Here is a 57,671-nt window from a genome sequence, read left to right on the forward strand (position 1 = left end):
TATGTCTTTTGAAGACCTGCCAATCCATGTTCCCGAAACTTAGCTACCCATTTTTTTAACATCGTCATATCTACACAATGCTTTTGAGCTATATCTTTAAAGGATTCTACACTGTTAAGATAATCGGTAACGGCAGATAACTTGGTTTCTAAAGAGTATTTCGTCATAAAAAACTACACCCCCAATTGTTAGACTGTGTCTAACAATTGGGGTGCAGTTCAAGATTGGTGCTCTATTTATTTTAGCTAATTCTATTCTCCATCAACCCGTTTCAGTGGTTTCTCTGCCGGCCCCTCAATTACATTTCCTTCAATTGAAAAGCGTGAGCCGTGACAAGGACAATCCCACGTACAATCACCGCTGTTCCATTCTACTTCACAACCGAGGTGCGTACAGGTTGTATCGACAATATGTAGTTTTCCTTCATCATCTTTATAAGCACCTGCCCGTTTTCCGTTTACTCTTACAACGGAACCTTCACCGTTTTCAAGGTCTTCTGGTTTACGGAGAGCAAATTCTAACTTGCCTTCAATCAAATGTTTTGCTACATCAAGGTTTTGGGAAACGAATGTTTTTATATCTGGATCTGAATGGAATCGTGATGGAGCAAAGAGATCTTTGTAAGGGCTCTTTGTTTTTGTAATCGCAGCTGTTAATATTTGGGCTGCAGCGGTGCTTGTTGTCATACCCCATTTTCGATAACCAGTTGCAACAAATATGTTTGGATTATTTTCATTAATATGGCCAATGTAAGGAACTTTATCTAAAGTAGTTAAATCTTGTGTTGACCATCTGTATGAAATCTCGTGTATTCCAAATGTTTCTTCTGCGAAAGAGTATAGTGCTTCATAATGAAGCATTGTATTGATTCCTTGTCCCGTTTTATGGTTTTCACCGCCGACAAGAATGAGTTTTTCCCCATTCATTGTTGTATAACGTAAGGAACGTGTAGGATTATCAATGCTTAAATACATACCTCCAGGATAATCTTTTTTTGCTTTTATAGCTAAAACGTAGGAACGTTCTGCATACATTCTTGTAAAGAAAAAGCTGGGGTCATAGAAAGGGAAATGGGAACTAGAGACAACATATCCACATGTAATACGATGTCCATCTTTTGTAATAACTTGTGGATATGAACCTTTCTCAATATCAATTGCAGTCGTTTGCTCATAGATTGTTCCGCCTGCTTCAACAAACTGATCTACCAGACTTTTTAAATAATGAAGAGGGTGAAACTGTGCTTGTTTTTTCATAACAAGTGCTGCTTGAACTGAGATAGGAAGCGGAATGGATTCTACGTAGTCACAAGGAATATTTAGCTTTTTATAAGCTTCGTATTCTTTTGTTAATTTGTGTAATCCGTCGTTGCAAGTTGTATACAAGTAGGCATCTTCTTCAGTAAAGTCACAGTCGATGTTATTTGTTTGGATTGTTTCTTTAATAAATTGTAATGCTTTCTCATTTGCCTCATAGTATAGACGAGCTTGGTCGGCTCCAAAATGATGAATCAGCTCATCATAAATGAGGTCGTGTTGTGCAGTAATCTTTGCGGTTGTATGGCCTGTTGTTCCATTTAAAATGTTTCCGGAATCGATTAAAACAACTTTCATACCCTTTTTTGCAAGTAAATAAGCAGTTGTGATGCCTGTGATTCCAGCGCCGATAATCGCAACTTCTGTTCTTATATTTTCGGATAGTTTAGGGAAAATAGGGAGTGAAGTAGAATCACGCCAGTATGGTTCTGGAAATTGGGGAAATGAATCGTTTGTCATCGTATGTTCCTCCTGTTTTAAAACAATTTACTACTTAATTTTTCCAATTTATATGAAATTCATGTAGATTATTTTTTATTTTGGAGAAGGAAATACTGTAAAGCGAACAGAAGGAAGTTATAAATATTTTACAATGCGTAAAAATTATTTCAATATAATTAAAATGCGTATTTTGTCATAAGGTTATTTAAAATGACAGTCAATGCTATAAAGAATTATTTCTATTCATATATAAGCTATTCTTGAATGAAACTGATTTTCTTATATGTGAAACCATTTATATATATAAGGGATAAAGTCTTGTTAAATCTATGTTTTTCCTTTGGCGAAATAAAATATTATTATGAAAATATAACCACATTTTATTACTAGGTCATAAAAGTTGTTGACAATACGGAAAGTCTATTGATATGATTCATCATGTGGAAAGGTTGATAAAGAGTAAAAAGAGAAATGTTTTTCATTGATAATAAAAGCGAAAATGAGTGACAATAGAGTGAGTATGATTTACTTATTATAAATGCTTTTTGGAAGTACCTAGTTTTATCAATCTGGAAACAAGAATTGATTTATGCAAGTTGCGTAAGCGCGGCATAAGAAAGGGGCAAAAGGATGAAGGAGCTTCATACGTTTGGATGGTATGCAGCACGTGTATCGCCGCATTTGCCAAAAAAAGCATTTAAACCAGTTCCAACTCGTTTGTTTGGTGGACTGGCTTATTTACTTGTGGCGGTAGCTGGATTAATAACGATTGGTTTATTCGACTTGAATGTGTGGGCAAATCTCGGGATTGCAATTGTTCTCGGATTATGTTTTGCTTCACTTGGATTTTTAGGACATGAAATTTTACACGGTACGGTTGTAAGAAAAGCTTGGCTTCGTGATTTCTTGGGAGCGATTGCATTTATGCCGTTGTCTACAGGACCAAAATTGTGGAGAAAGTGGCATAATGCAACGCACCATGTTCATACGCAACATGAAGAACATGATCCGGATGCATGGCCGACACTTGAAAAGATGAAGAAGAGTAAGTTTTTAAGATGGGTGTATCGTATGCCGCTTCATGTACGCTCTTTCTTTAGTTTTCTGTCACTAACAATTCAATTTACAATACATTCAACTCGCATGTTCTTTCATTTTATAAAAGAATTTAAGTCATCAAATCAAAAATCTGTATGGCTTCAACTTCTTTTGCCGTGGACGGTTTGGATTAGCTTGCTATTTATTCTGGGACCTGCAAAGTGGCTGTTTGCTTATGTGATTCCATTACTAATTGCAAACTTTATTGTAATGGCATATATCGCAACAAATCACCGCTTAAACCCAATCGTTCCTGTGAACGATCCATTAGCAAACTGTTTATCTGTAACAGTGCCGCGCTGGGTTGACGTTTTGCATTTTAATTTCTCATATCATACAGAACACCATTTGTTCCCTGCTATGAGTTCAAAATATTATCCGTTAGTAAAAGAGAAGATTAAAGAAATGTGGCCGGAGCGTTATCATGAAATGCCAATGACAAAAGCTTTGGCAGCGCTTTGGAACACACCTCGTGTGTATTATCAAGGCAGTGAGTTAGTTGATCCTCATCGTGAGCATTTCTATGGTTCTTTAGGAAATGGATTAGACCCTGAGGATATCTCATATCGTGAGGAGCATATAGAGGAGCAAGAAACAATCAAAAAAGTGAATCCATGATTTTTGATGAATCATTTAGAAACCTTTAACGATAAAAAGCAAGCTACCAAAAAGTAGCTTGCTTTTGCTTTTTTAAAGAGAAATCGCCTTTTCTTTCTCTTTATTTACTTGTAAAGAATTACTTTGTTTACGCTGAAGTCTTTTCTCTAAGAGGTTTACAAGATAGGTAAATAAAAGTACGAGTGCAAGATAGTAGGCACTAACAACAATGTATGTTTCAAGTTGTTTAAAGTTTCCAGCGGCTATAGATAAACCGGATCCCCACAGTTCAGACATTCCTACATATGCGACAAGGGAAGAATCTTTTAATCCAATGACAAATTGGTTTCCGAGCGGCGGGATTGATAATCGAAATGCTTGCGGTAAAATGATACGGCGCATAGCGAGTGGATAGGACATTCCTAAAGAACGAGCTGCTTCTAATTGGCCGCGATCGACAGATTGAATGGAGCCACGGAAAATTTCTGTAATATATGCACCGTTATGAATTGCTAAAGCAATTGCCCCAGCCCAAAAAGGAGATAGAACGACAATAGACGTAATGCCAAAATAAAGAATCATGATTTGAACGATTAATGGTGTGCCGCGGATAACAGCAATATATATATGTGCAATACTATTTAAGATTTTATTATTGGAAATACGAAAAAAGGCGAATAGAAGTCCGATTAATGAACCAAGTAGTAATGAAGTCAATGTTAATTGCAAAGTCATGACAATAGCTTTTAGAAATGTTGGATATGTAGATATGAAAATTTCAAACATTAGGGTCACCTCAATATAGAGTTTATTTTTAAGAAATAGATGTAAATGCCCCACGGCTAAGGTGGGGCATCGCTTATGGATTAAAAATAGTTCTTTCTTTGGAAGAGTAGGTCTATTTTGATTTGCAAAAAAGTAAACCGTCTTATTTTGTCTTCTCTTCTTCTCCAAGAATGTTGCGTCCAAACCATTTTTTACTGATTTTTTCATATGTGCCATCTTTAATGATTTCATCCAATGCCTTGTTTACCTTCTTCACCATTTCTTTATCATCTTTGCGAATTGCAATTCCCATTTCATCAAGGTTCAATGGTTTGCCAGCTTCTTTTATATTCGACTTACCTTCTTTAATCATACGAAGACCAACCATTTGATCAGTAATAACTGCATCTACACGGCCTGGTTCTAAATCCATAAGAGCAGTAATATCACTGTCATATTCTGTGATTTGATCTGTTTGTTTTGCAACTAGTGTTTTAAAGGTACTTGCTTTTACAACACCAACTTTTTTTCCTTTTAAGTCTTCTGCGGAAGAAACACTATTATTCTTCTTGGCAACGAAAATTTGAGCACCAGAACGGTAATATGGGTTTGAAAAGTTAACAGCTTTTAGTCGTTCTTCTGTAATTGCCATACTTCCTAATATGACGTCATATTTTTTTGCCTTTAGACCTTGAATTAATGTTTCCCAAGGATTCGTAACTGGAACAGGCTTCATTCCCATTTTTTTTGCGAGTGCTTCACCGATTTCGACATCAAAACCGACTAGTTTTCCGTCATTTTCCTTGAAATTAAAAGGCTTATACAAGCCACTCATTGCATAACGAAACTCTTTCCCTTCACTTGTTGAAGTTTCCTTACTACAGGCTCCAAGTAGGAATGATGTACATAGTGTAATAGCTGCAACAACAGTAAATATTTTCTTTCTCACAAAACCCCTCCTAGATATTTATCTTTTACATACGGACAATCATGCCACGTTTCAAAGTACTATGAGAGTTTTTCTATTGGGAGATAAGTTGCCGTATGAGATTAAAATATTTTTATAGAATATTTCGTAAAAACTGTTTTGCTCTCTCATTTGACGGCGCTGAAAAAAACTGTTCTGGTGGCGCATCCTCTACAATTTGTCCATCATCCATAAAAATGACGCGATCTGCTACATCTCGTGCAAAACTCATTTCATGGGTGACGATGACCATTGTCATTCCTTCCCCAGCTAGCTCCTTCATAACTTGGAGTACTTCTCCAACAAGTTCAGGATCAAGAGCTGATGTAGGTTCGTCAAATAGCATGATTTTTGGATTCATCGCAAGTGCGCGTGCGATTGCAACACGTTGCTTTTGTCCACCAGATAAAAGGTGAGGTGTTACGTTTGCTTTGTCTTGTAATCCAACCTTTTTTAATAGGTCATTTCCAATTTCGTTCGCTTTTGTTTTGTCCAGTTTTTTCACATGAATAGGTGCTTCTACGATGTTTTCTAATGAGGTCATATGTGGAAAGAGGTTAAAGTGTTGAAATACCATTCCAACATTTTCGCGGATTTTGTTTAAGTTTGTACTTTTAGGATCAATTCGTTCCCCTTGTAAGTGAATTTCACCTTCATCGTACATTTCTAAAAAGTTAAGGCAACGAAGTAAAGTGCTTTTTCCTGAACCGCTGGCACCAATTAAAACAACAACTTCTTTTTCTTTTACTTCTAAATTGATACCTTTTAAAACGTCTAATGAACCAAACGATTTTACTAAATTTTGAACTTGAATCATACCAATCCCCCAGTCACTTTTGTATTTTACAAATGTTGCCCCTTATTTTTGTTATTAGTCATAAAGTGCCAAAACCCTTTATTTTTTGCGAAAAACATCGTTTTAGTATAGATTACGTGAGAGGTATTTTCACGATTTTTATGATTGGTAAGGTAGGCTTCCTAGTTAAAAAGGGATTCAAGGTCGTAGATTTTTGATAGTGAAGCAATCCAATTAATTTTATGTAAGGAAGAATGGAGTGCAATTCTTCCTAATTTAAATTAAGACATTTCAAGATAATTGAGTGACTTATTTTATACATTTAAAAGGTGGAATGCTTTGCGGAAAATTAAAAACATTGAATGGATCGTATTTTGTTTTTACTGCCCGTAATTTGGAAAAGTTTGTTCCGTAGTAAGTGCGCTGCCAGTCCTTAATATCAATATCAGGCCAATTGACATAGTCGCCTAATGTATATGGCGACATAGCGTTTCGTAAATTTTTAATCCATTGTATATTTTCTTCTTCCTCTTCATCACATTCCCAAGATGAAATATATTCTTGGGCAATAATTGCTTTTCGGTGAAAATAAGCTGTTTCATTTGGAGAGATATCTTCTACAGCTCCTACAAGTGATTGGTGCCAAACACTAGCTGAAGGATTGGGAGCATGACTAAGAAAATGTTTTAGAACTTGAATTCCTTTAAGAGGAATTGGTTTATATACATAGGAACCAGAGCGTTTGAAATTTTCAGGGATATTACCACTATTAAAGAATTGAACAGCTTCTATATAAGGAACTTCATCAATAAAAAGGGTAGGGGATCCTACATGGAGTAGAGGAGATAATAAGTCAAGAAGAACAGAAGGGGGACCAACAAATTCGCCTTTTACTTCAATTTCATTTCGCTGTTTAGAAAATAACTCAATAGATGAAGTAAGGTGCTCATCTACATAAGGCGCCCAGCTTTGCCAAGCCTGAAATGCGCTAATAAAGTCATCCCATTCCCAAGTGACCGAAAAAATAGAGACATTTTGAATGGGATGAACACGAAATGTTAATGATGTAACAATTCCAAAGTTTCCACCACCCCCACCATGGCATGCCCAAAATAGATCTGGGTTCTTAATTTTGCTGGCACGAATGAGTCTCGCTCCTTTTTTACCAGATGCTTGCACCATCTCTACCTCTAATAGTTGATCGCAGGTTAATCCGAATAGGCGTGATAGCATACCAATACCGCCACCAAGTGTTAACCCGACAACTCCTACGCTGGCACTTGTTCCAGCTGGGAGTGTTACGCCGTATTTCCAAAGTTTTTTATAAACAGTCCCAAGATTTGCACCAGCTTCAATGGTTGCGGTTAAGCGATCTTGAGAGACTGTAATTCTGTTCATTTCACTTACATCGATAACAAGACCATCGTTTAATAGTGAAAAGTTTTCATAACTATGGCGACCACTCCGTACACGAAATGGTATATGACGTTCTCTAGCCCACTTTAAGGCATTGCATACATCTTTCTTATTTTGACAGAAGACAATTATGCAAGGAAGCTTTGGAATACTTAAATTTAAGTTTATTCGGGCTATATCGTATTCTGGGTCTGTTGGAGTTACGATACGACCGGTTAGTTTTGTTTGACTCAAAATAGGGCTCCTTTCTTATATAGAACATTTTATCCGGCATTAACGAGCAGTAAGACCCACAGACCCACACCTCAAGCTTCAGTAAAAGAAATTAGGCGGGGGTAGGGCTGCCCGTAAAAGCCTGATTCGTGAGGGCTAATAATCAGTGGTGGGTGAAGCCCCCGCTGATTAAAGTTTCACTTTATTGCTATTGTATGAGAAAGCTTGTTTAGGAGTGATTACCAGCATTAACAGCTGATCAAGGTGTATTGTTTATGAAAGAAGAAGTAGCAAATACAGTGAAGTTTCCAAAGGGAACGAAAAATGGAACGAAAGCTACAGCTGTAGTAGATTTTATATCTGATCAAGGAAGTAAAACATCCAATAACGTAACAGTTGTTGCGAAGGTGAAAGAAGTTCCGCCAGAACCACCTAAGAAACCAGAATGGAATATAGGGAAGACCCCTAATAAGTGGACGATTAAGCCGGGAGAAGAAGTCGAATATACAATTCGAGCTAAGCACGTTAGTGGTCCAACGACGCTAGATTCTCTTTCATTCAAAGATCTGTTACCGCCGGAAGCACAATTTATTTCAGCAAGTGATAACGGGAAATACGATGCAAATTCACATACTGTAACATGGGATTTGAAAAATGTAGAAGGTGAAAAGACTGTTAAAGTTAAGGTGAAGTTTCCGGAAGAAAATTTTGGTGAAAATCAAAGTAAATCAATTCCAAATAGGGCTGAAGCGAAGCTGAAGCCAAAAGGTGAAGAGGAATTGACAAAACAAACACATGCATATGTTACAGTTTCAAATAAAGAAACAAAACCTCCTGTTATTCCACCAGATCAAGCTTTTTCAAATTTAGTAAAAGCTGCTCAAAAGCCTGAGTACAGTAAAAATGAAGAAATTGCTTTTACACTGTATAACATTAAAAATCAGTATTCTAAGGAAATAGATAATTTTGTTCTTCAAGATGATCGCTTTGATGAACAACTACGTTTTACGAGAATGCACACTGGTGTATTCTTAGGTGTAAGTGAATATAAGCTTTTATATAAAACAAAAAACAATCCAGAATGGAAAGAATGGAAAGTGATTCGCGGTAATACAGGAGAATGGTTAGATGTTTCTTCTTTAGCACTTTCTGAAGGAGACAAAGTAACCGGAATTCGATATGAATTTGGTAAAGTACCTGCGAATTTTACTATAAGTCATGGGGTTTGGTTGTACTTTAAAGTAGACGATCCCAATTTTAAAGAAGGCATTTTAAAAAATACAGCACATATTTCATATGATATTGATGGAAAGCAGTATCAAAAAGATGCTACCGCACAAGTGACAGTAAAAGAAAATCCAGAATCAAAAGTTACATTTAAGAAAAAAGCATTAACAAAGCCAGGAGAAAAGTATATCAAGGGTGATATAGTTGAATTTGAATTAACTGGTAACGCAGATTGGCAGTCTGCTCCTTTCAAACAACCGATCATTGTAGATTGGCTACCAAAAGGTTTGGAGTATGTTCCTGGTTCTGAGCAGTATACACTTGCCAAAGGTGGTTGGGATAAGAAGTCATATGATGCTGCAAAAGTAAAGGTAGAAACAATAGCAAACTATAAAGAAAAGGGAAGAACTCTCTTAAGATGGACCTTCCTGAGTTGGATATGTCATCAGGTGATACTATAACTGTGAAATTTAAAGTGAAGGTAAATAACTTTGCAATGGCAGGTAAGTATTATAATAAGGCAGGTCTGATGTCTAATGTATCAAAGATTAAATCTGCGAATGAGTGGCAGCAAAAAACATTAAAAGATGAAAATGATCTGGATGGAGATGGTGATGTTACCGATCCAATCATTGAAAGTGAAGATGCTATAGAAATTGAAGAAGAGCAATCTTTAAAATCAGTTAAATATGTAAAAGGTGAATTAGACGATAGTTGGAAGGGTTCACCAGAAGTGGCGACGACAGTATCTGGTGGAGAAGTAAAATATCGCTTGAAGATTGAAAATGGCGGAACTGTAGCGGTAAGAAATGGTATCTTAATTGATATATTCCCGGTAGAGGGTGATCAGTCAGTTTTACAAACAAAGAATCATGTTCAAGAACGTGGTAGTAAATGGACTCCATATTTAACTTCACCAATTCAACTTACTGAAGGCGACTTTATTAAAATTTATTATACGACTGCGTCAAATCCGAAACGTGATGATTTGATACAAGATAATGACGTTTTCGTGAATCCAAAGGGCGCCAACGACCCTAACTGGTCTTTAGAGCCACCATCAGATTTAACAAAAGTAACTGCAGTTAAGTTTGAATTTGCTAAGGATAAACTTGTATATCCTGGAGAAGAAGCAATATTAGAATGGACAATGCGTGCGCCAGTTGATATGGATGCTTCCGCTGGAATTGCATGGAATTCATTTGGATATAGTGCAATAAATGATGTAACAGGTAAGTGGATTCAACCAGCAGAGCCAAACCGAGTTGGTGTACAGTTAAAAGCTTCGAAAAAGAGTTCATTAGGAGATTACGTTTGGCTAGATAAAAACAAAGACGGAATCCAAAATGACGGAAACACTGGTATGAACGGTATAGTCGTAGAATTGCTGGATAAAGATGGAAAAGTCGTTAGTATGACGAGAACTGGTAATGACAAAAAAGGAAATCCGGGTTACTACAAATTCGTAAATTTAGATCCAGGTGAATATCAAGTTAGATTTAAAATGGCAGATGGATATAAGTGGACGCAAAAGAATGCTGGAAATGATGAAAAAAGCGACTCTAACGTTGATAAAGATGGATATTCAGAAACTATCAAACTTGGTGAAGATGAACATAATATGACAATCGATGCCGGACTAGTTGAAGATACAGTTGATGCTGGAGAACTAGAAATTACGAAAATCGATAAAGATAGCGGTTCTCTGTTAGAAGGGGCTGTTTTCGAAGTTCGGGATAAAGATAATCAGGTCATTCAAACAATCACATCAGGAAACGATGGAAAAGCTAGAGCAACTGATTTACCAATCGGTGAATATAAGTTAGTGGAAGTCACAGCTCCAGAAGGTTATAAACTAGACGGTAAATCATACGATTTTGAAATAACGAAAGACACAAAAACGCCGGTAGAGATAACTGTTGAAAATGAAATGAAAGATACAGGATCTGTTGAAATTACAAAAGTAGACAAAGGCAGTAATGCACCATTAAAAGGTGTAGTATTTAAGGTCGAAGATGAAAATGGTCAGACTGTAAGGGAAGTAACAACAGATGCAAAAGGAAAAGCAATAATTCCTGAGTTATCTGTAGGTCAATATAAACTGATAGAGGAAAAAGCTTTACCAGGTTATAAAAAGTTAGAGGATCCAATACCTTTTGAAATTAAAAAGGGTATGAAAGAAATATTATCAATAGAAGTGAAAAATGAATTGCTAGATAAGGGATTCATTGAAATCGAGAAAGTGGATGCGAAAGACCACAAATTGAAACTTGGAAATGCTGTATTCCAAATTTTAGATAAAGATGGTAAAGAAGTTGGGAAATTAACGACAGATGAAAATGGTAAGGCAATTTCTGATCAATTAGTATTTGGAAAGTACACGATTAAAGAAATACAAGCTCCAGGTGGCTATATGCTTTTAAGAGACCAATTGAAGTAGAGGTCGGATCATCAGTACAAAAAATAACGATAGAAAATACGAAGAGTGAATGGGTAATTCCGGACACTGGTGGAATAGGGACCACTATTTTCTATCTTATCGGTACGATACTTATGATAATCACGGTATTTTTATTTTTCCGTAAAAGAAGCAGTAACTAATAGAGTTAAAAATTAATAGAGATAGAGAAGGAGATAATAAATATGAAAAAGATTTTTAGTATGCTTTTAGTTTTTGTATTAACGTTTTCAACGTTACCGAGCATGTTTGTAAATGCAGCAGCTCCAGAGAAAGGCTCTTTAACAATTCATAAGTACGAACAAGAAAAAGGCGCAGCAACAGGTGAAGGAACTGGTGAAGCGGGTCAAACAATTCCAGGAGATGCTAAGGGACTAGAAGGTGTAACTTTTGAAATTAAACAAATTAAATCTTTTGAAAAGATTACAAAAGATGGCGAGATTGTAAAAGAAGCTGTAAAAGATGTTACAGATGCAAAAGCGATTACAAAAACAACAGGTAAAGATGGACAAGCTGCATTTACAGATCTTCCTTTAGGTCGTTATGAAGTAAAAGAAATTGCTGGTCCAGCTCATGTTAATTTAAATAAAAACACGTATACAGTTGATATTCCGATGACAAATAAAGAGGGTAAAGCTTTAAACTATGATGTTCATATATATCCAAAGAATGAAACAAAACGTGGTGCAGTAGAATTAATCAAAACGGGTGTGAAAGATAAAGTATTAAAAGGTGTAGAATTTACTTTATATCATGAAGATGAAACAGTAGTTAAAGATGGAGAAGGTTTAACTACTGGTAATGATGGTGCCATTCGTGTAGAAAACTTACCATATGGTAACTACTACTTTAAAGAAACAAAAGCGCTAGATGGATATGTTTTAGATCCAACAAAACATGCGTTTTCAATTAAAGAATCAGGTACAATTAATGCAGATGGTACAATTAAATCTGGTGTAGTAGTGCCAGTAACAGTGAAAAACTATGAAGAACCAACGATTGACAAAAAGATTAATAATGATCTGGAATTTTTACCGATTAATCCACTAAGAGATTACAACTATGATATTAAAACGTTAATCCCAGAGGATATTAAAGATTATAAGAATTACGTTGTAACAGATACTTTAGATAATCGATTAGTGATTCAAGGTAAGCCAGTTGTGAAAATTGATGGTGTAGAAGTGGATTCAAGTGTGGTAGAAGTAGTTGTAGAAGGACAAAAAGTAACAGCTACTGTAAAAGATTTCTCAAAATTAAATGGTAAAAAAGAGCTGCATTTACAAATCAAATCACAAATTAAAGAAGGTGTAGTAGCTGGAACAGAAATTCCAAATACAGCAACAATTGATTTTACAAACAACAATGATGTAAGTGGTAAAAAGGAATCTAAACCAGTAATTGTTGTCCCAACAACTGGTAACATTGCATTAACAAAAGTTGATGGTGCTGATGGTAAAAAACTAGAAGGCGCAGAATTTAAACTACAAGATAAAAATGGAAACATTGTAGTAGTAAATGGTAAAGAAATGACAGGTGTATCAAATAAAGATGGTGTGATTACATGGGACCAAATTCCATACGGTGAGTATCAAATCGTTGAAACGAAAGCACCTACTTATCAAGATGGTACGGAAGTGAAATCTTATCAAAAATTAAGAGAACCAATCAATGTAACAATTAATGAAGAGAACAAAATAGTGAAATTAGAGGTAAAAAACAACAAGAGTGGCTGGGTACTTCCTGCAACAGGTGGTATGGGCACAGTTCTATTCACTGTAGTAGGTCTTCTATTAATGGCTGCAGCAGCGTTTGTATTCTTTAGAAAAAAGCCTGCAAAAAACTAAGGTTATAGAGGAATATAGTGATGTAATGTGAAAAGAGGAGGGCGAGTAGCTCTTCTCTTTTTGTGTTTTAGCACAATTAAAGAGGTGCTATGAAATGTAATATTATTTTTGGCTGTATTTTTTATTAGGGCGTATATCCAACTAACTGTAAGTAATTGGTTAACAAAAAGAGTACGTGATTCTGTGGAATACCTTGCATATAATGGCTTTGACGATTTTGTTTTTTGTTCTTGAAATGTAGTTAATAACAATAAAACAAGGGTATTGTTTCTAAGTAAAATGTAGATATTTAATGATAGTATGAAAAATTCTCGTTGCAAACTCTCCATATTTTGTTATGATAGTGTTACGAAAACGTTTGCATAAATTTTAAAAAGGATGCAAAAGGAGAGATTATTATGAAGAAAACTTGGTGGAAAGAAGCGGTTGCTTATCAAATTTATCCACGCAGCTTTATGGATTCTAACGGTGACGGTATTGGAGATCTACAAGGTATCATTGCAAAACTCGACTATTTAAAGGATTTAGGAATAGATGTAATTTGGATTTGTCCAATGTATAAATCACCAAATGATGATAATGGATATGATATTAGTGATTATCAAGACATTATGGATGAGTTTGGAACGATGGCTGATTTCGATGAATTACTAGACGAAGTGCATAAACGTGGTATGAAACTCATTATTGATTTAGTTATTAATCATACGAGCGATGAGCATCCGTGGTTTATTGAATCACGTTCTTCGAAAGATAATCCAAAACGTGATTGGTACATTTGGCGTGATGGAAAAGATGGAGAAGAGCCAAATAATTGGGAAAGTATTTTTAATGGTTCTGCTTGGGAATATGATGAAGCAACAGGTCAATACTTCTTACACATATTCTCACGTAAACAACCAGATTTAAACTGGGAGAATGCAGAGGTCCGTGAAGCTTTATATGACACTGTAAACTGGTGGTTAGATAAAGGAATTGATGGTTTCCGTGTAGATGCAATTAGTCATATCAAAAAAGAAGAAGGCCTAAAAGACATGCCAAATCCAAAAGGGTTAAAGTATGTACCTTCTTTTGATAAACATATGAATGTAAATGGAATTCAGCCACTTTTAGAGGAGCTGAAGGAGAATACATTTTCAAAATACGATATTATGACTGTTGGGGAAGCAAATGGTGTCAAAATTGAAGATGCTGATCTTTGGGTTGGAGAAGAAAACGGTAAATTTAATATGGTATTTCAGTTTGAACATTTAAGTTTATGGGATGCAGAAAAGAAGAAAGAACTTGATGTTGTTGAACTGAAAAAGGTGTTAACGAAATGGCAAAAAGGATTAGAGAATAAAGGGTGGAATGCGCTTTATATTGAGAATCATGATAAACCACGTATTGTCTCTACGTGGGGAGATGACAAACAGTATTGGCGCGAAAGTGCAACTGCTTTAGGCGCAATGTATTTCTTTATGCATGGAACACCATTCATTTATCAAGGTCAAGAAATTGGTATGACAAACGTTCAGTTCCCGAATATTGAAGATTATGATGACGTTGCAGTTAAGAACTTGTACCGTGAAAAGATCGCAGAGGGTGTATCACATCAAGAGATGATGGAAATTATATGGGCATCTTGCCGTGATAACTCACGTACACCAATGCAATGGAACGATGAAGACAACGCTGGTTTTACAACTGGTACACCGTGGTTTGGTATGAATCCAAATTACAAAGAAATCAATGTTCAAAAGCAGTGCGCAGAAGCTGACTCTATTTTTAATTTCTACAAAAAGATGATTGCACTAAAAAAAGAGCATGATGTATTTAATTATGGGACATATGATTTAATTTTAGAGAATGATCCGCAAATTTATGCGTATACGCGTACATTGAATGATGAAAAAGTGATTGTTATTAGCAATATCTCGAGCAAGCAAGCTGTATATAATGAGAGTTCATTCGCATTAGAACGCAAACGTTTGCTTTTAAATAATTATGAAGTAGTAGAACATGAAACAATTAATACAATTGCTCTTAAACCTTATGAAACAAGGGTTTATCGTATTTCTTAATAAAAAAAGATGCTCTCGAAGCATCTTTTTTTATGAAAAATAATAAATTTATATTGCAATGTGAAAACGCTTTTATTAAAATAGGTTTATGAAAACGTTTGCGTTAAAAAGGTATCGTTTTCACAAATGAAAAGAAATTATTATCTATATCATTAGGGATTTTATAAATAAAGGGGAGGAAGAAACAGATGAAAATTACGTCTTTTGATTTTTGGCAAAAGTTCGGGAAAGCATTGCTAGTTGTTGTAGCAGTTATGCCAGCAGCGGGCTTAATGATTTCGATAGGGAAGCTAATTGGTATGTCTGCTGGGGATGTAAATGCAGTACATACGATCGCTAGAGTAATGGAAGACATTGGTTGGGCAATTATTACAAACTTGCATATTTTATTTGCGGTAGCAATCGGGGGATCTTGGGCGAAGGACCGAGCAGGTGGTGCATTCGCAGCGCTGTTAGCATTCGTCTTAACGAACCGAATTACAGGAGCTATATTTGGTGTAAACGCTGAAATGTTAGCGGATTCAAAAGCGAAAGTTTCTTCATTATTAGCAGGAGATTTACTTGTAAAAGATTATTTCACTTCTGTACTTGGTGCACCAGCATTAAACATGGGAGTATTCGTAGGGATTATTACAGGGTTCTTAGGAGCTACCTTATACAATAAGTATTATAACTATAATAAATTACCACAAGCATTGGCATTCTTTAATGGAAAACGATTTGTACCATTTGTTGTAATTGTTTGGTCTACAATTACTGCTATTGTTTTATCACTTTTATGGCCATTCATCCAAAGTGGATTAAATGAATTTGGTCGTTGGATTGCGGAATCTAAAGATAGTGCACCAGTTGTTGCACCGTTCGTATATGGGACATTAGAGCGTTTGTTATTACCATTTGGATTACATCATATGTTAACGATTCCGATGAACTATACAGAGCTTGGCGGAACATATACGATGTTGACTGGATCGAAAGTTGGTCAGATTGTTGCAGGACAAGATCCACTATGGCTTGCATGGATTACAGATTTAAATAACTTGTTAGCAAACGGTGACACAAAAGCGTATAACGATTTATTAAATAATGTTGTACCAGCACGTTTCAAAGCAGGACAAGTTATTGGTTCTACAGCAGCATTAATTGGTATTGCTTTTGCAATGTATCGTAATGTGGACAAAGAAAAACGTACAAAATATAAACCAATGTTCTTATCAGCTGCATTAGCAGTATTTTTAACAGGGGTAACGGAACCAATTGAATTTATGTTCATGTTCATTGCGCCGGTATTATATATTGTATATGCAATTACAACTGGACTTGCTTTTGCACTAGCAGACTTGATTAACTTACGCGTTCATGCATTTGGCTTTATCGAGCTAATTACGCGTACACCAATGATGGTTAATGCAGGATTAACAAGAGACTTAATTAACTTTGTTGTTGTATCAGCAGTATTCTTTGGTTTAAACTTTACACTATTTAATTTCTTAATTAAAAAGTTCAATTTACCAACGCCAGGACGTGCAGGTAACTATATTGATAACGAAGATGAATCTTCAGAAGGAACAGCGAATATAAAAGAAGGCACATTAGCATCAAAGGTTATTGATTTGTTAGGTGGAAAAGATAATATTGCTGATGTAGATGCATGTATGACACGCCTGCGTGTAACAGTGAAAAATCTAGAAGACGTTGCACCAGAGGCGCAATGGAAGCAAAATGGAGCTTTAGGACTTATTGTAAAAGACAAAGGTGTGCAAGCAGTATATGGTCCGAAAGCTGATGTGTTGAAATCAGACATTCAAGATATGTTAGGTGCATAATAAATGAAATTACTCACTTTAAACTGTCATTCTTGGCAGGAAGAGAATCAAATAGAGAAAATAAGACATCTCGCTAAAACAATTCAAGAAGAAGATTACGATGTTATTGCCTTGCAAGAGGTTAGTCAGTCTATAAAAGCTCCAAATGTATGCGGTAACAAGAAAAAGGATAACTTTGGCCTTGTATTACTTGCAGAGCTTAAGGAGTTGGGCTTAGAGAATTACAATATTGTTTGGGATTTCTCGCATATTGGTTATGACATATATGAAGAAGGATCAGCTATCATAACGAAGCATCCTATTGTGAAACAAGATTCTTTCTTTGTATCAGAAAGTAAAGATATCTCTTATTGGAAAGCTCGTAAAATTGTTAGTGGAACAATATCCTATAGAGATAGGAATATAACATTTTATTCTTGTCATCTTGGTTGGTGGAATGATGAAGAAGAATCGTTTCAAGGACAAGTGGATTGCTTAACGGAGCATGTGAATGAAAATGAGCTCTCTTTTCTAATGGGCGATTTTAATAATAATGCTCGTTTACAAGGCGAAGGATACGATTATCTCATGCAAAAAGGGCTTTATGACACATACAAACTAGCTTTGAAAAAAGATGAGGGAACAACTGTACAAGGAAAAATTGCTGGTTGGGATGAAAATAAGCAGAACTTACGAATTGATCTTATTTTAAGTAACAAACCAACAACAGTTATTTCTTCAAAAGTTATTTTCAATGGTATAAATCGTAATGTTGTTTCAGATCATTTCGGAGTAGAAGTTCAATTGGATATATAATATAGAAGGAATCCTCATAGCCATGTAAGCGCTGTGAGGATTTTTTTCTACGAATACAAGTATTTCCAAGATAAAATACTTGTATTTTTTATGACATTTCCTATATATTTGTTATTACTGAATGTAAAACCGATTTGGTCATTTTGTATGAATACTTTATCGACTTCGTTATATAATGAAGGAAGTGAAGTGTTTTGATTGGAAAAATAGTACATTTTCGTTTAATCCACGATGTAGAAAATGATATAATTGCAAAATGCATGTATCATTTTCTAAAGAAGGAAAAATATATAATTAGGTGATAGCTTATATGAAACAAATATGGCGTATTTATAAGACGGACTTACGGAATGTAGCCAAACATTGGGCTGCGATTGTAATTGTATTAGGATTAATGATTTTACCATCGTTATATGCATGGTTTAACATTAAAGCTTCCTGGGATCCATATGGAAACACAAAAGAAGTTCCGATTGCAGTTTCAAATGAAGATGTTGGATCAAACTTACGAGGAAAAGATATTAACATCGGGAATGAAATTGTAGATTCTCTAAAGAAGAATAAGAATCTTGGCTGGAAATTTGTTGATGAAAAGCAAGCCATTTACGGAGTAGAACGTGGAGACTACTATGCAAGTATTACCATTCCAAAAGATTTCTCAGAAAAAATTGCAACAGTAATTAGCGATAATCCACAAAAACCAGAACTAGATTATTTTGTGAATGAAAAGGTCAATGCCATTGCACCGAAAATTACAGCAAAAGGTGCATCTGGTATAACCGAAGAAATCAGTAAAAATTTCGTTAAAACAGCCAACGGTGAGATTTTTCAAGTTTTCAATGACCTTGGAATCGATTTAGAAACAAACTTACCAAGTATTGAAAAAGTAAAAGATCTTGTATTCAAGCTAGAAGCACAGTTCCCAGAAATGTATACACTTGTGGATACAGCGCTAGATGATGCTGCTAGAGCGCAAGATCTTGTGAAAACGGCTCAAGATAATTTACCGGTTGTAGAAAGTGTAATTAATGATAGTCAGGAAGCGTTGCAGAATTTAGATAAATTCTTTGCAAACAATGATCAAAGACTACAAGATGCTCCAGGGGCGATACGAAGAGATTTAACTGTGGCGAAAGATTCTATGGATAAAGCAGCGGCTTTTACTGATTTTTTAATGAATCCAGGAGTTGACCTAAATCTTCCTGATTTTTCTCAGTTGCCTAAACTTCCAGAGTTCCCGGCAATGCCACAACTTCCAGAAATTCCAAAGTTGAATACTGAGGGGTATAAAAATATTGCGAGCACTATTAATCAAACTGTGAACAATGTGTTGAACTCAGCACGTACAGGAACTGCATATGCACAAAGTGTTATGGACGGATTACAAAATGGAAGCATTGATCCAGAAATAGCAAAGAAAAATATCACAACTGTTTCTAATAATCTTCAAACGCATATTGATAATTTATCTTCTTTGATTGATATGATGGCTAGTTTGGAACAAAAAGCACCACATCAATTCGGGAAAGATTTCTTTAAGGCAAGAAAAGATCATTTAACTGCTATTAGAGATAGTCAACAAGACTTGAACAATCGATTTAAACATCTTAATGATCTAATTAGTACAGGTCAAGAAGTAAAACAAGATGTGAGAGATGCGATTAGTCAAAAATTAAATGCAACAAATGCTTTAATTGATAAAGCTGAAAAAGACTATAACGAAACATTTGTAGCGGATTATCAAAAAGCGGTTAGTACTGCTGAACAAATTAAAGATGAAGCAGGTCAGTTTAAAGATCAAACAACTAATACAATAAATGAAACATATGAAAAAACAAAGGCTGAATATAATAAAGCAAGAGATAGTATTGAGAATGCTAAATCTGATCTTCAAAAAGCAAAAGAAGACCTTCAAAATAAAGGTGTTAATGGACTTGATTCTACAAAAGTAGCTTTAAATAGCTTAAATGGCCAATTCCAAGCAGGTATTAGCATGATTGATGATATGATTCCTGTTCTTGAGAGTACGAATAAGGTTTTAGCTGATGTAAATAGTGATAAAAACCTTGATAATGGGATTGCAAAATTAAATAAGGCAAAAGATGCTCTTCAAAAAGGTGTCGATGCAACGAATAAAGGAATTACACTTCTTAACAATGGGCAACAGCCTACAAAAGATGTAATTGAAAGCATTAATGAGGCATCGAAAAATGGTTCAGCACAATTAGGAGACTTCTTAGCAAGATACGATTCAGAAATCGTTCCGAACTTTAACGCAGCAATAGCTCGTACAAAAGAGATGTCAAAAAATACATCTAAAATTTTAAACGATGCAGATAAAAAGCTTCCAGATGTAAAAAAACTGCTAGAAGATTCATCTAAAGGCTTAGTAGAAGGTAAAAAGAAAGTGGAAGATATTAAAGCTGAAATGCCAGCTACTGAGAAAAAGATTAAAGAATTAGCAGATAAAATTCGTAAGTTTGAATCGGAAGAGGATATAAAAGATATCATACGTTTATTGAAAAACGATGTTGAAAAGCAAAGTGACTATTTTGCAAATCCAGTGAATTTAAAAGAAAATAAATTATTTGCGATGCCGAACTATGGTTCTGCGATGTCACCATTCTATACAGTGCTTGCGTTATGGGTAGGGGCATTGTTAATGGTTTCATTATTAACAGTAGAAGTACATGAGCCAGGCGCGAATTATAAGAGCCATGAGATTTACTTTGGACGTTTCTTAACGTTCTTAACAATAGGTCTTATGCAGGCGTTTATTGTATCAATGGGAGATATATTCTTACTTGGTACGTACGTGGTTAATAAGTTCTGGTTTGTTGTATTCAGTTTATTTATCGGTGCAGTCTTTGTTTGTATTGTATACTCACTCGTTTCTATTTTTGGGAACGTAGGGAAATCGATGGCAATCATTTTACTTGTACTGCAAGTAGCTGGATCAGGCGGAACATTCCCAATTCAAATGACACCAACATTCTTCCAAGCAATTTATCCGTTCTTACCGTTTACGTATGCAATCAGTGCAATTCGTGAAACAGTGGGTGGAATGCTTTGGGATATTGTCCTGAGGGACCTTCTTGTATTAAGTGTCTTCGTCGTAATCATGCTTATTATGGCATTATTACTGAAAACACCAATTAACAAGTCGAGTGAAAAATTTGTTGAGAATGCAAAAGGAAGTAAAATCATTCATTAAAAATAAAAGGTTCCTACTGAAAACAGTAGGAACCTTTTTGTTTAATCAAATTTTAATTTCTTTAACGCTTCTGCTAGTGCATTATTTAATGGCTCTTCTTCTTTTTGCTGTTGTTTCATATATTTTTGAACGTCGCGTTTATCAGCTTTATTACCAGACTCTTTCTTGCGACGCTCTTGGAATGTAGAAAGTTTTTCGCGATAGCCACATTTACATGCGAAGATTTGGCCAGTTCCTTCACCGCGAAGTTCTAGTTTTTTCTTACACTGAGGGCAGCGTGCATTTGTAGTACGAGATACATTTTTACGATGACCGCATTCGCGATCTTGGCATACGAGCATTTTGCCTTTTTTGCCGTTCACTTCTAGCATCGGTTTGCCACAGTCTGGACACGTTTTCGTTGAAATATTGTCGTGTTTATATTTTTTATTGCTCGATTTAATTTCGGAAACAATTTCTTTCGTATAGTTTTTCATCTCGGAAATGAAAATTTCTTTTTTTAATTTACCTTTTGCGATAGCCTCAAGTTTTTGTTCCCATTCACCAGTTAGTGTAGGAGATTTTAGTTCTTCTGGTACTAAATCAAGTAACTGACGACCTTTTGAGGTAATGTGAATATCTTTACCACGTTTTTCAATTAAGAATGAATTAAATAGTTTGTCGATAATGTCAGCCCGCGTAGCTACAGTACCTAATCCACCAGTTGATTTTAACGTATCAGCAAGTTGTTTGTTTTGCGTATCCATGTATTTTGTAGGATTTTCCATTGCTGAAAGTAATGTTGCTTCATTAAAACGTGCAGGTGGTTTTGTTTGACCTGATGTTTGGACAATTAGTTTTACGCTTAATGTATCGCCTTTTTCGATGCGAGGTAAGATTTGTTCTTTTAAATCATCTGCTGCATCGTCATCTTCAAAGCGATTTTCGTATACTTCTTTCCAGCCGGAATTCAGAATTGTTTTGCCGCGTGCGACGAATTTTTCATCACTAATTTTTGTGCGTAACGTTAGTTGCTCATATTCAAAAGCTGGGAATAAAACTGCTAAGAAACGCTTTACCACTAAATCATAAATTTTGCGTTCTTTATCTGAGAAAGCTGAGAAATTCACATAGCTTTCCGTTGGAATGATTGCATGATGATCACTTACTTTACTATCATCAACAAATGACTTACTCGATTTTATTGGTTTATTTAAAATTTTATGAGCTAAAGGACGATATTCTCCTACTCCGCACGCCTTCAGACGCTCTGGCAGTGTTCCGACGATATCAGATGAGATATAGCGCGAATCTGTACGAGGGTAAGTGAGTACTTTATGCTGCTCATACAGTTTTTGCATAATATTTAACGTTTCTTTTGCAGAATAACCAAAGATTTTATTCGCATCACGTTGTAGCTCTGTTAAGTCATAAAGACCAGGAGCAAATGATTTTTTTACCTTTTTATCGATTTCCACCACAGTTGCATTTTGTTTATCCAGTTTTGTCACAATGGTATCAATTTTTGCTTTATCAAAACTGCGACCATTTCCTCTAACATCTTGCCAAGTCAATTTTAACTTTTCTGTTGTTTGAGCTTCAATGCCGTAGTATGTTTGCGCTTTGAAGTTTTTAATTTCGTCCTCACGCCCTGCAATGATAGCTACAGTAGGTGTTTGTACACGACCGCAGTTTAGTTGTGCATTGAACCGAGTAGTTAATGCACGTGTCGCATTCAGACCGATATACCAGTCAGCTTCTGAACGTGCGACAGCTGAAGCGTATAAATTGTCATACGCTTTACCTGGCTTTAAGTTTGCAAATCCGTCTTTGATTGCTTTATCGGTAACAGATGAGATCCATAGACGTTTAATCGGTTTATGAACTTTAACTTTATCGATAATCCAACGAGCGACTAATTCTCCCTCGCGCCCTGCGTCTGTAGCTACAATTACTTCATTTACATCTTTTCTAATCAGCTGACTTTTAACAGCATTAAACTGTTTTCCAGTTTGCTTAATCACTGTTAATTTCAAACGTTCAGGTAGCATTGGTAGATCTTCTAAATTCCACTTTTTATATTTCACATCATAACTTTCTGGATCTGCTAATGTAACGAGATGCCCTAAAGCCCAAGTAACGATATATTTATTACCTTCAAGATAACCATTTCCTTTTTTATCACACTTCAATACACGTGCAATATCACGTGCAACAGAAGGTTTTTCAGCAATTACAACACTCTTTGCCATATTTAAAACATCCTTTCAAATTTCCGTAAGTTAAATATAGCATACATCCTTCTTAGATTCAGTTATGCCGAAGATTCTAACCTTTTGTTATCAATTAAATACGCTACATTTTTAAGTAGAAGATGTGAAAGTATCAAAATGCGCTGTTGTGACATATATGAAACAGTAAAACCGAGATGATGAACCGTGAAATCAAGCTTGAGTAGAAGCTGTAATGAATTTAAAGTTTAGTTTAAAAGAATAAACTAAACGAGTTTTCCAATACAAATAAAAAAATGATATAAATAATAATGGTATTCGTTGACATTGTAAATGAAATTCATTATCATTAAAAGAGGTTATCTGATTATTGTCAAAATGTCAGATTAAAAGAATAAATTGTATTTTTAATTGATAAAGAGAATCATTTTCTTTTTATTATTCTATAAATAGACAAAGGGGGATAAAATGATAGGGTTATAATCTGTTTGAATCAGGTGATAGCGACAGAACATAATCTGCACCATGAAGAAATTATGAAAAAAAGATATTTGTTTATCATGCTTATTATTTTATCGATTGCGTCTATTTTTATCGGTGTAAAAGATGTGAATCTATCAGATATTCTGCATTGGGATCAAGAAAAAATGCAAATCGTGTTTATCAGTAGATTACCGCGTCTCATCAGTATTATTGTTGCTGGTGTTAGCTTAAGTATAAGTGGTTTAATTATGCAGCAATTAAGTAGAAATAAATTTGTATCTCCGACAACTGCGGGGACGATGGATAGCGCAAAGTTAGGTGTTTTAGTTTCATTGTTGCTATTCACGTCAGCCAGTCCACTTGAAAAAATGATCGTTGCTTTTGTCTTTGCATTAGCTGGTACATTTTTATTTATGCAAATTTTAAAACGAATTAAGTTTAAGGATACAATTTTCATTCCACTTGTTGGGATTATGTTTGGGAATATTATCAGTTCCATTACAACATTCTTTGCTTATAAGTATGACTTGATTCAAAATATCAATTCTTGGCTACAAGGCGATTTTTCAATGATTATGAAGGGAAGATATGAGATTTTATATTTAAGTATTCCGCTTGTTATCATTGCATTTTTATATGCAAATCGCTTTACTGTTGCTGGAATGGGAGAAGATTTTGCAGCGAATTTAGGGATGAATTACAACCGTGTGCTAAATATCGGTCTCATTATCGTTGCTTTAATTGCGGCATTGGTTGTCTTAACTGTCGGAATGATTCCATTTTTAGGACTTATTATTCCGAATATTGTTTCGATTTACCGTGGGGATAATTTGAAAAATAGTTTACCTCATACCGCCTTACTTGGAGCAGTTTTCGTACTAGCTTGCGATATACTTGGTCGCATCGTGATTTATCCGTATGAGATTTCTATCGGTCTTACAGTCGGGGTAATCGGAAGCGGGATCTTCCTTTATTTATTGATGAGGAGAAACGCATATGCAGCATAGAAAACAAATCGGTCATAAAAAAATGTTGGCAGTACTTGCCATTATATCAGTTGTAGCCATTGGGATCTTTTTATTTATTAACTTAAATATGAATACATTAGATTATGCATTGCCAAGAAGGGCTAAGAAATTGTTGGCAATGGTTATAACGGGCGGAGCAATTGCGTTTTCGTCTATGATCTTCCAAACAATTAGTAATAACCGTATTTTAACACCAAGTGTTATCGGGTTAGATTCACTTTATATGTTTATTCAAACATTTGTTGTGTTTATGTTTGGATCGCAGCATATCGCAATGATGAATACAAATGTTAACTTCCTTATATCGATAAGCTTAATGATTGTTTTCGCATTGTTTCTTTATAAATTCCTCTTTAAGAGGGAAGGAAGCAATATTTACTTCTTACTGCTAATAGGGTTAATATTTGGGACTTTCTTTCAAAGTTTATCTTCATTTATGCAAGTACTCATTGATCCGAATGAGTTTCAAATTGTACAAGGTAAGATGTTTGCAAGTGTAAATAATGTGAAAACAGAGTTGCTTGTAACATCAATTATTGGGATTGTCCTCGTCCTTGCATATGTATATAAGGAATTAAAGCTGTTAGATGTATTATCGCTTGGAAGAGAAGAAGCAATTAATTTAGGAGTCGATTACGACAAGGTTGTGAAGAAGTTTTTAATTGTAATTGCGATTCTCGTTTCCATTTCTACAGCGCTAGTTGGTCCAATTACATTTTTAGGATTACTTGTAGTCAACGTTGCGCGCGAATGTTTACGTACATACGAGCACAAATATTTAATAACAGGCTCTATCTTTATTAGTATTATCGCTTTAGTAGGTGGACAGTTAATTGTTGAAAGAGTGTTTGATTTTAATACGACTTTAAGTGTTATTGTCAATTTCGTCGGTGGCGTGTACTTCATTTATCTTCTATTAAAGGAGAGCAAGACATGGTAGAAGTAAGAAATGTATCAAAACAATATGGAAATAAAAATGTTGTTGAAGATGTCTCTATTAAAATAGCAAAAGGGAAAATCACATCGTTTATTGGACCGAATGGGGCTGGGAAAAGTACAGTTCTATCTATGATGAGTAGGCTTTTGAAAAAAGATGCTGGTGAAATCCATATAGAGGATAAAGAAATTGGCGAATGGGATAGTAATGAACTTGCCAAGAAAATCTCTATTCTAAAACAAACAAATCATATCAATTTACGACTTACAATTCGAGAGTTAGTGAGTTTTGGCAGATTTCCTTATTCACAAGGCAATTTATCAAAAGAAGATTGGAATCATATTGAAGAAGCAATCTGTTACATGGAGCTTGAAGATATTCAATATAAATATTTAGATCAGCTCAGTGGTGGGCAACGACAAAGAGCATATATTGCGATGGTCATTGCTCAAAATACAGAATATATTTTGCTAGATGAGCCGCTTAATAATTTAGATATGAAGCATTCTGTCCAAATTATGAAAGTACTAAGGCGTTTAGTTGAAGAGCTTGGCAAAACAATTGTTATTGTCATTCATGATATTAACTTTGCTTCTTGTTACTCTGATCGCATCGTTGCTTTGAAAGATGGAAAAGTAATGAAAGAAGGAGCAACAAATGAAATTATTGATCCGGTTGTTTTGAAAGATATTTATGATATGGATATTCATATTGAAGAAATAGCCGGCAATAATATATGTATTTATTTTTCATAGTGGAAGTTATTTTGATAGTAATCACTTACTATCGACTTAAAATAATTTTAAAAAATCTATAGAGGTGAATGTAATGAAGAAATTAGCAATGTTATTATTAACTTTCATGCTTGCTGTTGTAGCTGTAGCATGTAGCAATAATGCTTCTTCTGATAAAAAGACAGAAGCAAGTGAAAGTAAAGAAATTACGATTAAGCACAAATTAGGAGAAACGAAAGTTAAAACAAACCCGAAAAAAGTTGTCGTATTTGACTTTGGTTCTTTAGATACGTTAGATAAATTAGGCGTTGAAGTAACAGGTGTACCACAAAAAAATACACCAGCATATCTTTCTAAATATAAAGATAAAAAATATACAAACGTTGGTGGACTAAAAGAGCCAGATTTCGAAAAAATTAACGAAATTGGACCAGACTTAATTATTATTTCTGGAAGACAATCTGATTCATACAAAGAATTCGAAAAGATCGCTCCAACAATTTATGTAGAACAAGACACAAAAGATTACATGAAATCATTTAAAGAAAACACAGAAATGTTAGCAAGCATCTTTGGTAAAGAAGAAAAAGCGAAAAAAGAAATTGCAGCAGTTGAAAAAGATATAAAAGCATTAAATGAAAAAGCTACGAAGAGTGATAAAAAAGGTTTAATTATTTTAGCAAATGACGGCCAAGTAAGTGCATATGGTCCAAATTCTCGCTTCGGTATTATTCATGATGTATTTGGTGTAGCTCCTGTAGATACAGAACTTAAAGCAGATACACATGGTAATAAAGTTTCATTTGAATATATTTTAGAGAAAAATCCGGATTACTTATTTGTAGTAGATAGAGGTGCTGTTGTAGGCGGTAAATCTTCTGCGGAACAAGTTGTAAAAAATGAAATTGTTAGCAAAACAAATGCTGCGAAAAATGGCAATGTAATCTACTTAGATGCAAACTACTGGTACCTATCTGGTGGCGGACTTGAGTCTATTTCTGAAATGGTGAAAGAAGTATCTAAAGCCTTAAAATAATAGCATGAAAAACAGTGGTAGGATTGTATCCCTATCACTGTTTTTATATATAAATAGGGATGGAAAGACCGAAATAAAACCATTCTCTTTAGGTGGTAGAGAGAATCCGCCGGTGGATAGAAGCGGTCAGTTCCTTTTTTAGCCCCATGCCGTGTGAAAACAGAAGGAGAAAATGAGTGGAAGTCTCTTTTTATTTTTCATAGCCGCAATTTATATGTTGGAAAATCAAATTGGATTTATATATGATAGAGTAACGAACTTGTTATTTTACTAGAATAAGAGTAGACTTTGAAGTAGATGAATAAGAAAACACATGGGAGTTTGCGGATGCGAACTGAGAGTACGGCTAAACCGCCCGTTGACCATTTGAACCTGTTGGATAATGCCAGCGTAGGGAGAGTGTAAAAGCACATGTTCAGGCACTTTGCATACGCAAAGTGTCTTTTTTGTGTATCTCCCATTATAAAATTAGGAGATGAAGAGAATGAATATAAAAGAAATCGCAAAAATAGTGGAAACAGTAAGAGAGACGAATCCACTTGTGCATAATATTACAAATGTCGTTGTAACAAACTTTACAGCCAATGGTTTACTTGCATTGGGAGCTTCACCAGTTATGTCATATGCAAAAGAAGAAGTGGGAGAAATGGCTAGCATTGCAGGGGCGCTCGTTCTAAATATGGGGACACTTCGTCCTGAGGAAGTAGAGTCAATGCTCATTGCTGGTAAATCTGCAAATGCACATCATGTACCAGTGTTATTTGACCCGGTTGGTGCAGGGGCAACTTCTTACCGAACCGAAGTTGCGAGACATATTCCAAGTGAAGTGAAATTAGCGGTGATTCGCGGGAATGCAGCAGAAATTGCCAATGTGATTAATGAGAAATGGGAGATTAAAGGTGTTGACGCTGGCGCTGGAAATGGTGATGTTGTAGGAATTGCAAAACAAGCAGCAGATGAATTAGATACAGTTGCGGTGATTACTGGAAAAGAAGATGTTGTTACAGATGGTGAGAGAACCTTTACTGTTCGTAACGGTCATCCAATTTTAACGAAAGTTACAGGAACAGGTTGTTTGTTAACTTCTGTAATAGGAGCATTTGCAGCGATTGAAAAAGATTATGTGAAAGCGGCAGTTGCGGCATTAACATTTTATGGTGTAGCCGCGGAAATAGCTGCAAGTAAAACAGTAGAACAAGGACCAGGCAGTTTCCAAATTGAATTTCTGAATCAGTTAGCAAACACTACTAAAGAAGATATTGAACAATATGGAAGTATCAAAGAGATGCAGTAAGAAGGGGTGAGAGAAATGGCACATATTGATAAACAACAAATGTCCAAATTATTGCAAGTGTATTTTATTATGGGAAGTAATAACTGTAAGCAGGATCCGTTACAAGTAATGAAAGAAGCGTTAGATGGCGGAGTGACGCTTTTCCAATTTCGTGAAAAAGGTGAAGGTGCTTTAACTAGCGAAGAACGAGTGCGTTTTGCAAAGCAGCTACAGGTACTTTGTAAGGAATACGGTGTACCTTTCATAGTGAATGATGATGTAGAACTAGCAATTGAGTTAGATGCAGATGGTGTTCATGTCGGACAAGATGATGAAGGAATTACATCAGTTCGTGAAAAAATGGGAGATAAAATTGTCGGAGTATCTGCCCATACGGTAGAGGAAGCTCGTTTTGCAATTGCAAATGGGGCGGATTATTTAGGAGTAGGACCTATTTTTCCAACGAGCACGAAAAAAGATACAAAAGCAGTACAAGGAACGAAAGGCCTGCGTCATTTTAGAGAAGCGGGGATTACAGTCCCGATTGTTGGAATTGGAGGAATTACAGCTGAAAATGCTGCCTCGGTTATAGAAGCGGGAGCGGATGGAGTTTCCGTTATCTCTGCGATAAGTTTAGCAGAATCACCATATGAAAGTACGAAAAAAATGGCTGGTCTTTATTGACAGCCATTTTTTTTGGAGGATATGCCATATATCGTTGAAGTTCCGATATATAGAAAAACGCCGATTATAGAAATGGTTCTTTTTTACAGAATAAAATAAACTATGCCGCTCAAACTAGGATATATGAATACATCTTGTTTCGGAGGGTACAACATGATTTCATTACAGGATATTGTAGCTGCTCATGAGAAAATGAAAGGCATTGTCCATGTGACACCGCTAGATTATTCGAGCACATTTAGTGAACTATCACATAATGAAGTGTATTTAAAGCTCGAAAATTTACAAAAGACCGGTTCTTTTAAAGTGCGTGGTTCTTATAATAAGATGGTTTCTCTTGATAAAGGTGAATTAGAAAATGGAGTTGTTGCAGCATCTGCTGGAAATCATGCACAAGGTGTCGCCTATTCTAGTAATATGCTCGATATTCCCTGTACGATTGTGATGCCAAAAGGTGCACCACTCAGTAAAGTACTTGCGACTAAGCGATATGGTGCACATGTAGAGTTGCAAGGTGATGTATTTGATGATGCATTAGCTTATGCGCTAGATTTGAAAGAACAAACAGGAGCGAAATTTGTACATCCATTTGATGATGATGCTGTAATCTCTGGTCAAGGGACGGTTGGGTTAGAAATATTGCAGCAGCTTGATGACGTCGAAGCTGTTATTTGTCCTATTGGTGGTGGTGGTTTAATTGCAGGTGTTGCAATGGCGATTAAAGAACAAAAACCGTCGGTGAAAGTATATGGTGTACAAGCGCTTGCTTGTCCGGGGATGAAGCAATCCTTAGAGGAAAAGAAAGTGATTACTGTGGAATCTTCACCAACTATGGCAGATGGAATTGCGGTAAAAAGGCCGGGAGAACTTACATTTCAGCTTGTAGAGCGGTATGTAGATGACATTTTTTGTGTGGATGAGATGGAAATTGCGAGAACGATGTTAATGCTACTGGAACGAAATAAATTATTAGTAGAAGGCTCAGGTGCTAGTTCATTAGCCGCTTTACTCTATCAAAAAATTCCTGTGAAAGAGAAAAAAGTTGTGTCGATTTTAAGTGGTGGAAATGTTGATGTTAACTTTATTACTCGTATTATTGAACATGGGATGGTTGAAGCGGGCCGATTTGTTCATATTGCAACAATGATTAAAGATAAACCAGGACATTTGCAACACTTACTCGAAATTGTAAAAAGTTTTGAAGCAAATGTATTACATATTCATTTAGAGCGGATTGGAACAAAAGTATTTCCAGGATATGCACAGCTCCATTTGTCATTAGAGACGAAAGATAAAAATCATATTGAAGAAGTATTAAGTGGGATAGAAAAGAAAGGATATAATGTAGAGATCGTTGAATGAACAATGTAAACAAACGTTTGATGAAATGAAAAAGCACAAACTTTATTTAGAAAAAGTTTGTGCTTTTGTATGTTAAAACATAATTGAAATGAGTAGCATCCCAATTCCAATCGAAGCAAACGTTGCGACAAGACCGGGAATCATGAAGCTATGATTTAGTACATATTTACCTATACGTGTTGTTCCTGTACGGTCAAAGTTAATTGCGGCAACGATTGTTCCATAATTTGGAATGAAGAAATATCCGTTTACGGCAGGGAACATTGCAATGAGTAGTGCTGGTGAAATACCAAGTGATAATCCGAGTGGCATTAAAGCACGTACTGTTGCTGCTTGGCTATACAGTAAAATAGATAGGATAAATAATGCAATAGCGAATAACCATGGTGCGCTTGTTACTAAATGTTGAATTGATCCTTGAATCATATTTAAGTTTCCATTAAAGAATGTGTCTCCCATCCAAGCGATACCGAAGATTGCAACAACAGCTGTAGCGCCGGCTTTAAAGACATTTCCAGATACAATGCTTTCTACATTTGGTTTACAGAAGATAATAATAAGAGCAGCAATGGTAAGCATGATCATTTCGATTGTGTTTGGCATAGAAAGACGAACTAATTTTCCGTCTATCATCCATCCTGGACGAAGTGTTTCGAATGAACCAAGAAGAACAACAAGAACAGTTGCGAATAAGAAAAGAATAACAGATAATTTGGCACCTTTCGCGCCGATAAATTCTTTCTTTTCTTCAAGTTTAGGAATCATACCTTCTTTTAAACGCTTTAAGTATTCTGGATCTTCATTTAACTCTTTGCCCATTTTACTTGCAACGAAAGCTGCTAACATACAAGCAATAAAAGTAGAAGGAATACTCACTTTTAAAATATCTAGTAATGTAATTTTATAATCAGCTAGCATCGCTAATAGAGCCACAGTTGCAGCTGAGATAGGGCTTGCTGTAATTGCTTGTTGTGAAGCGATTACGGCAATTGACATTGGACGTTCCGGTCTAATTCCTGATTCGCGTGATACTTCTGCAATAACAGGAAGTACAGAATAGGCAACGTGACCTGTTCCTGCACACAATGTGAATAAATATGTTACAATCGGTGCGAAGAATGTGATGCGCTTTGGATTTTTACGAAGAGCTTTTTCTGCAAGGTGGACAAGGTAATCCATTCCGCCCGCTGCTTGCAGGGCACCAGCAGCTGTAATTACTGCTAAAATCATCAGCATAACGTCAATAGGAGGAGCGGTAGGTTGTAAGTGGAAGACAAATACGAGAATTGCCATACCAACTCCACCCATTACTCCTAGGCCAACTCCGCCAAGGCGTGCACCGATAAAAATGCAGAGTAGTAAGGTGATAAATTGTAGCCAAAACATGATAAAATACCTCCAAAATCCATACGGTAAGATATTTTTGAATAATTTAATTTGAATGAAAATTATTAAATTAAACAAATGAAAACCTGTTAAATCAACCTTTTTTATTATATAACACATAAAAAGTAACATTCACTATATTTCGTGAAATTATTTCGAAAAAATAATCATTTTACTTTAATATAAAAATAATAAATATATATAGCAAATGTCTTTTATAAGAAAAAAGCAGAAACGAATTCATCCGTTTCTGCTTTTTTCTTATAAAAGAGACTTATTTTAGAGTTTCTTTAATTTGTGTGAAAATATTAATAGCAAAAATGATAATAGCAAGAACAACAAGAATACTTCCACCAGCAACAAAAGGTATAGCTGCATGATGGCCATAAATCTCAAGAGCGAGTGCAATCATCATAATCGGTAGTCCGATATTTAAGAGCCAAAAATGTAATTTACCAAGTTTTGAGGTACCAGCTTCTTTGAAAATATAATATAAAATACCTGCCAACATCATAGACGTCCAACCTAGCAATAAAACATGCACATGAACTGCGGTCAATTTATAATTAGCGGAAATTGACATGAATAATCCCATACAAACACCGATGACAAAATAAATAGAAGAAATTTGAATGAAACGAATTCCCATTTTTACCCCCCTTAATATACTTGTATTTTTGCTATGATAAAATATATGACCAATAGATTGTAAGCAGTATCATATTATAAAAAAATGTAGATTTGTTTGTTTGAAAAAATAAATCATGCTACAATGAAAGCGAATTAAGACCGGGGAGCCATTTGGCTGAGAGGATGTAAGAAAGCATCGACCCTCAACCTGATCTGGATAATGCCAGCGTAGGGAGTTACTTAAAGTGATGTAAGCACATGTTATTGTATAATAACTTGCATACAAGGCTTTCCTGCGTATTTTGCAGGAAAGCCTTTTCTTTTTTACACAACATTTTGCAAGGGGGATTTTAGTATGTCACAACAAGTTACCATTTCATTTTCAGTCGTACCACAAGCAAAAACGAAAGATGTGTATGCCGTTGTTGATAAGGCAATTGAAGTCGTACAACAATCTGGTGTTCGCTATGAAGTAGGTGCAATGGAGACAACACTTGAAGGAGAATTAGATGTGCTTCTTGATGTTATTAAGCGTGCACAACAAGCTTGTGTCGATGCTGGGGCAGAAGAAGTTATTACTTCTATTAAAATTCATTATCGTCCAAGTACTGGTGTAACGATTAATGAGAAAGTTTGGAAGTACCGTGATGAATATGAAAAACCAGAAACGATCTAACATAACAATTACAACAATTTGGCTTATCCTTCTCATTGCTATATGGGAAGGATCTGTTTCATTATTTCGAATTGAACCGTGGATCTTACCAAAACCTTCTGCAATCGTTCAAGAGTTAATTGGAATGAAAGATTTATTGTTACCAAATACAATGCAAACACTGCAAGAAGTTGTAATTGGTTTGTTTTTTGCGATTTTACTTGGAACAAGTATTGCAATTATTATGGATGTTATTCCGCTATTTCGCATTTTGATTAACCCGTTACTCGTAATATCACAAACGATTCCGATTGTTGTGTTAGCACCTTTATTTATTATTTGGTTTGGATATGGGATGCTTCCAAAGGTGATGGTCGTTATTCTTGTTTGTTTCTTTCCAATTGCTCTCAGTATTTTAGAAGGTTTTCAAACAGTAGATAAAAACATGCTTAAGTTATTACAAACAATGCGCGCAACCAAATGGCAAATCTACCAAAAGGTAAAATTTCCAGCAGTGCTCCCATACTTTTTCTCTGGGCTGAAAATTGCCGTTACATATAGCGTGATGGGAGCGATTATTGGAGAATGGCTTGGTGCGAGCGAAGGATTAGGCGTCATGCTTACGCGTGCGACGAAATCCTTTTTAACAGCTCGTGTATTTGGAATCGCAGCAATTATCGTAATGGTGACATTACTCTTGTATTTTATCGTAGAATTTATGGCAAGACTAACAGCACCATGGATATACAGAAAGGACGATAAAAAATGAAAAAAGGCTTCAAAGTTATGCTAGCTGCAATACTTGCAGCTAGTGTTGTTGGCTGTAATGCAGCGAAAAAAGAAGAGAGCGTAGATAAACAAAAGAAAGTAAAAGTTGTTTTAGACTGGTTTCCAAATACAAACCATACTGGTTTATACGTAGCAAAGACGAAAGATTACTATAAAAAGCAAGGGTTAGATGTAGAAATCATTCAGCCAGGTGATAACGTATCAGCAGAGCAAATGATTGCATCAGGAAAAGCGGATTTCGGTGTAAGTTATCAAGAAAACGTAACATCAGCTCGTGTTGAAGGAATCCCGGTAGTTTCAATTGGAGCAATTATTCAACATAATACATCTGCCTTTGCATCGCTGAAAAAAGACAATATTACTTCTCCAAAAGATTTTGAAGGTAAGCGCTACGGCGGTTGGGGTGCACCAGCAGAAGAAGCGACGCTAAAAACAATTATGGATAAACATCAAGCTGATTTTAGTAAAGTAGAAAAGATTGTTCTTGGACAAACAGACTTCTTTAAATCGATTGGACGCGATGCAGATTTTGAATGGATTTATTATGGTTGGGACGGTATCGAAGCAAAACGCCAAGGAAAAGAATTAAATACAATTATGGTAAAAGATTTAGATCCGGCATTAGATTTTTATAGCCCGGTCATTATTACAAGTGAAAAACATACGAAAAATGATAAAGACTTTGTGAAAAAATTCATGAATGCAACAACAGAAGGATATAATTTTGCAATTAAAGAGCCAAAAGAAGCGGCTGATATTTTAATTGAAAATGTACCAGATATTAATAAAGAGCTAGTACAAGAGAGCCAAAAGTGGCTAAGTACGAAGTATCAAGATGATGCGAAAGCATGGGGAGTACAGAAGGAAGAAATTTGGACGAATTACATGAATTTCTTGCATGATAACAAAGTTATTAAAAAGAAAATCGATGTAAAAGATGCATTTACAAATGAATTCCTTCCAAGTGAAAAATGAACGGATTACAAATAAAAGATGTTGTGAAAGCATTTGATGGGAAAAATGTACTAGAAAAAATTAGTGCTTCTATACAAGAAGGTGAGTTTGTTTCATTTGTAGGTCCGAGTGGTTGTGGGAAAAGCACTTTATTAAATCTGATTGCAAGTGTTGAAGAGGCGAATAGTGGTGAGGTAATCTACAACGATACCCTTGTTCAAAAACAAGATATTGTAAGTTACATGCCGCAGCAAGACCTGTTGCTGCCATGGCGCTCCGCATTGCAAAATATTGTCCTCCCGCTAGAAATTGATGGGAAAGCAAAGAAAGAGCGACTTGCAGAAGGAATGGAAGCATTGAGGCAGTTTGGTTTAGCAGAATACGCAAATCATTATCCAGACGCATTATCTGGGGGCATGCGCCAGCGTATCAGTTTCCTACGTACCTATTTATGCGAAAAGCCGATTATGTTACTTGATGAACCATTTGGTAAGCTAGATGCCTTTACAAAAATGGAAGTGCATCGTTGGCTTTTAGATTCATGGCATCAAGAGCAGCAAACGATTGTGATGGTAACGCATGATTTGGATGAAGCAATTCTATTATCTGATCGTGTATTCATTATGTCACAAAGGCCAGCTACGATTGTAGGCGAAGTGAATGTTAACTTACCACGTCCGCGCACGATGGATATGTTGACATCCCTTGAGTTAAAAGAAGACAAAGCGGAGATTTTAGGAATATTGGCTCCTTATATGCGAAAGTAGTAAAATCCTCTTAACAGTTTTTAGTATAATGACTGTTAAGAGGATTTTTGGTTTGAAAGAAATTTTTAAAGAAAAAGAGGAACAAACAGATTGATAATGAATAAAATATAAGAGCATGGTACATGCTTATTATAGGATGATAATGATTTATAAAGGAGTGAAAGGATAAGATGACTTTATCAACTGTTCTTCAAATGGTTTTAGCTTGATATGGGAGAAGTCTGCCCATTTTTAAAGTTTAAGCCAAATTGAAGACAGCAGGTAAAGAGCCTTAATCCTTTTTTACAATAATGAATTGTAATGGGTAAGGTGTGTTCACCTTACCCATTTTTCATGTATACACAATTAAATAAGATCTTTATTTTGCTGTTCTCTCTATTTGGCTTGTTAGTTATAAAAAAAGGAGAGAACAAAAATGAGTATATTAACAGTAGAAAATCTTACGCATACCTATGGAGATAAAACCATTTTATATAATGCTTGTTTTCGATTATTACAAGGTGAGCATGCTGGGCTTATTGGAAGCAATGGTGCAGGGAAGTCAACGTTGCTTCGTCTTTTAACAGGAGAAGTTTTGCCTGACGGAGGGACAATTGAATGGTTTCCACATGTGAAGGTGGGTTTTTTAGAACAACATATTGATTTACAAGAAGGAACCACAATTGAGGAATATTTGCAAAGTGCATTTTCTTATCTGTATATGATTGAACGTAAAATGATGGCTATTGCTGAAAAGATGGCAATGGAAACAGATGTGGAGAAATTATTAGTGCAATATGGAAAATTACAAAATGTACTAGAAGGTTCAGACTTTTATCAAGTTCATACAAAAATAGAAGAAATAGCAGCTGGTTTAGGGTTATTAGATTTAGGAATGAAAAAAGATGTTTCAAAATTAAGTGGTGGCCAGCGTACAAAATTATTACTTGGGAAGCTTCTTTTAGAGAAGCCACACATTTTATTGCTGGATGAGCCAACAAATTATTTAGATACGGTTCATATCGATTGGCTAAGGGCGTATTTACAAACGTATGAGCATGCTTATATTGTCGTTTCACATGATGAATCGTTTTTAAACCATATTACGAATGTTATTTATCATTTAGAGGGACAGACGATTAAGCGCTATACGGGGAATTATGAAAGGTTTTTAGAAAGCTATCAATTGCAGAAGGATCAATTACAAGTAGCCTATACAAGGCAGCAAAAGGAAATTGCAAATTTAGAGAGTTTTATTCAAAAAAATAAGATTCGAAAAGCAAAGCAGGCAAAAAGCCGCGAAAAGGTATTGGAGAAAATGAAAAAGCTAGGAAAACCTAACGATGCACAAAGGCCGCGTTTTCATTTTAAAGTTCACACTGAGCCTGTAAGCCGTATATTACAAGCACAGCAGATTCAAATCGGTTATGAGGAACCATTATTAGTTACAGATCTTAATTTACAAGTAAAAAGAGGCGAAAAGATTGCAATTGTTGGTCATAACGGAATTGGAAAAACAACAATGTTAAAAACATTACTGGGGCAATTAAAACCATTAAGTGGAACAGTAAGTATCGGAGAACGAGTACACCCTGCATATTTTGCTCAAGAAGAATTTGCGGAAGAAATTACGCCACTTGAGCAAGTCTGGTCAGGACGCCCGGATATGACGCAAAAAGAAATTCGACAATCTTTAGCAAGATGTGGTTTAAAGGAAGAACATATACGCCAGCCTCTTTGCTGTTTAAGTGGAGGAGAACAAACAAAAGTACGGTTATGCGAACTTATGTTAATGCGGAGTAATATTTTGATTTTAGATGAGCCAACGAATCATTTAGATGTGTATGCGAAAGAAGCGTTAGGAGAAGCGTTGCAAAATTATCAAGGAACAGTTTTACTCGTTTCTCACGAGCCTTCTTTTTATGAGTCTTGGGTGACACGCGTTTGGAATCTAGAGGAAATGAATGTTACGAAAAGGTAAGAGGGAAATTTATTTTGGAGCGTAACTATATAAATACGCATTGAAAGACTAAGATAAACCATTCCTTTTAGGTGGGAGAGAGCATCTGTTCATGGATAGAAGTGGTCAGTGTCTTTTTTAGCCACATGCCATGTGAAAACAGAAGGAGAAAATGAGAGGAGAACTTCTTTTGTTTTCATAACCACGACTTAGATGGCGGAAATTTAAAATGGATATAAGTATGAACGCAGCTACGTTTCGTAGCTGCGTTCATTGTCTTTACTGATTTATTTGTAAACGTTCTTGAATGAACAATAGCAACTTAACAATGCTGTCTTCCCTATAAATATCAAATTTTTGTCGATGAAATTCACCATGTTCATGATAAAAAATAAGTTCGCCTTTCCCAGCAACTTCATTTATCAGCATATGAAAACTGAGTGGTGTTGCTACAATTGAGCCGTTATCATCTCTTAACAGAATTTGACAAAGCGTTTTTTGCTGTTCAACCTCATATAAAAAATCGTAATGAAAGGATTGAGCTAGTTTTTCTATTTGAGATAGGAGTAGGGTTTGTATAGCATGTGTTTCGTGCATAAAATGTAACCTCTTTTCTTGTATGCGCTGTTATCTAGTATAGTAATAATGAGTATACTTTGTACATAATTATTGCTCGTTATTTCTAGAGAGTGTCAAAATAAGTTGAACAATAATGCGCAGTATATTCAGAAAAATGTTATTGACAAAATTTTTTGTAAGATTTACTATTAGTACCATAACTTTTGCAAAATTTAATACGAATACTCTTATCCAGAGTGGCGGAGGGACTGGCCCTATGATGCCCAGCAACCGAGCTTATGAACCATAAGCTAAGGTGCTAATTCCTGCAAAACGATTTTCGTTTTGGAAGATAAGAGAGGAGCTTATTTTTGTCTATTTGACACCTCTCTTATTTGAGAGGTGTTTTTTGTTTAAGAACAGATATATATGAGGGGGAATTGTATATGAAAAAGTTATTGTTAAGTATTGTAAGTGGAACGGTATTATTATTAGGCGCATGTAGTGCTGATTCAGAAAAGGAAGCAAAAGCACTAGATGAGAAAAAAGTTAAAGTAGGTGTGACCGGTGGACCGCATGAACAAATTTTTGAAAAAGTAAAAGAAGTAGCGGCAAAAGATGGATTACAAGTTGATTTACAGGTATTTAATGATTATGTAGCGCCCAATGTATCGTTAGATGAAAACAGCATTGACGTGAATAGCTATCAAACGAAATCCTATTTAGATGTATTTAAAGCGGAGCGCAATATGAAATTGACAGAAGTATTTTCAACAGTAACGTTTCCAATGGGGATATATTCTAAAAATTTGAAGGATGTAAAAGAGTTAAAAGATGGAGATGCCATTGCTGTACCAAATGACCCAACGAATGAACTTCGAGCGTTAAAATTATTTGAAAAAGCAGGCGTTTTAAAAGTTGATCCAAAAGCAACAGAGAAAGCAACTGCAAAAGATGTCATTGAGAATCCGAAGAATTTAAAAATTATTGAGTTAGAGGCATCACAATTACCAACGCAATTAGGGGAAGTGAAAGCCGCTGCGATTAATACAAACTTTGCATTAGGTGCAAAACTAAGTCCAGCTAAAGATTCTATTTTCCGTGAAGGGAAAGATTCACCATATGTGAACTGGGTAGTTGTTCGTACGGAAAATAAGGATGACGAAGTTGTAAAAAAATTAAAGAAAGCGTATCAGTCTAAAGAAGTAAAAGAGTTTATCGAGAAAAAATTCGATGGTTCTGTTTTGCCGTCTTGGTAGGAGCTGATTATCATGATTGAATTGAAGAATGTTTCTAAAGTATTTACAACAAAAAAAGGTAAGATAGAAGCTCTGAAACCAACTTCTCTTAAAATAGAAAAAGGAGAAGTGTTTGGAATCATTGGATATAGTGGGGCAGGTAAAAGTACATTAATCCGCTGTGTAAACTTATTAGAAAAACCAACAACAGGAAATATAATTGTAAATGAGAAAGATTTAACAACCTTATCTACAAAAGGATTAGCGCAGGCGAGACAAAAAATTGGGATGATTTTTCAAGGATTTAACTTATTGAAAACAGTCAATGTTTATGAAAATATTGCATTACCTTTACGCTTAGCTGGGATTTCAAAAACGGAAATTGAAAAAAGAGTAGAAAAGTATTTACGTATTGTTGATTTGTTTGATAGAAAAGATGCGTATCCAAGCGAGCTTTCTGGTGGACAAAAACAGCGTGTTGCGATTGCACGTGCGTTATCGCATGAACCAGAAGTGTTGCTAAGTGATGAAGCTACAAGCGCGTTGGATCCAGAAACAACGGAGTCGATTTTAGATTTGTTATTAGAAGTTAATGAGAAAATTGGGATTACGATTTTGCTCATTACACATGAAATGAATGTAATTCAGCGTATATGTGATCACGTTGCTGTGATGGAGCAGGGAGCTATAGTAGAAAGTGGTACAGTGAAAAATATTTTTTCAAACCCACAACATGCAACAACGAAAAAATTTGTAAACAGTGCTTTTGCAGCCAAAATCCCGGAAGAATTACAAAAAGAACTAAAAAACACAGGGGAGATTGTAACGCTCTCGTTTATCGGGAACTCTTCAGGAGAACCAGCATTGGCTGTTGCTACAAAACGATTTCAAGTATATCCTAATATTTTATCGGGGAACATTACACAACTAAAATATGAAGCGTACGGTAAACTCGTCGTTCATATGCAAGGGGAAAAACACGAAGTACATAGGGCGTTAACATTTTTAAAAGAACAAGGAATTATTGTAGAAGGAGGTAAGGAAGAGTATGGGAAGCAAGTCCTTTTGGGATGAATGGAGTAAGATGATATGGGAAGCGACGATTCAAACATTTCAAATGACATCCATTTCACTACTTATATCAGTCATTATTGCATTGCCACTTGGCGTCACACTCGTTTTAACAAGGCCTGGTGGTCAACTAGAGAATAAAATTGTATATCCTGTTTTGAATACAATTATTAACGTCATTCGTTCTATTCCATTTATTATTCTATTATTCTTCATTCTGCCGTTTACAAAGCTCCTTATGGGAACTTCAATTGGTGTGAAAGGTGTAATTGTACCGCTTGTTGTATTTACAGCTCCTTATATTGCACGTTTAATGGAAACAGCTTTACTAGAAGTGGATCGCGGTGTAATTGAAGCATATCAAGCGATGGGAGTTTCTACTGTAAAAATTATTTGGCACGTTATGGTTAGAGAAGCGCGCCCATCTCTTGTGCTTGGTTTAACGATCGCAACGATTGGACTAATAGGTGCAACAGCAATGGCTGGACTTGTAGGAGCAGGTGGACTAGGCGATTTAGCATATCGATTTGGTCATTTGCGATATGAACCAGAAGTTATGTATGCAACGGTATTTATCTTAATTATTCTTGTTCAAGGCTTACAATCTTTAGGAAATGGGATTGCTAGAAAATTAAAGAAAGATTGATAGAATGCGGTGGCTCTATTATAAGAGGTACCGCATTTTGTATTTTTTGAAGTTCATTTTTCACACACCATATTATGGTATCATACAAACTTTTCATGTAAAATAATAGTAAAAATATGTAAGGGAGGGGACGAAGTGGATGTTTTTTTAAGTATCGCTGAAGAAAAAATTCGTCAAGCAATCAATAATGGTGATCTTGATGATATTCCTGGTAAGGGAAAACCGCTACAATTAGAAGACCTTTCGATGGTACCCCCGGATCTTAGAATGAGCTACAAAATTTTGAAAAATGCTAGAATGATTCCAGTAGAAATGGAATTACAGAAGGATATATTGAAAATAGAAGATTTAATCGCTTGTTGTTATTCTGAAACAGAACGAGCGAAACTAAAAGAGGAGTTAACAGCAAAAACCCTTCGCTTTCAACAGTTAATGGAGAAACGAAAGATAAAAGGAAATTCGGCATTTCGTATGTATCAAAATCAAGTATTTCGTAAATTACGCTAAGAGGGATAGAATAACATGAGAAAATTTCAAACGATAGAAGAATTAGTAGCATATATTAAAGCAAAAGATGTAGTGCTTTTATTCATCAAAACGGAAAATTGTGGTGTTTGTGATGTTATGTTAGAGAAAGTAAACCGCTTATTAGAACAATACCAAGGTGTAGAAAATATTGTAATTTCACTGCAGGATATGAAAAAAATTTCAGCGGAGTATTTAGTATTTACAGGGCCGACCGTCTTATTATTTCATGAAGGGAAAGAGATACTGCGCGAGTCACGATTTATTTCCTTAGAGAAGATAGAACGAGTATTACAATTATTAGAAGAATAAAGGAGGGGCTTATATGGGTTTTGTAATAGCGGCATTATTATTTTTAGTTTTCATTGGGTTGATTGTTAAATCAATTAGAAGAAATAAACGAAAAATAAATCTTTATAAAACAGGTAATGGTGATAGTACGACAACTACTGCTTCTACACCAGTTTTTTTTGCTGGGTCTGATAACTCAAATGATTGTGGAAGTTCTTTTTGGGGCGATAGTGGTTCTTCGGGCGGTGATGGTGGTAGCTGCGGAGGTGGTGGAGGCGGAGATTAAAAAGAAAGGCGCTCTTTACGGGCGTATTTCTTTTTAAACAAACGTTTGATTAGTTGGATTGAACCCGCATAAAACCAGCTAAACAAACGTTTGTTTAAGAGTTTATAAGTTTAATGTATTGATAAATAAGGAATATATGATGTTATAAGGGGAATGAAGATGGAGAAGCAGGCAAAGGTTAAAAATAAAGGGAAGGTAGCATTATTTTTATTTGTTGCAGGTGGCGTGTTTATTGTCAAACTTGGATTTAAGTTTGGAGCTATTTACACACTTCGAACATGGTTTGAAAATATTTTTTCCTAAATAAGGAATATTTCCTCTTGTAAAAGAGGTTTTATATTTGTTAATATTAGACTGAACGGTCGGTTTGATGAGGTGTGAACATGAGAAAAAGTGCAGAAGAGATAAAAAAAGAAATAGCGTACCAAGCAGAAGAACTATTTTCACAAAAAGGATACGCAGCAACATCTATGGAAGATATTTGTGAAATTACAAAGCGTAGTAAAGGTAGTATTTATTATCATTTTAAAAGCAAGGAAGAATTATTTTTATTTGTAGTAAAACAACATACGTATGATTGGCTTGAAAAGTGGAATGAAAAAGAAAAGCAGTATCATACAAGTACCGAAAAATTATACGGGCTTGCAGAGTACCATGTGGAAGATATACAACAGCCTATCTTTAGTGCAGTGGAAGAGTTTTCTATGAGTCAGGTTGTAGGTAAAGAGATTCTAGATGAAATGCTTGTTTTAGCAAGAGCGTCATATGGTGTTTTTGAGAAATTAATTGAAGAAGGCATAGAATCCGGAGAATTCCGCCAAGGGGATATCCGTGATCTTATGTATATTGTGAATGGTTTATTATCTGGGCTTGGGGTACTTTACTATGAATTAGACTCTACAGAAATGAAGCGCATTTACAAGAAGGCAATTGATGTACTGTTACAAGGAATGGCAGCTGAATCTTAAATCAGCACCTTTTCTTTTATATTAAATTAGACTGAATGGTCGGTTTAAAAAAGGGGGAATAAAATGAAAGATTTATTCAAAAATCGAGCATTTATGCTTGTTATGACTTCTGATATTTTACAGCAATTTGCAATTTGGATTCGAAATATGGCACTTTTGTATTTCGTTATGGAGCGAACAAATAATGATCCCGTCTCAGTTTCATTATTATCTGTTATGGAATACGCGCCTATTTTTATTTTTTCATTCATTGGTGGTGCGCTAGCAGATCGCTGGAATCCGAAGAGAACGATGGTAGCAGGAGATATGCTAAGTATGTTATCTATTATAGGGATTGTTTTCTTGTTAAAGATTGATTATTGGCAGGCTATATTTTTTGCTACGCTTGTTTCAGCGATTGTTGGACAATTTTCTCAGCCTTCATCTTCACGGATATTTAAACGCTATGTAGAAGAGAAACATGTTGCAAACGCCATTGCAGTAAATCAAACACTACAGTCGTTATTTATGATTTTTGGGCCAGTTGTAGGATCGATTGTTTATACACAGCTTGGGCTGTTTATTTCACTATATAGCTTAATTGGATTGTTTGTGTTATCGGCTATTATACTTTCATTTTTACCAAGATGGATAGAAAAAGAGAAAACGGAGAGTATTTCATTATGGAATGATATAAAAGAGGGATGGAGGTATGTCCTTCAAACAAAAAATTTATGTATGATTACAATTACTTTCGCAATTATGGGGTTAGCAGTAGGATTAACAAATCCATTAGAAATATTTCTTGTTATTGAACGATTAGGAATGGAAAAGGAGGCAGTTCAATATTTAGCAGCAGCTGATGGAATAGGTATGTTAATCGGAGGCGTCGTTGCGGCAGTTTTTGCCTCAAAAGTAAATCCGAAAAAAATGTTTGTGTTTGGTATGATTGTATTGGCTATGTCATTTCTTGTGGAAGGACTGTCTACATCATTTTGGATTACTAGTTTGATGCGATTTGGAACGGGAATTTGTTTAGCTTGTGTTAACATTATTGTTGGAACGCTTATGATTCAGCTTGTACCAGAGAATATGGTAGGGCGTGTAAATGGTACAATTTTACCGCTTTTTATGGGAACTATGCTAATTGGAAATTCACTAGCTGGGGGATTAAAAGAACTGACCTCACTTATTATTGTATTTTGTATAGCGATGTCACTTATTCTACTCGCGATTTTACCAATTTTACGTATGAAAATAAATGTAGAAGTTGGAAATAAAAAAGAGGATGCAAGTCAAAAGGGTGTTACGGATTCTTCGGTGTAGAAATTTTATTATGTAATTTTACTAGAAAAGGAGCGATTCACGCTCCTTTTCTATATGGGGATTTTTTGACAACGATATCCGCCAAATATATACTGATGTTGTAAAAACGATTTTACAGGTTAGGAGAAAAAATGTGAAAAATCAAATTTACGAATTCCGCACTGAAAAGAAGATTTCACAAGGTGCATTAGCTGATAAATGTAAAGTGTCCAGACAGACGATAAATGCAATTGAAAATAATAAATATGATCCAAGTTTAGCGCTGGCATTTCGTTTAGCTGAAGTGTTAGGGACAACGGTTGATCAATTATTTTTGTATAAGCAGTAGGGTTTTTATATAAATACGCATTGAAAGGTCGACATAAAACCATTCCTTGTAGATGGGAGAGAGTATCCGCTCATGGATAGAAGCGGTCGGTACCTTTTTTAGCCACATGCTATGTGAAAACAGAAGGAGCAAATGAGTGGAGAACTTCTTTTGTTTTCATAACCACGACTTAGATGTCGGGGATTAAATAGTTACATATAGTAATTGAACGATGTCGATAGAATAATAAAAAACATCCCATTCTGTATGCAGAATGGGATGTTTTTTATTATAGTGTTTCCGATTTTGGAGCAGGTGGTGTAACAGAAGTTGCATTTTCCGGTACGCGTGTTAGTATGAATCCGCCTATTATAAATAAAACGATAATACTTAGTACACCAGCATTTGTTTTTCCTGTTAGTTGCGTAGTCACCCCTACTAATACGGGCCCCATAATAGCTGCGAACTTACCGAAAATATTATAGAACCCGAAGAATTCATTTGCGGATTCTTTCGGTACAAGCTTTGCAAAATATGAGCGGCTGAGTGCCTGAATTCCGCCTTGAGAAGTTGCAACAAGCATTGCTAAAATCCAAAAATCGAGTGTTGTTTTTAAGAAATAAGCGTATGTGCAAATAATGATATAAATAATAATACCGACATATAGCATTTTCTTGCCTTTGAACGTTTCAGATAGTTTTCCATACAGTAAAGCGAATGGACAAGCGACAATTTGTGTTACAAATAAAATAATAAGTAGGTTTGTCGCACTAATACCAAGGTCTGTTCCATAAGCTGTAGACATTGTAATAATGGTATCGACACCGTCAATGTAGAAGAAATAAGCAAGTAAGAACAAAAAGACAGTGCGATATTGACGGATATTTTTAAATGTATGAGCTAAACGCTTAAAGCTCATCGTAATTGGTTTTGGGTGACGTTCAATATAATGTGTTTGTTCCACATTTTTGAGCATCGGAATCGTAAATAATCCCCACCAAAGGGCTGTAATTGCAAAGGAAATTTGACTAGCGATACCAACTGATAATGGGATTGTTCCTTTTTGTGCTAGGATAATAAGAGTAATGCAGCCGATAAAAGGAATCGTACTGCCAATATAACCTAGCGCAAATCCGCGCGTTGAAATACGATCCATTCTATCTGCTGTTGTAACATCTACTAAAAATGCATCATAAAAAATATTCGCTCCAGCAAATCCAACTAAAGCGAGCATATAGCAGCCTAGTAGTAAATACCACTGTGATGTTGGGACAACAGCTAGCATACTTGTAAATATAATACCGAGTCCAAAGAAGAATGTGAAAAAGCGCTTTTTAAATCCTTTATAATCGGCAATTGTACCGAGAATAGGAGCAAGGATAGAAATTAAAAGTGTAGAGAAAGAATTCGCATATCCCCAAAAAGCTGTGGAAGTTGCTCCAGATAGTCCTGCTTCTTTTGCAGCAGCTTTGAAATAGATAGGAAATAGTGCAGTTGTAATGATGAGGGAATATACTGAGTTTGCCCAGTCATACAATATCCAGCTTTTTTCTTGCCTGGACATTTTTTTCATATCATGTTCCTCCTTAAGTCGTTCTAATATTAGTGTACAAAAATAAAAATAGGAAAAAGAGAAACAGAGGTAAGTTTTACGTAACTTTTACATATATACAAACTTCTTTACAATTGAAGTAAATCCTCTACTACAGTTCCGTCGGTTTCACCAAGATGTAATCCGAGTAAACGCGCGATGGTAGGTCCTTCGTCAATGAGACGCATATATGGAATAATGGCCCCTTGACGAATGCCTTTTCCAGCAGCCATGAAGATGGTTTCATAGTTTGGTTTTGTTGGAGAATAGCCATGTGTACCAAACGTATACTTTTTACTAGGAGTTACATCTTTTTCTGTAATCTCTTTTATAAAATTTCCTGTATAGTTTTCAGTAAAGTAATAGCCTTCCCTTGCCTCAAGCATGAAAAGACAGTTCCCATCAGCTCCACGTTCTTTTGCATCTTCATCATGGAGTATAAATTCAATTCCGTTTTGTTTATATTGAAGAAGTTCTTCAAGAAGGTTTTGGACAGTTTGTATCGTTTGGATATCATTTTTATCTTTTACATATACGTAAGCAGAGCCATCACAGCTTTGACAATAAGCTTTCCAAGCTGTTAATTTTCCATTTTGATTTACTGAAATGAGCCCTTTTTGATGGAAAAGAACATTTAATTGAATCGCTTTATTCTCGCTTAGGGCACTATGATCGCCGAGGGCAATAATTGTACTTTGTTCGTAAATACCAGCTTCTTTTAATGCTTTGATGATCTTTCCAAGTCTTTCATCGTGTCTTTGAATAGCGGCTCTTGTTTCTGGGGAAGAAAATCCGTGATAATGCCTTTGTGTATCTAAATCTGTAAAGTGAACGAGCATGACGTTAGGTTTTTTCGTTTGTATGGTATGTACAGCAGAGGCGAGAACAAAATCATCAAGCTCAGGCTGTGATAATCCGTTTCTAATATGGCCAAAACGACGGTTTAAATCTAGCTGATACAGCGGGCTTCCACTAAATAATGAAACAAGAATTTGATTTTGCCACGGTCTGTTTGGAAAGATTTCAGGTAAGTTGTAGTCAATTTTTGCTCTTCCTGTAACAGGCCATAGAAGGGCAGCGGTTGTTAATTTCGCTTTTCTTGCCTCATCATATAATGTCGTTCCTTTAATAGAGCGGCGATACCAATGCCAATCCGGTGATTCCCTGCCAGGCTGAAGTAATGTATTGCTTACAACGCCATGTTTGTTAGGATAGTTACCAGTTACAATAGTGGCGTGACTTGGATATGTTACAGAAGGATAAATAGCTTCTACTTTTTTTGCAATTGCTCCTTGTTCTATTAAAGAGCGAAAATGAGGAAGTTCTTGTAATATAGGAAAATCTAAAGCTGATAAACAGTCAAAAGATAAAACAATTACATGATTTGTTAATGGACGGTCCATTATATATACCTCCTGTTATATAATTTATTATTATATATTACTATTAATACCTGGTGGTAAAAACTTATTTTTGAAGAAAGTTTATTGTTTATTTTTTGAATTTTAAAACATATAATAAATTATAAGGAAATGAATGGAAGGAGGGAATGGAGTGAATGGATTTGAAGTGTTTTTTATAATTGGAACTGTAACAATTCTCATTGTATTTGCTGTTTCATTTTTATTAAAGAAGCAATTTCCAAAGAGGTCGTTTGATATTATATTTGCACTTATTTTAATTCTTCTTTGTTTAGCTTTCTTTCCGTTTACCATCTTCGCTATTGGTGGGTGGGATGGAATCGGGTATGGTATTGCATGTTTCTTTGTTTTAATGGGAACAATCATTGGCATGATTACTCATCAATTTGTAAAACTCTTTCGGGGAAATTATGTGTAAATTCAGTATAAAACCCAAAAAAACGAAAAGAATATATAAAAATAAGAAAATTAGCTATTGTCTTAAAAAAGAATTTATATTATGATATTCAACAAATTTATTTTGTTATAACGATGAAAAAGGATTAGTACATGTCTCACCTTTTTGACAGAGAGAGAATCCAGTTGGCTGTAAGGTTCTTAAAAAGGCGATATGGAACCTACCTTTGCGTTCTGCATATGCAGCGGGAATTTCCCGTTATCAAAAAGAGAGCATGTACAATTTTTGTGCATGAATCAGGGTGGTAACGCCGGCAAAAGCTCGGTCCCTATTTAGGGGACGCGGGCTTTTTTTATTTTTAAAAGGAGGGAAAGAATATGGTAAAAGAACAAGTACAAGCTATTACAAAAATGGAAGAAGACTTTGCTCAGTGGTATACCGATATTGTGAAGAAAGCTGAACTCGTTGATTATTCAAGTGTAAAAGGGTGTATGATTTTACGTCCATACGGATACGCATTATGGGAGAATATGCAAAAGGTAATGGATGGAAAATTAAAAGAGTCTGGTCATGAAAATGTATATATGCCAATGTTTATTCCGGAGAGCTTACTGCAAAAAGAGAAGGATCATGTGGAAGGATTTGCACCTGAAGTAGCATGGGTTACACATGGAGGAGATGAGAAGTTAGCAGAACGTCTTTGTGTTCGTCCAACTTCTGAAACGTTATTTTGCGAGCATTTTTCAAAAATTGTTCAGTCTTATAATGACTTACCAAAACTATATAATCAATGGTGTTCAGTAGTTCGATGGGAAAAAACGACGAGACCATTTCTTCGCACAACTGAGTTTTTATGGCAAGAAGGCCATACAATTCATGAAACGGCAGAAGAATCTCAAGAAGAAACGTTAAATATTTTAAACTTGTATGCTTCTTTCTGTGAAGATTACTTAGCTATTCCAGTTATTAAAGGACAGAAAACGGATAAAGAGAAATTTGCGGGAGCAAAGGCAACATATACAATTGAAAGCTTAATGCATGATGGAAAAGCGCTTCAAACAGGAACATCCCATAACTTCGGTACGAATTTCTCTGAAGCGTTTGATATTAAATTTTTAGATCGTAATGGAAAATGGCAATATGTACACCAAACATCTTGGGGGGTATCAACAAGAATGATCGGTGGACTTATTATGGTTCATAGCGATAATAATGGGCTAGTGATGCCACCAAAGGTAGCACCAGTACAAGTTATCATTGTACCAATTGCTCAGCATAAAGAGGGTGTGTTAGAAAAAGCAACCGAGTTACAAGGACGTATTCAAAAGGTTGCACGCGTGAAAATAGATGCTAGCAATAAAACGCCAGGCTGGAAATTTAATGAGTATGAAATGAAGGGTGTTCCAATTCGCCTAGAAGTTGGTCCAAAAGATATAGAAAAAAATCAAGTTGTACTTGTCAGACGCGATACGAAGGAAAAAGAGTTTGTGTCAATGGATCAATTAGAAGAGCGTATTACATCATTACTTGATGAGATTCACGATTCTCTATTTAATAAAGCAAAAGCATTTCGCGACGAACACACATATAGTGTTACAAACTTTGAAGAAATGAAGCAAGCGGCTGATGAGAAGCAAGGGTTTATCAAAGCGATGTGGTGTGGTGAATTGACTTGCGAAGAAAAACTAAAAGAAGAGGTAGGAGTTTCGTCACGTTGTATGCCATTTGAGCAGGAAACGTTAGCAGAAGCGTGCGTATGTTGTGGTAAAAAAGCTGAACATATGGTGTACTGGGGCAAGGCGTATTAATTTCTTTTATTTTTGGGCAACGCTGTTTTCTTAATAAGATTAGCTTGAATATGGCGTATTCTCTACGTAATAAAATGAAGAACAAGTTGTGAAAGTTAGGGAGTCTCGTTTTTTCTAACAATAACAGTTTGGTCATTTACAGTTGTAATCTAAATTTTCTTTTTATAAATACTTCTAATATTTTAAAAAGGATAATGTGTAAGTTCTAAAATGGACCTTCATCTTGAAGTTATACAGTTCTAGATGAAGGTCCATTTATATTTTAATTAGGCTATATTTGTATTATGTATTTTATAGATGGAGTTATTTTGTTTTAATTATTTTACTTTTTTTCTACGAACAAATAGTGAGATTCCAAATAGGAATGTAGTAATTCCCATTAAGATTGCTGCAGGATAGTGTGTAGCAGTATTAGGTAGTTTATCACCTTGTCCTTTTACTTTATCACCTTGTCCTTTTACTTTACCACCATTGGAATCATTATCGCTTTGAGAGCCATTGCCACCTTGAGAGCCGTTACCGCCTTTGGCACCATTGCCACCTTGAGAGCCATTGCCGCCTTTGACACCATTGCCACCTTGAGAGCCGTTACCGCCTTTGACACCATTGCCACCTTGAGAGCCATTGCCGCCTTTGACACCATTGCCACCTTGAGAGCCATTGCCGCCTTTGACACCATTGCCAACTTGAGAGCCATTGCCGCCTTTGGCACCATTGCCACCTTGAGAGCCATTGCCACCTTGAGAGCCATTGCCACCTTGAGAGCCATTGCCGCCTTTGGCACCATTGCCACCTTGAGAGCCATTGCCACCTTGAGAGCCATTGCCACCTTGAGAGCCATTGCCACCTTGAGAGCCATTGCCGCCTTTGGCACCATTGCCACCTTGAGAGCCATTGCCGCCTTTGGCACCATTGCCACCTTGAGAGCCATTGCCGCCTTTGGCACCATTGCCACCTTGAGAGCCATTGCCACCTTGAGAGCCATTGCCACCTTGAGAGCCATTACCACCTTGAGAGCCATTACCACCTTGAGAGCCATTACCACCTTGAGAGCCATTACCACCTTGAGAGCCATTGCCACCTTGAGAGCCGTTACCGCCTTGAGAGCCATTGCCACCTTGAGAGCCGTTACCGCCTTTGGAGCCGTTACCACCTTGAGAGCCGTTACCACCTTGAGAGCCATTGCCACCTTGAGAGCCGTTACCACCTTGAGAGCCGTTACCGCCTTGAGAGCCATTGCCACCTTGAGAGCCGTTACCGTCTTTGGAGCCGTTACCACCTTGAGAGCCGTTGCCACCTTGAGAGCCGTTACCGCCTTGAGAGCCGTTACCGCCTTGAGAGCCATTGCCACCTTGAGAGCCGTTACCGCCTTTGGAGCCGTTACCGCCTTGAGAACCGTTACCGCCTTGAGAGCCGTTACCGCCTTGAGAGCCGTTGCTGTCCCCTTGTGAATTACCCTCATCTTGAGCCACTGCGTTTACGCCAAGGTTATGAAATTCATATTTCGCGGCATGTCCGCTACTTAGACCGCTAAAAAAGGATAAAGATAGTGCTAATGTTAAAGTAGTAATTTTTATCATTGGTGTCCTCCTAAAAATCAAATAATACTCCATCTAAAATACATCCTTTTGTAATATTTCATAGCAGAAGAGATTTTATGCAAAAAAAACCATATATAGAAAAAATGGTGTTTCACTTTATATAGAAAATGATTCAAAGAGGATATGTTAAGATTAATAGTAGAGCGGTACTTTATGTAAAAGCTGCATCAGTAAATTGTGTAAACTTCTATTAAGTATAAAAATTTATCATTTCAACGCAGAAGAATGAAAGTCATAATGTTAGGGGAAGTGATGGAGTGAAAAAATATATTGCATTTGATATTGGGGGTACACAAATTAAGTATGGGATTGTTTCAGAATTTGGAACAGTACTAGTACATCAAATAGTTTCTACAGATGCACATTTAGGTGGCGAACAAATTGTTCAAAAGCTTATCAGTTTGTCTCAAAATGTAATGAGTGAGCATAAAATTTCTGGAATTGGCATTAGTACAGCTGGAATTGTTAATATTCATAAAGGAATGATAATCGGTGGTGTGGATCATATACCGAACTATGCTGGTATTCCTATTATTGATAGATTACAAAGTATGTTGAAAGTTTCTGTGTCAATTGAGAATGATGTGAATTGTGCAGCATTAGGAGAAAGATGGAGGGGAGCAGGAAAGCAGAGGAAGAATTTTATTATGCTTACACTTGGAACGGGAATTGGTGGGGCTATTGTTATTAATTATGAGCTATATCGGGGGCATTCATTTAGTGCGGGTGAATGGGGAAACATGCAAGTAGAAGGAAAACGATTTGAAGAGATTGCATCTATTTCAGGGTTAAGTCGTCTTGTAAAGCAATATAAAGGTGATGGTAACTGGAATGGAAAAACAATTTTTGAGTTATACGATAAGAAGGATAAAGAAGTCATGGAAGCGGTTCAAGCATTCTTTAAACATTTAGCGATTGGAATTAGTAATCTTGCATATATCTTTAATCCACAAGCGATTATTATTGGCGGTGGTATTACTGAGCGTGGGAATATATTGTTAGAAGAAGTGAAAAAAGAGGTGCAGAAATATTTGGAGCAAGGAATCTATCAAAATTGTGAAATCAAACTAGCGCAAAATCGCAATCATGCAGGAATGATTGGAGCAATTTACCACTTCTTACATCCCCACGAATAAATGACATGAATGTTTTCATATAATTGAAAATTTATTCTTTTTTTCAATCGACAAATAATGCTACAATATAAGAGAAGAATACAATATTTTCCCATTTGGAAAATACCTTGTAGAAAGGAAGAAACTTCATGCCTATTATTTTAGAAAAAGGACAGAAGATTGATTTGACGAAGGGACAACCAGGAGTAGCAAAATTACAGGTTGGCTTAGGATGGGATCCGATTGGACAATCAGGTGGATTTCTATCTTCGTTATTTGGAAGCAAACCAAACATCGATTGTGATGCATCTGTGATTATGCTAGAAAATGATCGTTTTTTAAATAAAAATGATCTTGTTTATTTTGGAAATAAACTCTCTATTTGTGGAAGTATTATTCATTCAGGTGATAATTTAACAGGTGAAGGTGCTGGTGATGACGAAACAATTTTCGTAGAATTACATAAAGTTCCGAGCCGTATTAATCGTTTAGTATTTGTTGTGAATATTTATGATTGTGTGAATCGTCGCCAAGATTTTGGAATGATTCAGAACGCGTATATTCGTATTCAAAATCCACAAACACGTGAAGAATTAGCGCGTTATAATTTATCGGAAAATTACGGCGGGAAAACAACGTTAGTTGTAGGTGAAATGTATCGCCATGGCAGTGAATGGAAGTTTTCTGCAGTTGGAGAAGGTACACAAGATAAGAATTTAAGTGAGATTGTATCACGTTATCAGTAATACAATTTAAGGAGGAATAATATATGGCATCGATCTCGTTAAAAAAAGGACAAAAGGTAGATTTAACAAAAACAAATCCAGGTCTTTCTAACGTTCTTGTAGGTCTTGGGTGGGATACAAATCGTTATGATGGACAAAATGATTTTGATTTAGACGTTAGTATTTTCCTGGTAGGTACAAATGGAAAAGTATCAGGTCCAGAAGACTTTGTTTTTTATAATAATCCAAAGGGAGCAAACGGTTCTGTAGAGCATTTAGGAGATAATCGCACTGGTGAAGGCGCAGGCGATGATGAAGTAATTAAAGTAGATTTAAAGAATGTTCCTGCTCACATTGAGCGTATTTGTTTTACAATTACAATTTATGATGGAGAAAGCCGTAGCCAAAACTTCGGACAAGTATCTAATTCTTTCGTACGTATTGTAGATGAAGAAAAAGGCACAGAGTTAATTCGTTACGATTTAGGAGAAGATTTCTCTATCGAAACAGCAGTAGTAGTCGGTGAATTATATCGTCATGCTGGGGACTGGAAGTTTAATGCAATCGGAAGCGGATTCCAAGGTGGATTAGGTGCTTTATGTAACAACTTTGGTTTAGATGTAGAGTAATAAGACAAATATACATGAGTGAACATGTACTTTGCTCATGTATATATTTTTTAGAATCATAGTATAAGAGGTGAATATAGATGGTTATTCAATTACAAAAAGGACAGAAAATTGATCTAGGTAAAACAAGTCCAGGTCTTACAAAGGCAGTTATCGGCCTTGGATGGGACATTAAGTCATATGACGGTGGATCTGACTATGATTTAGATGCATCTGCCTTCTTATTAGATGCAAATGGAAAATGTACGAAAGAAACAAATTTTATTTTCTATAACAATTTACAATCTCCTTGTGGATCGGTTTTACATACAGGTGATAACCGTACTGGTGCTGGCGAAGGTGATGATGAGCAACTTGTTGTAGATTTAGCGAAAGTTCCAGCAGATGTGCATAGAATTGCAATTACCGTTACGATTTATGATGCAGAAGGACGCAATCAAAACTTCGGACAAGTTGCAAATGCATTTGCTCGTCTAGCAAACGAAGAGACAAATGAAGAAGTTCTTCGTTTTGACTTAGGGGAAGATTTCTCCATCGAAACAGCAGTTGTCTTTTGTGAATTATATCGTCATAATGGACAGTGGAAGTTTAATGCAGTAGGAAGTGGATTCCAAGGTGGGTTAGGTGCGCTTGTAAGAGCGTATGGCTTGGATGCGTAAGAGGGAAACGAACTTCGTTTCCTTTTTTCGCCTTTCTATAAATCTAGCAAAGAATAGGGGACAACAGTAAGATGAGCATTTTACAGGGAATCCTTGATACGTATGCCCAATTTTTTGATTTGGACATGTGGATTAGAGTATTGCAAGATCCAGTATCATGGGGGTTAATCGGTACACTTGTTGTACTCGAAGGTTTATTATCTGCCGATAATGCACTTGTGTTAGCGGTAATGGTAAAACATTTACCAGAGGAAAAACGTAAAAAAGCATTATTCTATGGACTTATTGGAGCTTATGTATTTCGTTTTATCGCAATTGGAATCGGAATGTTCTTAATTAAATTAGCTTGGGTGAAAGTTCTTGGTGCACTTTACTTGGCTTGGTTATCAGTGAAGTACTTCATTGATAAGAAAAAAGGTGAAAATGAAGAAGAAGAAGCTCATGGTATGAATCAAAACAGCATCCTCTTTAGAATATTTGGTGTTTTCTGGGGAACAGTTGTCATGGTTGAATTAATGGATATCGCCTTTTCAGTAGACAGCGTTCTTGCAGCATTTGGTGTTTCCAATGAAGTTTGGATTCTACTATTAGGTGGAATGCTTGGTATTTTAATGATGCGTGGTATTGCTGGTGTATTTTTAAAATTACTAGAACGTATTCCAGAGCTTGAAACGACAGCATATATTTTAATTTTAATCATTGCAACGAAAATGTTGTTGTCTGTCGTTGATATTCACATTAGCCATACAGTATTCTTTATTATTTTAGTTGTTGCATTCGGAGCAACATTTATTTTGCATTATATGCGAAATTCTGGACAAGCTCGCGAAGAGGTTGCAGCTACTAAGAAAGAAGATAAATAATTGAAATGGGTTAGCTCGTTATACGAGCGCCCATTTTTTATAACCTAAAATAGTTTATAATAAAGAGATAAGATATTATTTCTTAAAAAGTAAATGTTTTTCGGAGGTGAACTGTCGTGTTTTCGCGTTTTACACTTCATCCACATGCATTAAAAGAAGAATCTGATTTAAAACAATTTGAAACGATTTTAGAAAAGCGCCCACAGTATGAATTAACAGAGAATGGGATGAATTTTAGTTATATAGCTTGTCGCATTCTTGGCGTCCCAAACGATGTAGATGAATATTTTAATGAACTATTTGATTATAGCGAAGCAAACGGAATTACTGTACTGCACGAACAGAATTTAAATAAAGTGATCGATTCTGAGAAGCTTCGCCAAATTCAAGAAGTATTTACATTACATCAAGAAGCACCAAACGGACTTACTGTAAATCGCCTTGTTGCACATTTATCAGGAAAGCAATTGTTACCAAAAGTAGATAATCCAGATTTACAACACTATATACATACAACATTTATCTCTGTATTAAAATTGTACGAGGAACAACATAATCAATCATTAAAAACAGAAGGTTTTCGCCGTTTCTTAATTGATATCATTAAATTAAGCGAAAATTATGTAGCGCAATGGTTTTCTACAATTAATTATAAGAAACAAATGCCTCGCATCGTTTGGTACGGAGATGCGAAGGAGAGTCGAATCTATTTCTTGTACTTCCTTATTATGCTCGGATGTGATGTTTTATATTATCATCCAGAAGGAAAAGATGGCTTTGAAAGTGTTGATGATGAAGAGAAGACATTTGTTATTTCTCACCCAGGTCGTATTTCATTAGAAGCATTTCCAGATAGACGCAGGGAACGTGTCGCAACGGTTGCTTACCAAGCATCGAAAGAAATTGAACAAGTACTCCACCATGATAATTCTTTATTATACAAACCGTGGCAATTCCGTACATATACTCCTGTAGCACGTACACTGAAAACAACATATGATGAACTATTTTTGATTACGAAAGAAAAGGCATTTGTACGCCCAACATTCTTTGTGGAAAATAAACATATTTATATTCCATCTTTATTTGCGAAAGTATCTGGTGTTTCAAAAAATGAAAAAGAATACTTTCAAAGGTTGAAGACAGTAACGTCATTTGATAACAGCCTGTTAATTAATACATTTCCAATTACAAAAGAACAAAAAGCAAATTTCCAATTCCATTATCGAGATGCATTAGACCGCGCTGGGAAACTACATCCCGATCAAATTATGAACAGTCATTGGTGGCCGCATAAGCGTTTACCTGAAGGGCTGCAACATGGGATTGCAGAAGCGATTATTCATACGTGTGAAAGTGAACTTTGTAAACCTGTGGGAAAAGAAACAAAACCAGATGTAGCACTGTATGTTTTTGCGCAGCTTTCGCAAATTCCGCCCAATATTTTAGAGTTACTTGAGAAATTTGATTATTCGCAAGAAGTACCAAAAATTGTTATATTTAATAATGAGAAAAGCGGAGAATTAACTCGTTCTGATGCTGTCTTGCTGTTGTTCTTAAATCAAATCGGAATTGATGTACTGCACTTCAATCCGACAGGAAGAAATGATATTGAACCGTATATTGAAGCGGGGGCATTCGATTCGCATTGGCTCGAAGAAGTGAATTTTGATCTTGAATTTCATGGTCCATCGGCCTATAAGAACTTATCTCAAACAATAAAAGGGCTATTCCGTCCATTTTTATAAAGAAGGGAAGAAT

50 protein-coding genes, 2 pseudogenes, 3 riboswitches and 1 other annotated feature are annotated in these 57,671 nt (G+C 35.7%); of the genes and pseudogenes, 39 read left to right on the forward strand and 13 right to left on the reverse strand.

The annotated features are described in order from the left end of the window. Positions 1-167: transposase (locus AAIE21_RS29645; RefSeq protein ID WP_481858702.1), on the reverse strand; the 167-nt coding region annotated here is incomplete at its 3' end. A gap of 84 nt (positions 168-251) precedes the next feature. Continuing rightward, positions 252-1,775 (reverse strand): FAD-dependent oxidoreductase, encoded by a 1,524-nt coding sequence (locus AAIE21_RS21505; protein WP_343268654.1) that lies wholly within the window; start codon positions 1,773-1,775, stop codon positions 252-254. Between the two features lie 612 nt (positions 1,776-2,387). Here AAIE21_RS21505 and desB point away from each other — a divergent pair. Next, a complete protein-coding gene (gene desB, locus AAIE21_RS21510) occupies positions 2,388-3,473 on the forward strand; it encodes a Delta(10) desaturase DesB (protein WP_343268655.1) in 1,086 nt (361 codons plus the stop codon). Between the two features lie 72 nt (positions 3,474-3,545). Here the strand turns inward: desB and AAIE21_RS21515 are convergent, their stop codons facing one another. From AAIE21_RS21515 to AAIE21_RS21530, 4 genes are all read right to left on the reverse strand, one after another. Next, positions 3,546-4,238: an amino acid ABC transporter permease gene (locus AAIE21_RS21515; protein WP_343268656.1), complete on the reverse strand. Its 693-nt coding sequence runs from the start codon at positions 4,236-4,238 to the stop codon at positions 3,546-3,548. A gap of 142 nt (positions 4,239-4,380) precedes the next feature. Beyond that, entirely contained in the window at positions 4,381-5,166 is a 786-nt protein-coding gene (locus tag AAIE21_RS21520) for an ABC transporter substrate-binding protein (protein WP_343268657.1), read from the reverse strand. A 112-nt stretch (positions 5,167-5,278) separates the two neighbouring features. Continuing rightward, the gene (locus AAIE21_RS21525; RefSeq protein ID WP_343268658.1) at positions 5,279-6,001 is read right to left on the reverse strand and encodes an amino acid ABC transporter ATP-binding protein; all 723 of its coding nucleotides are present in this window, start codon (positions 5,999-6,001) and stop codon (positions 5,279-5,281) included. 288 nt (positions 6,002-6,289) lie between these two features. Continuing rightward, positions 6,290-7,630, reverse strand: a complete 1,341-nt coding sequence (locus AAIE21_RS21530; RefSeq protein ID WP_343268659.1) for an FAD-binding oxidoreductase — start codon at positions 7,628-7,630, stop codon at positions 6,290-6,292. 254 nt (positions 7,631-7,884) lie between these two features. Here AAIE21_RS21530 and AAIE21_RS21535 point away from each other — a divergent pair, with 254 nt between their 5' ends. The 8 genes and pseudogenes from AAIE21_RS21535 (at position 7,885) to AAIE21_RS21570 (ending at position 21,039) form a co-directional block, all read left to right on the forward strand. Continuing rightward, positions 7,885-9,297, forward strand: a complete 1,413-nt coding sequence (locus AAIE21_RS21535; RefSeq protein WP_343268660.1) for a hypothetical protein — start codon at positions 7,885-7,887, stop codon at positions 9,295-9,297. Between the two features lie 707 nt (positions 9,298-10,004). Beyond that, positions 10,005-10,970, forward strand: a pseudogene (locus AAIE21_RS21540) (MSCRAMM family protein); the annotation flags it as partial. A gap of 54 nt (positions 10,971-11,024) precedes the next feature. Then, positions 11,025-11,437: pseudogene (locus tag AAIE21_RS21545) on the forward strand (SpaA isopeptide-forming pilin-related protein); the annotation flags it as partial. Between the two features lie 42 nt (positions 11,438-11,479). Beyond that, the gene (locus tag AAIE21_RS21550) at positions 11,480-13,141 is read left to right on the forward strand and encodes a SpaH/EbpB family LPXTG-anchored major pilin (protein WP_343268661.1); all 1,662 of its coding nucleotides are present in this window, start codon (positions 11,480-11,482) and stop codon (positions 13,139-13,141) included. Between the two features lie 398 nt (positions 13,142-13,539). Next, entirely contained in the window at positions 13,540-15,204 is a 1,665-nt protein-coding gene (locus AAIE21_RS21555) for a glycoside hydrolase family 13 protein (protein WP_343268662.1), read from the forward strand. A 188-nt stretch (positions 15,205-15,392) separates the two neighbouring features. Next, complete coding sequence (locus tag AAIE21_RS21560; protein ID WP_343268663.1) at positions 15,393-17,030, forward strand: PTS transporter subunit IIBC; 1,638 nt, start codon at positions 15,393-15,395, stop codon at positions 17,028-17,030. A gap of 3 nt (positions 17,031-17,033) precedes the next feature. Further along, on the forward strand, positions 17,034-17,825 hold the full coding sequence (locus tag AAIE21_RS21565; protein ID WP_343268664.1) for an endonuclease/exonuclease/phosphatase family protein: 792 nt from the start codon (positions 17,034-17,036) through the stop codon (positions 17,823-17,825). Between the two features lie 310 nt (positions 17,826-18,135). Continuing rightward, positions 18,136-21,039 carry a YhgE/Pip family protein gene (locus AAIE21_RS21570; protein WP_343268665.1) on the forward strand — a complete coding sequence of 968 codons (2,904 nt, stop codon included), beginning with the start codon at positions 18,136-18,138 and terminating at the stop codon, positions 21,037-21,039. A 41-nt stretch (positions 21,040-21,080) separates the two neighbouring features. Here AAIE21_RS21570 and AAIE21_RS21575 read toward each other — a convergent pair whose 3' ends face one another. Further along, the gene (locus AAIE21_RS21575) at positions 21,081-23,270 is read right to left on the reverse strand and encodes a DNA topoisomerase III (protein WP_343268666.1); all 2,190 of its coding nucleotides are present in this window, start codon (positions 23,268-23,270) and stop codon (positions 21,081-21,083) included. Positions 23,271-23,785: 515 nt separating this feature from the next. Between AAIE21_RS21575 and AAIE21_RS21580 the strand changes: the two genes are divergently transcribed. From AAIE21_RS21580 to ilvA, 7 genes are all read left to right on the forward strand, one after another. Beyond that, positions 23,786-24,739: an ABC transporter permease gene (locus tag AAIE21_RS21580; RefSeq protein ID WP_343268758.1), complete on the forward strand. Its 954-nt coding sequence runs from the start codon at positions 23,786-23,788 to the stop codon at positions 24,737-24,739. Positions 24,740-24,761: 22 nt separating this feature from the next. After that, a complete protein-coding gene (locus AAIE21_RS21585) occupies positions 24,762-25,700 on the forward strand; it encodes an iron chelate uptake ABC transporter family permease subunit (RefSeq protein ID WP_481858703.1) in 939 nt (312 codons plus the stop codon). Next, a complete protein-coding gene (locus AAIE21_RS21590) occupies positions 25,694-26,452 on the forward strand; it encodes an iron ABC transporter ATP-binding protein (RefSeq protein ID WP_343268668.1) in 759 nt (252 codons plus the stop codon). Before AAIE21_RS21585 ends, AAIE21_RS21590 begins: the two co-directional genes overlap by 7 nt. A gap of 73 nt (positions 26,453-26,525) precedes the next feature. Then, entirely contained in the window at positions 26,526-27,467 is a 942-nt protein-coding gene (locus tag AAIE21_RS21595) for a siderophore ABC transporter substrate-binding protein (RefSeq protein WP_343268669.1), read from the forward strand. Positions 27,468-27,770: 303 nt separating this feature from the next. Then, positions 27,771-27,881: riboswitch (TPP riboswitch) on the forward strand. Between the two features lie 70 nt (positions 27,882-27,951). Beyond that, positions 27,952-28,761 (forward strand): hydroxyethylthiazole kinase, encoded by an 810-nt coding sequence (gene thiM / locus AAIE21_RS21600; RefSeq protein WP_343268670.1) that lies wholly within the window; start codon positions 27,952-27,954, stop codon positions 28,759-28,761. Positions 28,762-28,776: 15 nt separating this feature from the next. Next, positions 28,777-29,424, forward strand: a complete 648-nt coding sequence (thiE, locus tag AAIE21_RS21605) for a thiamine phosphate synthase (protein WP_343268671.1) — start codon at positions 28,777-28,779, stop codon at positions 29,422-29,424. A gap of 153 nt (positions 29,425-29,577) precedes the next feature. Further along, positions 29,578-30,786 (forward strand): threonine ammonia-lyase, encoded by a 1,209-nt coding sequence (ilvA, locus tag AAIE21_RS21610; protein ID WP_343268672.1) that lies wholly within the window; start codon positions 29,578-29,580, stop codon positions 30,784-30,786. Positions 30,787-30,858: 72 nt separating this feature from the next. Here ilvA and AAIE21_RS21615 read toward each other — a convergent pair whose 3' ends face one another. Together AAIE21_RS21615 and AAIE21_RS21620 are read right to left on the reverse strand one after the other, a co-directional pair. Beyond that, complete coding sequence (locus tag AAIE21_RS21615; RefSeq protein WP_343268673.1) at positions 30,859-32,172, reverse strand: anaerobic C4-dicarboxylate transporter family protein; 1,314 nt, start codon at positions 32,170-32,172, stop codon at positions 30,859-30,861. A 274-nt stretch (positions 32,173-32,446) separates the two neighbouring features. Continuing rightward, entirely contained in the window at positions 32,447-32,821 is a 375-nt protein-coding gene (locus AAIE21_RS21620) for a cytochrome-c oxidase (protein ID WP_343268674.1), read from the reverse strand. 131 nt (positions 32,822-32,952) lie between these two features. Continuing rightward, positions 32,953-33,054: riboswitch (TPP riboswitch) on the forward strand. A gap of 103 nt (positions 33,055-33,157) precedes the next feature. Here AAIE21_RS21620 and AAIE21_RS21625 point away from each other — a divergent pair. From AAIE21_RS21625 to AAIE21_RS21645, 5 genes are all read left to right on the forward strand, one after another. Continuing rightward, positions 33,158-33,478: an MTH1187 family thiamine-binding protein gene (locus AAIE21_RS21625; RefSeq protein ID WP_343268675.1), complete on the forward strand. Its 321-nt coding sequence runs from the start codon at positions 33,158-33,160 to the stop codon at positions 33,476-33,478. Beyond that, positions 33,450-34,226 carry an ABC transporter permease gene (locus AAIE21_RS21630; RefSeq protein WP_343268676.1) on the forward strand — a complete coding sequence of 259 codons (777 nt, stop codon included), beginning with the start codon at positions 33,450-33,452 and terminating at the stop codon, positions 34,224-34,226. The genes AAIE21_RS21625 and AAIE21_RS21630 overlap by 29 nt, the downstream gene beginning before the upstream one ends. Then, complete coding sequence (locus AAIE21_RS21635; protein ID WP_343268677.1) at positions 34,223-35,221, forward strand: ABC transporter substrate-binding protein; 999 nt, start codon at positions 34,223-34,225, stop codon at positions 35,219-35,221. Before AAIE21_RS21630 ends, AAIE21_RS21635 begins: the two co-directional genes overlap by 4 nt. Further along, positions 35,218-35,967, forward strand: a complete 750-nt coding sequence (locus AAIE21_RS21640) for an ABC transporter ATP-binding protein (RefSeq protein WP_343268678.1) — start codon at positions 35,218-35,220, stop codon at positions 35,965-35,967. The genes AAIE21_RS21635 and AAIE21_RS21640 overlap by 4 nt, the downstream gene beginning before the upstream one ends. Positions 35,968-36,382: 415 nt before the next feature. Next, a complete protein-coding gene (locus tag AAIE21_RS21645) occupies positions 36,383-37,927 on the forward strand; it encodes an ABC-F family ATP-binding cassette domain-containing protein (protein ID WP_343268679.1) in 1,545 nt (514 codons plus the stop codon). Positions 37,928-38,185: 258 nt separating this feature from the next. On the opposite strand, the gene AAIE21_RS21650 is transcribed toward AAIE21_RS21645, so the two are convergent. Continuing rightward, positions 38,186-38,503, reverse strand: coding sequence for a hypothetical protein (locus AAIE21_RS21650; protein WP_343268680.1), 318 nt, complete (start codon positions 38,501-38,503; stop codon positions 38,186-38,188). A 206-nt stretch (positions 38,504-38,709) separates the two neighbouring features. Next, a riboswitch (SAM riboswitch) is annotated at positions 38,710-38,823 on the forward strand. 87 nt (positions 38,824-38,910) lie between these two features. On the opposite strand from AAIE21_RS21650, the gene AAIE21_RS21655 reads away from it, so the two are divergent. From AAIE21_RS21655 to AAIE21_RS21700, 10 genes are all read left to right on the forward strand, one after another. Then, complete coding sequence (locus AAIE21_RS21655; RefSeq protein ID WP_343268681.1) at positions 38,911-39,723, forward strand: MetQ/NlpA family ABC transporter substrate-binding protein; 813 nt, start codon at positions 38,911-38,913, stop codon at positions 39,721-39,723. A gap of 12 nt (positions 39,724-39,735) precedes the next feature. Next, positions 39,736-40,776 (forward strand): methionine ABC transporter ATP-binding protein, encoded by a 1,041-nt coding sequence (locus AAIE21_RS21660; protein ID WP_343268682.1) that lies wholly within the window; start codon positions 39,736-39,738, stop codon positions 40,774-40,776. Beyond that, positions 40,751-41,419, forward strand: a complete 669-nt coding sequence (locus AAIE21_RS21665) for a methionine ABC transporter permease (protein WP_343268683.1) — start codon at positions 40,751-40,753, stop codon at positions 41,417-41,419. Before AAIE21_RS21660 ends, AAIE21_RS21665 begins: the two co-directional genes overlap by 26 nt. 135 nt (positions 41,420-41,554) lie before the next feature. After that, positions 41,555-41,926, forward strand: coding sequence for a DnaJ family domain-containing protein (locus AAIE21_RS21670; RefSeq protein ID WP_343268684.1), 372 nt, complete (start codon positions 41,555-41,557; stop codon positions 41,924-41,926). 15 nt (positions 41,927-41,941) lie between these two features. Beyond that, complete coding sequence (locus AAIE21_RS21675; protein WP_343268685.1) at positions 41,942-42,256, forward strand: thioredoxin family protein; 315 nt, start codon at positions 41,942-41,944, stop codon at positions 42,254-42,256. A gap of 13 nt (positions 42,257-42,269) precedes the next feature. Further along, positions 42,270-42,521 (forward strand): hypothetical protein, encoded by a 252-nt coding sequence (locus AAIE21_RS21680; protein WP_343268686.1) that lies wholly within the window; start codon positions 42,270-42,272, stop codon positions 42,519-42,521. Positions 42,522-42,680: 159 nt separating this feature from the next. Further along, a complete protein-coding gene (locus tag AAIE21_RS21685; protein WP_343268687.1) occupies positions 42,681-42,824 on the forward strand; it encodes a histidine kinase in 144 nt (47 codons plus the stop codon). A gap of 80 nt (positions 42,825-42,904) precedes the next feature. Further along, entirely contained in the window at positions 42,905-43,489 is a 585-nt protein-coding gene (locus AAIE21_RS21690; protein WP_343268688.1) for a TetR/AcrR family transcriptional regulator, read from the forward strand. 63 nt (positions 43,490-43,552) lie between these two features. Next, a complete protein-coding gene (locus AAIE21_RS21695) occupies positions 43,553-44,794 on the forward strand; it encodes an MFS transporter (protein ID WP_343268689.1) in 1,242 nt (413 codons plus the stop codon). A 76-nt stretch (positions 44,795-44,870) separates the two neighbouring features. Continuing rightward, positions 44,871-45,122, forward strand: a complete 252-nt coding sequence (locus AAIE21_RS21700; protein ID WP_343268759.1) for a helix-turn-helix transcriptional regulator — start codon at positions 44,871-44,873, stop codon at positions 45,120-45,122. A gap of 268 nt (positions 45,123-45,390) precedes the next feature. Here the strand turns inward: AAIE21_RS21700 and AAIE21_RS21705 are convergent, their stop codons facing one another. Both AAIE21_RS21705 and AAIE21_RS21710 read right to left on the reverse strand, forming a co-directional pair. Next, positions 45,391-46,674 (reverse strand): MFS transporter, encoded by a 1,284-nt coding sequence (locus AAIE21_RS21705; RefSeq protein ID WP_343268690.1) that lies wholly within the window; start codon positions 46,672-46,674, stop codon positions 45,391-45,393. Between the two features lie 107 nt (positions 46,675-46,781). After that, positions 46,782-48,095, reverse strand: coding sequence for an alkaline phosphatase family protein (locus AAIE21_RS21710; protein WP_343268691.1), 1,314 nt, complete (start codon positions 48,093-48,095; stop codon positions 46,782-46,784). A 133-nt stretch (positions 48,096-48,228) separates the two neighbouring features. Here AAIE21_RS21710 and AAIE21_RS21715 point away from each other — a divergent pair, with 133 nt between their 5' ends. Then, positions 48,229-48,531, forward strand: coding sequence for a YesK-like family protein (locus AAIE21_RS21715; RefSeq protein ID WP_343268692.1), 303 nt, complete (start codon positions 48,229-48,231; stop codon positions 48,529-48,531). 104 nt (positions 48,532-48,635) lie between these two features. Further along, positions 48,636-48,843 (forward strand) — a binding site (T-box leader). Between the two features lie 44 nt (positions 48,844-48,887). Further along, on the forward strand, positions 48,888-50,318 hold the full coding sequence (gene proS, locus AAIE21_RS21720; protein ID WP_343268693.1) for a proline--tRNA ligase: 1,431 nt from the start codon (positions 48,888-48,890) through the stop codon (positions 50,316-50,318). 317 nt (positions 50,319-50,635) lie between these two features. Here proS and AAIE21_RS21725 read toward each other — a convergent pair whose 3' ends face one another. Next, positions 50,636-51,898 (reverse strand): LPXTG cell wall anchor domain-containing protein, encoded by a 1,263-nt coding sequence (locus AAIE21_RS21725; RefSeq protein WP_343268694.1) that lies wholly within the window; start codon positions 51,896-51,898, stop codon positions 50,636-50,638. Positions 51,899-52,176: 278 nt separating this feature from the next. Between AAIE21_RS21725 and AAIE21_RS21730 the strand changes: the two genes are divergently transcribed. From AAIE21_RS21730 to AAIE21_RS21755, 6 genes are all read left to right on the forward strand, one after another. After that, complete coding sequence (locus tag AAIE21_RS21730) at positions 52,177-53,055, forward strand: ROK family protein (RefSeq protein WP_343268695.1); 879 nt, start codon at positions 52,177-52,179, stop codon at positions 53,053-53,055. A 128-nt stretch (positions 53,056-53,183) separates the two neighbouring features. Then, positions 53,184-53,780 (forward strand): TerD family protein, encoded by a 597-nt coding sequence (locus AAIE21_RS21735; protein WP_343268696.1) that lies wholly within the window; start codon positions 53,184-53,186, stop codon positions 53,778-53,780. Between the two features lie 23 nt (positions 53,781-53,803). Beyond that, complete coding sequence (locus AAIE21_RS21740; RefSeq protein WP_343268697.1) at positions 53,804-54,388, forward strand: TerD family protein; 585 nt, start codon at positions 53,804-53,806, stop codon at positions 54,386-54,388. Positions 54,389-54,468: 80 nt separating this feature from the next. Further along, positions 54,469-55,047 (forward strand): TerD family protein, encoded by a 579-nt coding sequence (locus AAIE21_RS21745; RefSeq protein ID WP_343268698.1) that lies wholly within the window; start codon positions 54,469-54,471, stop codon positions 55,045-55,047. Between the two features lie 71 nt (positions 55,048-55,118). Beyond that, positions 55,119-55,910 carry a TerC family protein gene (locus tag AAIE21_RS21750; RefSeq protein WP_343268699.1) on the forward strand — a complete coding sequence of 264 codons (792 nt, stop codon included), beginning with the start codon at positions 55,119-55,121 and terminating at the stop codon, positions 55,908-55,910. A 116-nt stretch (positions 55,911-56,026) separates the two neighbouring features. Further along, complete coding sequence (locus AAIE21_RS21755; protein ID WP_343268700.1) at positions 56,027-57,658, forward strand: YceG family protein; 1,632 nt, start codon at positions 56,027-56,029, stop codon at positions 57,656-57,658. Positions 57,659-57,671 lie beyond the last annotated feature (13 nt).

It is taken from the genome of Paenibacillus sp. 102, assembly GCF_039549175.1.
Lineage (GTDB): Bacteria > Bacillota > Bacilli > Bacillales > Bacillaceae_G > Bacillus_A.

Coding starts and splice junctions, on each gene's coding strand:
- AAIE21_RS21590 (WP_343268668.1), top strand. CDS start 25,694: ATGGTAGAAGTAAGAAATGTATCAAAACAATATGGAAATAAAAATGTT.
- proS (WP_343268693.1), top strand. CDS start 48,888: ATGGTAAAAGAACAAGTACAAGCTATTACAAAAATGGAAGAAGACTTT.
- AAIE21_RS21695 (WP_343268689.1), top strand. CDS start 43,553: ATGAAAGATTTATTCAAAAATCGAGCATTTATGCTTGTTATGACTTCT.
- AAIE21_RS21560 (WP_343268663.1), top strand. CDS start 15,393: ATGAAAATTACGTCTTTTGATTTTTGGCAAAAGTTCGGGAAAGCATTG.
- AAIE21_RS21630 (WP_343268676.1), top strand. CDS start 33,450: ATGAATATGAAAAACCAGAAACGATCTAACATAACAATTACAACAATT.
- AAIE21_RS21725 (WP_343268694.1), bottom strand. CDS start 51,898: ATGATAAAAATTACTACTTTAACATTAGCACTATCTTTATCCTTTTTT.
- AAIE21_RS21575 (WP_343268666.1), bottom strand. CDS start 23,270: ATGGCAAAGAGTGTTGTAATTGCTGAAAAACCTTCTGTTGCACGTGAT.
- AAIE21_RS21750 (WP_343268699.1), top strand. CDS start 55,119: ATGAGCATTTTACAGGGAATCCTTGATACGTATGCCCAATTTTTTGAT.
- AAIE21_RS21715 (WP_343268692.1), top strand. CDS start 48,229: ATGGAAGGAGGGAATGGAGTGAATGGATTTGAAGTGTTTTTTATAATT.
- AAIE21_RS21680 (WP_343268686.1), top strand. CDS start 42,270: ATGGGTTTTGTAATAGCGGCATTATTATTTTTAGTTTTCATTGGGTTG.
- thiE (WP_343268671.1), top strand. CDS start 28,777: ATGGCACATATTGATAAACAACAAATGTCCAAATTATTGCAAGTGTAT.
- AAIE21_RS21635 (WP_343268677.1), top strand. CDS start 34,223: ATGAAAAAAGGCTTCAAAGTTATGCTAGCTGCAATACTTGCAGCTAGT.
- AAIE21_RS21710 (WP_343268691.1), bottom strand. CDS start 48,095: ATGGACCGTCCATTAACAAATCATGTAATTGTTTTATCTTTTGACTGT.
- AAIE21_RS21745 (WP_343268698.1), top strand. CDS start 54,469: ATGGTTATTCAATTACAAAAAGGACAGAAAATTGATCTAGGTAAAACA.
- ilvA (WP_343268672.1), top strand. CDS start 29,578: ATGATTTCATTACAGGATATTGTAGCTGCTCATGAGAAAATGAAAGGC.
- AAIE21_RS21690 (WP_343268688.1), top strand. CDS start 42,905: ATGAGAAAAAGTGCAGAAGAGATAAAAAAAGAAATAGCGTACCAAGCA.
- AAIE21_RS21650 (WP_343268680.1), bottom strand. CDS start 38,503: ATGCACGAAACACATGCTATACAAACCCTACTCCTATCTCAAATAGAA.
- AAIE21_RS21525 (WP_343268658.1), bottom strand. CDS start 6,001: ATGATTCAAGTTCAAAATTTAGTAAAATCGTTTGGTTCATTAGACGTT.
- desB (WP_343268655.1), top strand. CDS start 2,388: ATGAAGGAGCTTCATACGTTTGGATGGTATGCAGCACGTGTATCGCCG.
- AAIE21_RS21640 (WP_343268678.1), top strand. CDS start 35,218: ATGAACGGATTACAAATAAAAGATGTTGTGAAAGCATTTGATGGGAAA.
- AAIE21_RS21570 (WP_343268665.1), top strand. CDS start 18,136: ATGAAACAAATATGGCGTATTTATAAGACGGACTTACGGAATGTAGCC.
- AAIE21_RS21660 (WP_343268682.1), top strand. CDS start 39,736: ATGATTGAATTGAAGAATGTTTCTAAAGTATTTACAACAAAAAAAGGT.
- thiM (WP_343268670.1), top strand. CDS start 27,952: ATGAATATAAAAGAAATCGCAAAAATAGTGGAAACAGTAAGAGAGACG.
- AAIE21_RS21735 (WP_343268696.1), top strand. CDS start 53,184: ATGCCTATTATTTTAGAAAAAGGACAGAAGATTGATTTGACGAAGGGA.
- AAIE21_RS21515 (WP_343268656.1), bottom strand. CDS start 4,238: ATGTTTGAAATTTTCATATCTACATATCCAACATTTCTAAAAGCTATT.
- AAIE21_RS21655 (WP_343268681.1), top strand. CDS start 38,911: ATGAAAAAGTTATTGTTAAGTATTGTAAGTGGAACGGTATTATTATTA.
- AAIE21_RS21675 (WP_343268685.1), top strand. CDS start 41,942: ATGAGAAAATTTCAAACGATAGAAGAATTAGTAGCATATATTAAAGCA.
- AAIE21_RS21585 (WP_481858703.1), top strand. CDS start 24,762: ATGTTGGCAGTACTTGCCATTATATCAGTTGTAGCCATTGGGATCTTT.
- AAIE21_RS21740 (WP_343268697.1), top strand. CDS start 53,804: ATGGCATCGATCTCGTTAAAAAAAGGACAAAAGGTAGATTTAACAAAA.
- AAIE21_RS21685 (WP_343268687.1), top strand. CDS start 42,681: ATGGAGAAGCAGGCAAAGGTTAAAAATAAAGGGAAGGTAGCATTATTT.
- AAIE21_RS21505 (WP_343268654.1), bottom strand. CDS start 1,775: ATGACAAACGATTCATTTCCCCAATTTCCAGAACCATACTGGCGTGAT.
- AAIE21_RS21595 (WP_343268669.1), top strand. CDS start 26,526: ATGAAGAAATTAGCAATGTTATTATTAACTTTCATGCTTGCTGTTGTA.
- AAIE21_RS21535 (WP_343268660.1), top strand. CDS start 7,885: ATGAAAGAAGAAGTAGCAAATACAGTGAAGTTTCCAAAGGGAACGAAA.
- AAIE21_RS21555 (WP_343268662.1), top strand. CDS start 13,540: ATGAAGAAAACTTGGTGGAAAGAAGCGGTTGCTTATCAAATTTATCCA.
- AAIE21_RS21705 (WP_343268690.1), bottom strand. CDS start 46,674: ATGAAAAAAATGTCCAGGCAAGAAAAAAGCTGGATATTGTATGACTGG.
- AAIE21_RS21620 (WP_343268674.1), bottom strand. CDS start 32,821: ATGGGAATTCGTTTCATTCAAATTTCTTCTATTTATTTTGTCATCGGT.
- AAIE21_RS21625 (WP_343268675.1), top strand. CDS start 33,158: ATGTCACAACAAGTTACCATTTCATTTTCAGTCGTACCACAAGCAAAA.
- AAIE21_RS21665 (WP_343268683.1), top strand. CDS start 40,751: ATGGGAAGCAAGTCCTTTTGGGATGAATGGAGTAAGATGATATGGGAA.
- AAIE21_RS21645 (WP_343268679.1), top strand. CDS start 36,383: ATGAGTATATTAACAGTAGAAAATCTTACGCATACCTATGGAGATAAA.
- AAIE21_RS21615 (WP_343268673.1), bottom strand. CDS start 32,172: ATGTTTTGGCTACAATTTATCACCTTACTACTCTGCATTTTTATCGGT.
- AAIE21_RS21580 (WP_343268758.1), top strand. CDS start 23,786: ATGAAAAAAAGATATTTGTTTATCATGCTTATTATTTTATCGATTGCG.
- AAIE21_RS21565 (WP_343268664.1), top strand. CDS start 17,034: ATGAAATTACTCACTTTAAACTGTCATTCTTGGCAGGAAGAGAATCAA.
- AAIE21_RS21550 (WP_343268661.1), top strand. CDS start 11,480: ATGAAAAAGATTTTTAGTATGCTTTTAGTTTTTGTATTAACGTTTTCA.